This is a genomic window from Halalkalibacter kiskunsagensis, assembly GCF_037027555.1.
GTDB classification, from domain to species: Bacteria; Bacillota; Bacilli; order Bacillales; family Bacillaceae_D; genus Halalkalibacter; species Halalkalibacter kiskunsagensis.
The window spans coordinates 114526-172196 of the sequence record NZ_JAXBLX010000001.1 but is presented as its reverse complement, the minus strand read 5'-3'; the positions used below and the strand labels follow the sequence as shown (position 1 = coordinate 172196).

Below are 57671 nucleotides of genomic sequence, written 5' to 3'. Positions count from 1 at the left end.
CGCTACTTTCCTCCTGAGAAGAGAGGTTTAGCTATGGGTACGGCGTTTGTAGGTTTGGCTATTGGTAGTGCTCTCGGTCCGGTTATTTCTGCATTAATTGTAAGTGTTGCTCATTGGCGCTGGTTATTCTGTATCCCTCTACTCACCTTAATTACGTTGCCTTTTTATCGTAAACATTTGGGGGATGAACAAGGGGATCCCGGAAAACTTGACTGGGTTGGTGGTGGTTTTCTGGCCACTACTGTGACCTTGTTGCTACTAGGCGTTACGAGTGGAACGTGGTGGTTTGCTATTGGCGGATTGCTTGCTTTAGCGCTGTTCATAGCACGAATTCGTTCTGTCTCTGAACCGTTTGTTCAACCTGGGCTCTTTACAAATAAGAACTATACTCTCAGTCTAACGATAGCTTTTCTAATAAGCGGAATTGGTTTTTCCCTTTATTTTCTAAGTCCACTGCTTTTGGCTCATGTACATCAACTGCCACCTAGCTGGATCAGTATTGCGATGGTTCCTGCTGCAGTAGCCTCGGCCATTCTAGGTAGAAAAGGCGGTAAACTGGCAGACTTGAGAGGGAATTCGTATCTTTTTTTTGTTGCATCTGGATCGTTATTGACCTGTTTTGTCTTACTTTCAACCTTCATTGGAATTTCTCCAGTATTCATTGCTATCTTTTTGATTTTTGGTAATGTGGGGCAAACCTTTATGATGATTGCTATGTCCAATTCAGTCTCTATGGCCTTACCGAAGGAACAGGCTGGAGTGGGAATGGGATTATTATCGATGCTGAATTTTATTTCAGGGGGAATGGCTTCTGGGGTTTACGGTAAGGTGGTGGATCTTGGCTCCGATGTTTATTGGAACCCGGCAAATATCTATCCAAACGGCATCATTTACAGCAATATATTTCTCGTTCTTGCTGCAATGCATGTAGGCATTCTGATGTTTTACTATTTTCAGTTTGGCAGAGCAAAGAGAAAAAGCATCCAGTTAGAAGGTTGAAGTTAGTTTAGATTTAGTTTCACTATTACTCATATTTGGAGGAGATTAAAATGACAACAACTTTATTTGTAAAAGCGAATAATCGTCAAGGATCTATTACTGGGAAATTGTATGATGCATTTTTGGAAAGCTATAGAGTCTCACATCCCAATGATTCGGTGATTGAACTCAATTTATATAATGAAACATTACCTTATTTAGGTGATGTAATGATTAGTGGGAATTTCAAATCATCTCAGGGAATGGAACTCACAACGGAAGAGAAGGCGGCACATGATATTGTCACTAAGTATCTAGAACAGTTTATCGCAACTGATAAAGTGGTCATTGCTTTTCCACTTTGGAACTTAACTGTTCCTGCCGTTCTACATTCCTATCTGGATTATCTGCATCACCCACGTAAAACATTTAAGTATACAGCTAAAGGATTAGTCGGTCTATTACCAGATAAGAAAGTGGCTTTATTAAACGCAAGAGGTGGGGTATATGCTGAGAGAGATTCTTCTGAAATGGCCGTAAGTTTTGTTAAGAATCATTTGAACGTTTTTGGTATAACAGACATCACAACTGTTGTCATTGAAGGACATAATCAATTTCCTGATCAAAGTGAAGCTATTATTGAGGAAGGACTTCAGAAAGCAGCTCAAGTTGCAAAAACATTTTGACATTTGTTTTGGGAAGCAGGGGGAGGGAAGCAGGGGGACGGTTCTCGTGCTTCCGAAATACGTAAAGCGGGGGCAGACCCCGCTTTAACGAAGGAAAGAAAAAAGCAGCTGGAATCCCAGCTGCTTATTCAATGACTTCACCTTTCCCGGATAGAATTTTCATTTGATCATTTTCATATCCGAGCTTATACGTGACTTTGTATTTGTGATAGGTTATATTGCTGTTCTTTCGTTCCTCGGCTGTAATGATTGCTTTGACGGTTAGGGCATCTTCATTTTTCACAACGAGATCATCGACAACGACTGATTCTGTCAGCAAATAGCCTTCTCGAAACGATTCGTACGTTGTATCACTTTGCCATCTGCTTCCAAGCAGGGAATAAGCTGTGACGTAATCTTGATAGTTTAAGCTTTCATAAAAGTAATTTACTAAATAGTGAGCTAACTCATGATCAGAGAAGCCGATCTCTTCAAACGTAAAATCTTCCGCCCTTGCCTGTTCAACAATGTTTGGCAATGTCGTCATCGGTGTTTTAGACCAGCCCTCAATTAAGGCAATGACGTTCGGGAGGGGAATGCTAAACCCGATGGAGCCTTGGTCGGCAGCTGCAGAGTTAATACCAAGGACTTCACCGGTTTTCCTGTTGATCAAAGGCCCGCCGCTATTGCCTGGTGCAATCGGTGCCGAGATTTGATACATATTCTTATAATGATATGGGGGTAAATCCAAATCACGATCCACCCCGCTAATAATCCCGGTTGTCACCGTATTTTGAAATCCTAACGGGCTGCCTAACGCTAACACTTCATCGCCGATTTCTGCCGATTCGTCAATATTCATCGGAAGTGGTTCCGTTCCTTTTAAGCCATCTACACGAACGACGGCAACATCCGTCTCCTCACTAATTCCGATGACCTTGCCGGAAAATTCACGGTTGTCTGTCGTTTTGACCTTTACATCCGTTGCCCCAGCAACGACGTGAGCGTTTGTGACAACATCTCCTTGGTCATTGTATAAAAAGCCAGAGCCTAGTGAGTAGTCTGCTACTTCAATATGGACAACTCGCTTTTGCGTTTCATGGATGACCTCTTTTAATTGCTTGGATTCTGCCACGACAGAATCCTCCGTTCGTTCGATTGTTTCGCTTGCTAAAATCGTGGATGGGTTAGAAAGCTTGTTTGGAACAGCATCCTTTATGAAATAAAATCCATAAACGCCAGCGCCCCAAATGAGGATGGTAACGATGCCGCTTATGATCCATTGTTTGTTCATATATGAATCTCCTCCTTACTCGAGATACCAAGTGATGTTGTCAATTTCCACGTTCACATCTTCATAAAGGTAGTAAACAACATCATCAAATGACCCTTGTTCCCCAGGTCGTAAAGAATAGGGATAGACAGACGTCCAGCTATCATAAAGGTATACGCCGTCTAAGTCGTAAACGGTATAATAGATCGTAATTTGTGAGATGTCTTTCGTCGCTACGTTTGTCACTTTGCCATACAAAAAGAGATCACCAAATTCATCGACTTCGGCTTCGAAAAAGGTGATATCCACAGCTGCAGTGCGGTTTTGCAAGTCCTCTTTAGCAGCCGCTTCCATGGCACGTTCTATACGTTTAGTTTCTGCTTGTTCAAATGCGGCTTGTTCCTGTTTGATCTTTTCTTTAAAGGCTAAGAGTGTGTCATTATCTGTTGAATATTCAAGACCTTTATTTACACTCGACAGCGCATCAGAAAACTGCTTGTTTTGTAAATGGACTTCGGCATTTTCATTCGTTATTTGAACAATTTTCATGATAATTTGTTCTTTTACCTTAGCCGACTCATCAGAGGATAAGGTGTGCAGAATGTTTAGCTTGTCAGCGAGCTCCTGAACCATTGTTAATTCGCTCAGCTCTTGCTTTACTTTCCCAACGGTTACCGTCACTTCAGACGCTGCAATTAACTCAGCAAACGATTCAAATAGCGGATCGACTTCAGATTCAACGTCAATCTTGAGCGTTGTCAGCTCAGTTTCAGCCTCTTTAAACTTCTGTTTTTTAATATGGTCACTGATTGAAACAAGAGCAGCATTATAACTTGCAGCACGATTGATCGCTTGTAAATCTTGCTCCAAAACAGCATAAGCAGGACGCAGCTCTTGCGCTGTGCGTAGGTCTTTTTCTGCTTTTGTATAGTCACCCTCTAACGCAGCGGCCTCTGCAGATTGTTGCAGCATGAGCACATCTTCATTTGTATTGGTTTCGATGACGTAGTAAGCAGATACGCCCCCGCCACATAAAAGCAAACTAATAATCGGGATAAGGATCGGAAGTTTTTTGAAAATGCCGCTTCGATTTTTTCGTTTGGATCGTACTTGTGCAGTTGGTGATGGCTCTTCGTCAGGAGTTTCTTCTATAGTTGCGGCTAAATCAGATTGGTTTGTTGTCTCTATTGGAAAATGGGAATGATCGAAATCGGAGTGTTCAGATGTACTTTCGTTGTCGCTTTGCTGTGTCTCGTGAACGACTTTTTTCCCACAGTTCGAACAAAATCGGGACGAATCAGCAAGCTTCTCTCCACAATGATGACAAAACATGATTGGAATCCTCCTAATCAGAGATTTTCTGCAAGTTTCTCAGATTACCAGACCTCATTATACAATGGTTGTGGTAGCTTTGGAAGAAAGAAGCATGGGGACGGTTCTCGGAAGCACGGGGACGGTTCTCGTGCTTCCTATTGAACAAGAGGCTAATAGGATCCCAGGTAGAACGTGGTCTTCATAAAGTTAAAAACATTGCCACAGCCCCAGCACCCTTACGGTAGTTGTTACATGAGGGGTGTTAACAGTGCTTCTCTTTATTATTAGGAAGCACAAGAACCGTCCCGTTGCTTTCGCGTTCAAAGTTGTGTTAAAGGAGTTAGCCGCAAGAAGCACGGGGACGGTTCCCACGCTTCTCTCGGTACCCGAACTGTTCGCTGCTTTTTGTAACCTCCTTAATGCCCACTAGGATATTTCATTAAAATTGCTTCATTTAGTTACTTGTCCAAACCTCAATCAGAATCAAAGCATAAATTATAAGTGATTTATACTATTACACAAAAGGAGTGAAAAAATGGACCGCTTAGCTTGGGCATATCAAGGACGGATGGTTGAGGTTCGAGATTGTAATGGAAGGATTTATAGAGGCGTTATTGAAGGGGTTAATCAACGAAGAGGAATGTTTCTTCGCACATCTCCCTTTAGAAGAATATTTATTCCATTCTTTTTAGTCACATCTATTCTGCTTTTATCACGTTTCTTCTAAAAAAGAAAACTCACAAAAACAAATCGAAGTAATTAGGCTGTTTTTCAGGATTGAAGTTCTGATACGCATTCCAAAGAGCGATGCAGCCAATTTGATAGAATTCATCATAATCTTTGTACAGACGTAAGGCGACAAATTGCTTTCTGATGATCGATTGATACAGCGTCAAAACTTCCTCAAACGACTTTTCTTTGCTATTCACATAAACTTCCTTTTAGAAAACGCGTTTTCTCCTGTATTAAGCCGGTACGTTTACTTTAGCGAAGGATTGAAGTTGCGTCACATCGGCAAAACTATGTTTTCTAGTGAGCGTGGAGGGCCGTTTTTGCATTTTTCTCTAGGGGATTTTGGGAAAAACGAGTCGTTTAGAGGTGCAATTCTTAAAGAAGGTAAGTTTTTATGTAGATGGGTAATTGTACAGTAAACTTGTAGTAGATATATATTGATTTAAGGATCTTCGATTTGGAGATCCTTTTTTCGGTGTCTATAACATCTCATAATGTTAACTTAAGATGAATATATACAATGTTTTATAGAATTCCTTTTGTTAAAATGGAATTTAAAGGATGGTGGTTTATAGATGGAAATGTGGGAAGTTGTTCTTAATAAGTTTATTGATGAGTGGAAAAACAGAAGTGATGTAACAGCAGCACTCGTATGCGGAAGTTATATAACCGGTAACCCATCTAAACGATCAGACTTAGACATACATATCATTTTATCTGATGATGTTGACTGGAGAGAAAGAGGTAATAAGATTATTGATGGTCTTCTTATCGAATATTTTGTAAATCCACCAAGGCAAATTCGTAAGTACTTTCAAGATGATTATCGAGATCGTAGGACAATGTCTATGGTCCAGTTTATTACGGGAAAAGTATTATTTGATAAGCATAATGTCATTCAAGAGTTAAAAACAGAAGCACAAGAATGGATAAACAAGAAATATGAAAACACTAATCAAGTATTACTAGAAATCAAAAAATATGGAATTTGAGACACTTGGGATAATTTACAAGATTGTTATGAACAACAGAGGCCAGATTTTCACCTCGTATACTATAATTCGCTTTCTAATTTATTTGATCAGTATTGTACTTATCTAGGATTAGAACTCATTCCTCACTATCAAATCCATTCATATCTAACGGACTCGAAGTATAAGAAAAAATATCTAAAAGAAACTTTCCCAGATACTATATTCAGTAACATGTTTATTGAAGCGTTAGAAGAGAATGTGAAATTAGAACTAATGAAGAGCTATGAGCAATTGACTCAATATGTTTTAAATAAAATGGGTGGCTTTGAAATAGATGGATGGAAAATAAAAAGTCCCGTAGAACCCAGTCTATGAGGAAGCACGGGGACGGTTCTCGTGCTTCCCTTCTGTTAACCTTACACTGTTTACTTGACAGAGGGGGGCCAATTGTGCAAATTCCTGCTAACGAGTCCCTGTCCCTAGATTCATACCTAGTGCAATAGTTCTTTAAAGTGATGGGGGGAAGAAATTTTTATTTGGGTATAAATAAAGGTGAAGAAGCAGAACCGTCCCGTTGCTTTCGTTGCTTTATTTTTTGGTGGTTTTTCTTTTGGGGGATTTCTACCTTCGTTCAAGTGTTAAAGGAGTTAGCCGCAAAACCCGACAAATTTTAAAGAGGTGCCAGGCACCGTTTATGGCATAATTTAAATAAGAGGGGGGAGTTAAATGAAGCATTTTTTACTCGTAGAGGACGAACGAATTTTAGCTAAAAACATTGGCTTTTTTCTTGAGCGAGAAGGATATCAAGTAGATATAGAATATGACGGGGAAGCGGGATGGGCATCGTATACATCAAAAGCATATGACCTAATTTTATTAGATTGGACGTTACCAAAAAAAGACGGGTTAGAGCTTTGTAAACAAATACGGCAAGAATCAACTGTTCCGATCATGATGCTAACGGCCAAAGGCGAAATTGTAGATAAGATCATCGGCTTAGAGCTTGGCGCAGATGATTATCTCGTGAAACCGTTCGATCAACGCGAATTACTCGCTAGAATCCATGCGTTATTAAGAAGAAATGCAGCAACGAGTAATGAACAACGTGTGGAGCAGTGGCTTCAATATGAAGGGCTTAAATTGGATCGTGAAAAGCTCTTGATCATATTGGGGGAACAATCCATTGCTCTTACAGCCAATGAATATAAGTTGCTGGAGATTTTAATGAAGAAACCGGATAACGTCTATTCACGGGAATTTTTATATGAACAGGTTTGGGGTGGTTTACTAGAATATAGTGAACGAACCGTCGATGTTACGATCAGTCGATTACGGAAAAAATTAATGGAGCTTTCAGGGAAGAAATACTTTCATGCCGTAAGAGGGATGGGGTACCGGTTTGGAGGAAAGACATGAAAATCCACTATCAATTATGGCTGATTTTTTCTTGTCTTTTCATTGTGGTCTGTCTTGTCGTATACATGGTTGTAGCAACGACGTATGAACAGCGGTTGCAAATAGGGTATGAACAAATTGCTGTTGCCAAAGGTACACCGGTTCTGGATCAACTAAAAGGTACCTACCCTTATTCACCCAACCGTAGTACTGGTTACCTTCGAACATACAGCGAACGGTTAAAAAGCAGATTGATCCTACTAGACGCTGACAAAAACGTTTATGCAGATAGTTTTGGGCAACTTAAGCCAAGCACAGCAGTCAATCTGACTATATTAGATCAAGATACTAGTCCGGTTTCTTTCTTTTCTAAAACAGACTCCTTCGGCTATGTCCAACATACGTTACTCCCCTTTCGTTCGGCAGGAAATGAGGGTTATTTATTAATGATACAAGAAGCGGACCAACTGTACGATGAATTACAATCGTTTCAAAACTGGATGGTGCAAACGCTTCTTGTTGCTGTAATTGCGTTCTTTTTTATTTCTTATTTTGTCTCAACCTGGTTTTCAAAACCAATCCGACAAATGATTGTTCAATTAAAGAAAATCACACCACAACGACGTACGTTTTCTTTGAAACATCGGCGACGTGATGAAATTAAAGAATTAATTGATGCCACCCAAAATATGGTGGAAGAATTAAACTTGTATGATGAAAGGCAACGACGGTTTTTGAGTACATCCTCACATGAATTAAAAACGCCTTTGGCAACCATGCAGCTGATTCTTGAAAACCTGCCATATGTACGTGAGAAGGAAGAAACCTATCGTGAGTTTGTTTCAGACCTAACATTTCAAGTTCAAAAAATGAAACAAATGGTTGAGCAGTTATTACAAATGAATCGCCTAGCGGATACTCCACTTGAAAAAGAACAACTGGATGCTTTAGACATCCAGCAGCATCTAACGCATTCCTTTCAACATCTGGCTGATGACAAACAACTTACTTTCGAGTTTGACGTAGAGCCGATTTCTGTATATGTCGATCAAGCCTTGTTTCTACGTGGACTTGATAACATCGTTTCGAATGCGATTCGCTATTCTCACCAAAATCAATCTGTGAAAATTAGCATCAAACGTGAGAAGGACGAAACGAAGATCAGTGTATGCGACCAAGGAATGGGAATTTCACCAGAAGATCTTCCCCACATTTTTGAACCGTTTTACCGTTCAAATGATGCAACAGCCTGGAATCAAGAAGGAAGCGGATTAGGCTTAACTATTGTCAAGCAAATGGTTGAGATGCACTGGGGGCGGATAGACATTGATACAGTTGAAAAGGAAGGAACCTGCGTCCATTTGTTTTTTCGAAATACGTAAGTAACAAAAATGTTACATTTCTTACATTCAAGTGATACAAAAGGTGACTATTGTAGAAGAAAGGGAAGATCTATTTAAACTATACAAGGAGGAGTTCATAATGAAAAAAATGGTGACGCTTATGATGATGAGCCTGTTGAGTTGTCTCGTTCTCTTAAGCGCTTGTAGTAACAATAGTACAGATTCTGAGGCACCAGTTGAACCGGATGAAGAGGAGCAGAATGAAAAAACGGAAGAGGTCGATGAGCAAGCTGTTGATGAAACGAATTTATCGCCAACCCCTGAGGCCAAAGAGGTTGAAACACATCAAGTCGTACTCTACTTCTCTGATAATGACTTAATGGAGACATATCGAATCGAAAAGGAGATTGATGTAAGAACGGGGGATCATCTAGCCAAGTCAGCGCTTGAAGCTTGGATCAACGGACCTGAACATGAACAATTAGTAGGGTTAATTGATTCAGACGTGATCATCGAATATGTGGAAGACGTTGATGGGATGGCTCAGGTAAGTTTTTCAAAAGAAATTCAGGAAAGCAATCTAGGTTCAACAGGGGAATTAATGTTTGCTGAACAAATTGCGATGATCATGGAGCAATTTGGATTTGAGCGGACACAAATTTTAGTAGAGGGGAGAGAGGTCGAAACACTGCTTGGGCACCTTTATATTGGTGAGCCGATCGAAGCAAACGATCCTGAGAGCTACCAATGGGTGGATGAAAAAGATTCACAGGAGATCGTCTTGCAAAACGTAGCGTTCCGAATTTATGAGCCGACCCCAAATACTGAAGTGAAAGACCGTATCGTTGTGCGAGGATTAGCCCGCGTATATGAAGGCACTTTACTCTATGAATTTGAAGATGGACATTACATTTTAGATGAAGGATTTACAACAGCTAGTGAAGGGGCTCCTGGATGGGGGGAATTTGAAATCATCATTGAACTTGATGACGAGTCTGATTACTCAGGTAGAGTGATCCTCTTTGAAGAAAGTGCGAAAGACGGATCAAGAATTAATGAATTGAAAATCCCTGTCCACGTTAAATAGCAACGGGAAGCACGGGAGGAAGCACGGGGACGGTTCTCGTGCTTCCTCTTTTACAGTTTAAATTAATTAAATATTAATAGATTTTAGTAAAATGATTTGCTAGACTTATCTATACAACTACATAAGCTGATGGGCGGTTGGCACTCCCTTTGAAGGGGGGTGTTAAAATATGGTGACATATGAAGCAATAAATACGCTATTTCAATTTGGTATATTGATCGTTACAATGTTTATCGCAATTGTAGCGATCATCGCGTTAGTCACCAACAAAAAGAAGTAACCGCCCGTCACTCCGACCAAGAGTAGGTGGTTACTTCTTTCCAGTATAAACTTAAAATTGGTCAGCCGCTCTTCATGCGGCATGTAGTTGTTCTGACCGAGTGTTAGCTGCACTTGGTCTTTTTTATTCGTTAACTGTTTATGATTATATTATACATTACTAGGAATTATTTTTCATTATTATTTATTTTATCTTTCCGAATTTTTGTATTCCCGATCCCCACTCAGCAGAGACCCGTTAATGAAAGTGAGAAGGATGAGAAGCACGGGGACGGTTCTTACGCTTCCTCTAGAATAAGAGAGCTACTTCATACAATAGGTTGCGAGTCAAAGCTTGATTTTAATAAAGTTAAAAACATTGACCCAGCTCCTCTTACGATAATATGTTACATAAGAGGTGTTAACAGCTCTTCTCTATATTGTTAGGGAAGCACAAGAACCGTCCCGTTGCTTCCCTTTTCACTTTCTCTTTCTTGCCTTTACCCTTACCAGGTGTAGCATCCTCATTTACTCCTTTGGTAAACGTCCAAATATCGGAGACTGTTCTACCTGTAAATTGATCTTCGGCAACAACATACCAAGAGTACGTCGTATTTTCGGCAAGGTCGAGCCAATCAACTTCGGCATGACGTTCGCTCTTGACACCTTCAACATTTCCAATCTCTGTTTCGGTGTAAATGTTGACTGCAAAGTAATCTGTTGCGACTCGTTTTTCTTTTACGGATAAGTCAACGTCAATCGTAAACTCATCTTTTCCAGGATATTCACTTGGATCATAGTAATTATAATCGTCTAAATAAGGTGAGCTTTCCTGAAACAGGGATAGCGCTCGATTTTCATTTAAGGGCCAGATTGTTGAATGACAGCAGGAAATTTATTGATGGTGGAGAAATTAATGTTTATGGTATTTAATGTATGTATCGGCAGTATATTTATTAACATGTTGTTGGATGTAGCGGAGTAAGATTCATACATTTTTCGAGAAAAAGGAGATATATATGAAAACAACCCAGTCAAAGGACGGTACAACTTTAGCGTACGATGTCTACGGTAATGGTCCAGCTCTTATTTACATAACGGGAGCGAGCTGCCACCGCTCATTTAAGCCGATAGTGCAAGATGCCAAAATATTTGCCACTGAATTCACTGTTTACAATTACGATCGACGTGGACGCGGCAATAGCGAAAACACACTGCCTTATACAATGGAACGTGAAATAGAGGATATCGAAGCCATGATTGATTCAGCAGGCGGCACGGCGTATTTGTATGGCCATTCTTCGGGTGCCGTATTAGCACTTGAGGCTGCACTTCAACTTGGCAGCAAAGTGCAAAAAGTAATTATGTATGATGCTCCATATGTACGTGACGAGGAAAAAAAGGTCGAATACAATCAATTAAGCCAAAAAATAAACAAACTTCTCGATAAAGGGAAAAATGCAGAAGCAATGAGCACCTTTTTGAAAGGTATTGGGATGCCAAAAGTATTTGTTTTGCTATTGCCTCTATTGCCCGGCTGGAGAACTATGAAAGCACTAGCTCCAACCCTTGCTTATGATATTGCTCTAACTCAGGACATGCCTCCTGTTGAACGAGCTACTCGAGTTTCCGTACCAACACAAATCATCGTTGGCGAGAAAAGTCCATCCTCAATGCATGATGTCGGCCGCCAACTAGCGAAGGCAATTCCAAACGCAAAGTTTGTACAACTTGCAGGCAAAGACCACATGGTTAACGGAAAAACCCTTCTGCCTCTGCTTTCGGGCTTTTTCAAAAAATAATGCCCTCTTTCGTAAGATTCTTTTGAATTTTGAATCATCTAGTCCCGGCAATAAAACCTTCTAGTTTACTTTTTAGGATCTAATACTTAATTTAAGGGAATGATTGCATTCTTTCTTGATGTAAAGGAAATTTGTAAAGAGAGGTGTACAATTGAAAAATATTTTTAATCCATTGTATTCAGAGGAAATTTTAAACCGTATTGACAAATTAAATTCAAATGCAAAACAGCAATGGGGTAAAATGAGTGTTGCCCAAATGCTAGCACATTGCTCATCTTTTCAAGATATTGCAATGGGAAAATCCTTTCCTGCGAGAGATTGGTTAGGGAGATTAATAGGAGGCTTTGTGAAACCAATCTTTTATAACGACAAGCCATTAGCCCAAAATATGTCTACAATTCCAACCATTTTGATAGTAGAAGAAAAAGAATTTGAAACAGAAAAGAAAAAATTGAAACAAAAAATTATAACCTTCCAAAATAATGGTCCAGAGAAGTGTACGATCCATCCACATCCTTTTTTCGGTAAACTTACTACCGAACAATGGGGAAAAGGAATTTACAAGCACCTTGATCATCATTTAAAACAGTTTGGAGTTTAGTTAGTCTTTAGAAGTTTAAATAAGATTGAACGTGACAGGAATTGAAAATCAATACACCTGAAATAACAAATAATGATATTCCACAATCGGGCGCTTTAATGGAGGAAAGCCCAAAGGAATAATCAACCTTTTTTATAAAAGAATAAATTCAATTGAAAATAATAAGTGCGTGTTTTGATCAATCTTTTTTCAAAACACGCTATTACTATTTGTTCGTTTATCAAGGTTATTAGCATCATTTTAATCAAACTTTATAAACCTACATTATTTATAACATTCATGCCCAAAAAAATAAAAGTGATGCCGATATCTTCAGCAGCACTTTTTAATGGCAGTTTGTTTCTATACATTTTGCGATATACTAGTTTTTATATTTCTATCTTTTAATACTGTATAAATAACTATAGCTAAAATACCGATTGAAATGACGAAAAAGATAACAGTACCGATCATGATATATGACATTTCAAAAATTGTCCGTCCAAGCATGGTTTGTAAGGCAATTAATATTATAAAAAAAGACCAAGATAGACCACTCAAATGGATCATGCGCATCCCTATAAAACGACTCTGTTTTTCCAATAACCAAGCGATTAAAGGAACTAATTGCAAACCATGAAACCCTAAACCGTGAAGCCAGATAATATTGCCACTTTCTCCTATAAATCTACTTTGTATTGTAATAATCCATATTCCTGCTGCAAAAGCCAGCATCGTTGAAAACATACCATATCGAACCCCTAAAATCACTCTTGAACGTTCTGTTTTCATACTATCCTTGCGAAAAAATTGCATTGCCAAAATAACATAAAATACAATCATTGCTATGGAGACTAATCCAAATAGTAAACCAAATATTCCATCTAAAGGACTTCCTACTTGAGTGAATCTTGGGTCGATCCCTCTAAAGTGTTGTATTGTTTCGATTCCATAACTATAAAGTGCAGTGATAATATAGAAGCATCGAAAGATCATCTTTGCTTTATGTGAAAAATTTGCAAATGAGACGATGATAGCTGTGGTGAGCAAAAAAATCCCTAAAGCAATATTAAATGAAACGGCTTTGGCTAAATCACCTTCCAATCCAACCTGAGCCCCAAATAAAAGAATGTAACTCTGACATAATCCTCCTAAAACCAATCCTAAAAACCCCGTGAGAGTAAGTGCCTTTTCTTTTTTCAAAAGGTCTGTTAATTCCTTCATTTAGAAGCTCCCTTCATTCATTACGTTTGCCGATAGGACCAATATGGTTAAACATCTCTAACTTAATTAATAATATGCTATCCAAAGACTAGAATTCTCTTCTAAAGGAGGGAGCTGCGAATGGGAAATTAATCCACAAATATATATATTCGATATTTAATAAATCTATTCCTTCTTTTAGGCTTGGTGACAGGGTTCTTGTCATAGACCGCAAAGTAATGCGTAGGCCGGATTAAGTTGCATTCCATAATATTATTAATCTTCAACGAAAGGGCGCTTTTCTGAAATTAGGAAAGCATCTTTCTTCATGAAAAGGGCAATATAATTGAACAACACCTTTATAGAATGGGACATTATTTTAATATAATAAAAAGGTTGATCCGAGATACATAAAGAAGGGATTTCGTTTCTTCTTAATGAACCATCTGGTTTTTAATCACAATGGGGTAACTAAATTGACATTCCATCTTCGCAAAAATGTAATTTTTATTGTATTGCTGTTCAATCGTTTTTTATCTTTTTGAGATAAGCAAACTCATCTGGGCCCTTTTTTATAAGTTCAAGTTCAATTGCTTTCGAAAATCATTCTTCCGATTCGGTTTCCGCCTCCTCTTGTACTATCAGTATACCCTTTGTCTTTTAGAGAATTAAGGGGAAGCACGGGGACGGTTCTCGTGCTTCCTAATAAATTGTCACTCTTTTTCATATCACAGAGTAGAGATTATTAAAGAAATTTAAAATTGATATTTGTTATTAAAGTAACAGGTAGTAGTGAAGGAATATCTTTTATCTCCTAAGAATTAGCTGTAAAATAAAAAGTGAACTGGAAAATTGCAGCTAGGGTTCCGCTATCTAGGTAGGTCAGTGACCGAGGGCTGCATCTTTTACCGTGTGTAAAAGGCACCTATTGACATAAAAGGTCCGAGGGGAAAGGTTCAACGTATTTGTTATGCGTTGAATTCTTTCCCCTCGGACCCTTTTTTATTATTTTAAGGAGGTTTATAGTATGAAAAGAATCAATGATTTAAAAGCTGGGGTGGCAGTTATTATTTTAAATGAGGAAAAACAAATTTTGTTGCAGAAAAGGTCAGATGTAGGGTTATGGGGTATTCCTTCAGGACATATAGAGATAGGGGAAACAGTTTCTGAAGCCGCTATCAGAGAGGTGAAAGAGGAAACTAATTTAGATATAAGAATTAAAAAGCTCATTGGTGTGTACTCTGACCCTAACTCACAGGTGTTTGCTTATCCAAATGGTAAAGTAGTGCATTTTATAACAACTTGTTTCCTTGCTGAAATTACTGGTGGAGATCTACGATGTAATTCTTCTGAGTCATTAGAAATTAAATTTTTTGAACCACAAAACCTACCGCAAGACTTATTGAAAATGCATCCTCTATGGTTAAAGGATGCACTCGCTAATAGAGAATTGGCGTTCATTCGTTAGTGAAGTTTTTGGAAGCACGGGGACGGTTCTCATGCTTCTCCAAGAACTGATCCCCTCATCGGGTTCCAAAGGATAAGGGGACAAGCACCTTGTCCTAAGTTGAAGTGATTTTGGGACAATAAACCTGTCCCTCCGTACCTGATGATTTTCTCTTTTTTATGGACGTGTAAATTTGTTCAATATCTGTAAGGGTTAGTTCAAATAAGTGTTTGTCTTCACTTTTGTAGATCCCTAGGTTAATAAGCTTTTTAATCAGTTTCTCTTTACGAGCTTCTACTTGTTTTCGCAATTCTCCCATTGCTATCATCTCCTTAACTAATCGAACAGCTTCCAATTCAATTCTGTATGCTCGGTTTCTTTTTCTCTTTGTGACGTAAAAACAAGTATCACCCGTATTATAGACAACAATTGGAAATCCAAAACTGATTTTTTATATGTTACAGAATTTTACATATTGAGAATGGAAACGGGCGTAATTTTCTAGAGATTTTTGATCATTTTTCTTTATTTCCTTAATAAAATGTTTACAATTGGAGGTGTGGGATTGCCAGATGCATCGTTAAAAGAGGTTTTGGGGGACAAGTTCCTGTCCCTATGCTTGGCACTACTATTGGGCTTCTATTCTAATGTTTAAGACCCCTATGATAATTAACAATGATGTATAAATAAATACATTAAGGTTGCATATACGGTTAAGTTTATACTGTGGCAAATCACACCAAGGTAAAAAAACATAGTAATATTATCTTAATGGGAGAAATTTTAGATGCCCAATAGGAGGAGTTTGGTGAGGAAAATAAGAATTGCTTTATTGCATTTATTACCTATTGCTGGTGATATTAAATATAATCAAAATCTTATAGAAAAGGCAGTAAAACAAGCATCAGAAAAAAATGTGGATTGGGTTATAACTCCAGAATTAGCTACTAGCGGATTACAGTTTACTCATATCATTGGAACGGATTGGATTAAACAACAACCTGATAAATGGATGACTCATTTTTATAACATTGTTGGGTCGCTAAAAACAACTGTATTTATTGGTTGTGCAGATAAATCAAAACAGGATAATAAACTATACAATTCAGTTTTCGTGATAAATGAGAAAGGTGAATTAATAGGAAAACAAAAAAAGATTGCAAGGGTAGATAATTGGTCTGCATCAGGTGAGGTGATTGAACCAATAGATTTGGGGTATATAAAAGTTGGTGTATTGATATGTGCAGATTCCTATACAAAAAATATTGCGGATACACTGTTGACTAAAGGGGCAGAAATCCTAGTTGCTCCTTCATCTTGGGGGCCAGGTTTGCACGGACCAAATGGTGAGTGGGAGCACAGGTCCATCGATACTGGATTGCCTATATTTGTGTGTAATCGTACTGGGGAAGATACAACTGTTTCTTTTTGGGAAGCAGAAAGCTTGGTTATTAAGAATGGTAAACGACTTCTCTCACATAAATCTGCACAATCGGCAATTTTAATGTTTGATTGGAATTTGGACGATATGAATTTAATTTCTTCTAATTTTGAAATTATTTATGTTGATTGATTTTGGAAGCACTGGAAGCACGGGGACGGTTCTCGTGCTTCCTCTAGAGAACAAGAGAATTACTGAGAATTACTACGTATAGTGGAGACAGGCTAAAGCACGGTTTTCATAAAGTTATAAAGGTTATAACTGTCAGCCTTTCGGTAGTTGTTGCGTGGAGAGGTGTTTACTGCACTTCTCCTTATCCTTAGGAAGCACGAGAACCGTCCCGTTGCTTCCAACTATTGCTTCATCCAAATAAAAATCAAATTAAAGAATATTTAAATAGGGAAACTGCAACCATAGAAGTGTAACCACCTAGAGGAGATGAGTGAGTTTGAAAATATTGACAATTTTTCTAATTTTGCTTTTGCTAGTTCATTTAGTTGACTTTTCTTTTCAATTATTGATTGGTCGAAATATTTATCCTACCATCGAATCTTTTGTCCATCAGTATAAGATGATGGATACCGTCGTGTACCTTTTATTAATAAGTTTATTGTTTCTTCTTTTCAAAACGATTCTTTATCCTGTTTATAAAAAAATAAGCACAAAAAAAGCTTAGCTTCTTTTCATACGCTTTCGAATCAACGCGATGAACAATAATAAACCTGGAATAATAACTGAAATTGAGGGATGAACATAAAGAGGAAGCATATCACTTCCAATTTCAACGTGCTCCGCAAAATTCCCGGCCACCGTTAAGGATGCTAACAAGATGACTATCCCAATAGGAATAACAAGTGATTTGTAATCCTTCACATAAAAAAGATCCGCAGTACCGATAACAGCTGCTAAAAAGAAAATCCCCATCTTAAACAAATCCCCAATAATAAGGGTTAAAAGAACAATCGGATCCAAACGGTCAATAAATTTCATCAGGCTCACTCTTCCAATTGTGTCAAACAAAGCAAAATTGGAACGAGTAAATACATCAGCACCAAGAACTAGTATATTTAACATAATGGTGAAGCTTAGAACGACCGTACTAAAAAGGACAGCTGATAAACCTGTCTTCATTACTGAGCGTGGTTTATTTAAATAAGGTAAAAGTAAAGTAATGGCCAACAATTCTCCCCAAGGAACTACAAATAAACTTGGAAACGAAGTGGAAAACAGCCCCCAAAGACCATTTTCTAAAATAGGAAATAAATTCTCAGTCTCTACCTTACCCGACATTAAAACGGAAATAACCCCTAAAAAACCTAACACAATAATAAGAATAAAAGAAAGCTCTGCCATTCTTCCTAGAACTTCAACGCCATGTTTCAATACTAACATCATTGTTAGTATCATTAAGAAATGTATGAAAAATAAGGGTGTGCTCGTAAACATTGATGCACTAATTAAATCTCCATAATCCCTGAGAACCCTTGCAGAACCATGAAGAAAATAAAGGATGAAAACGAGCCCCAACAAACCCCCAATCCATCTCCCGACTATTTTTTGGGAATATGAAATTAACGAAAGCGTAGGAAATAGTTTATAGAGAGAGCCATAAATAAAAAAAATAACGGTTCCTCCCACTGAGCCACCCATGAAGATCGCAAGCCAAGCATCCCGTCCCGCCTCAGCTCCATAGCTAACGACAAGAGCTGTACCGAATGCAAATAAAACAATTAAGCAAAACAGTTGCCATGCGTTAATTCTTTCTTTCTTCACTTGAATTAACATCCCTTTCATTTCACAGTATTAGTAACGTTCGATCTCTCATGTCTAATGAAGCTCATTACTGTATCTCAAGTGGTTTATTGCGTAAACCAGATTGACGAATAAATATTTGAGCTTCCACATTCACTTTTGCGTTACTAAAATGATTGTCCCAATCCTTCTCCCAATATCCCCACTGTTCTGGATCCTGCTGAAATACAGCTGCTCCCAAACCCAAAACATCACTCTGATGCTTCTGTACTTCAGAGATAGCATCTTCTGCCTCTTTCTTAACTACTTTCATAACCTTTTCTTGAATCAAATCAATTTCATTCGAATCTGTTAAATTAATAAAACACTCCGTTTCGCCTATGTTTGCATCAGCCAATATCTTAACAGTAAATTCTGGTTGATCCTTATTTAATAGAGGAATAACCTGAGACTTTGACCGTATGATTTCTACATTAATACTCTCTTCTTTCTCTTCACACTCCACATTTACAATCGTACTTTCCACCTTGCCTAGCACCCATAATAACCCCCTTGCAGAATATTCCTGTAGCCAACCCTTCAGCTTATCACCTTGAAAAACGGCAATATTATCGGCAACAATAACAGCTTTGGGCTCGACTTGTTGAATATTAGTAGTACTATCCTCAGGGGGTTCTCCAATCACTTTCACTCCTCCGATAAAGGGATCTTTCCCTGCTGTCCCAACAGCCTTAATGACTTCATCAATATCAACTCTAGCTGTAAAAGCCCCTCTTTTTACACTCATTTCACTTATTTCAAGCAAGCTTTCAGACGGTTTCATTTCAATCGGAGTCAGAGTGCTTAAAACAGTCTTTGCCGCAATTCCATTGGTAATGATTACAGTAGTGAGAGGGCGTAATTCGTGATCTCTTTCAAATACGTCTAAAAATCCTTTTACACCTTCCTTAGCTACTTCGTCACTGAATACAATCAATTGCATATGAGGGAAATACAGGTGACCTGGTGTCTTTTGAGCGGCTCTGCGCACTGCTTCAAACATCGTTTTTCCTTTTTGAGTAATAATGGTAATAGGGGCCTGGTCTCCCCCTCCTCCTCCAATGGTTGGAGTCACTTGACGCGGGATGAGAATTTGAAACGTAAAAAGATACATATCTTCTTCAGTGGCTGTATCAACTCCAACACTAGTAACTAAAGCAATGTTATCTAATTCCTTTTGATCCCAGCACCCTGAAAGTATGATTACTGCCATACATAGAATGGACATTCCCTTTGACCAACTAGATTTCATATCATCAACTCATTTACACGAATCATTAGTTTTTAAAAGTATTAGCCTTTTTCTTTTTTTCTAATAGAGAAAACGGAAACCGAAGAATGGCATCTTTATTGCCAGCTAAATAAAATGGGGCAAATGGTGATAAATAATGAAGTCCAAATGACCGTAAGCTGCATAAGTGTGCCATCATAATAAAATACCCTAAAGCCACCCCAAAAAGACCTGAAATAGACGCCACAATCATAAATGAAAAACGTAGAATTCGAGTCGTATTCGCCAAAGTATATGAAGGGATTGTAAAATTTGAAATGGCAGTCAAAGCAACGATGATTGTCATAGCAGGAGAAACCAAACCTGCCGATACTGCTGCATCACCAATAACGAGAGCTCCAGCGATTGATATTGTCGGACCAATCGCCCGAGGGATACGAACACCTGCTTCTCTTAAAATTTCAAATGTAATTTCTAATAACATGGCCTCAATTAAAGCTGGATAAGGAACCCCTTCACGTTGGGCCATAAGACTAATCAAGAAATGAGTCGGGATAATTTCTTGATGATATGTAATTAATGCAATATATATAGGCGAACTAAATAATGAAAAATGAAAAGTGATGTATCTCAAAATTCTTATTAAACTACTTATGCTATAGCGAGATGTGTAATCCTCCGTTGATTTAAGGAAGTCAGGAAATACATTAGGAACAACGAGAGCAAATGGTGTTCCCTCCACAAAAATGGCTATTCTTCCGTCCGTTAAGGTTCTAGATAACCGATCTGGCCTTTCCGTGCTAAGCACAGTAGGAAATAAAGTGATTCTTTTTTCCTCAATCAACTCTTCAATATGGTTGGATTCTAAAATAGCCTCAGCATTGATGTTATTTAAGCGTTCTCTTACTTCATCTAGAACCTTATCATTTACAATGCCATCTATATACATGATGGCTATATCCGTATTTGAGAGATCACCCATTTTTCTTCTTTCTACTCTTAGTTTTCTTGTTTTCAGACGTCGACGCATCATTGCTGTGTTCTCACTAACCGATTCGATAAATCCCTCTTTAGAGCCTTTCACTACTGTTTCTGAAGTAGGTTCAGTGATGGCTCTATAATTACTGCCTAATGTACTAACAATTAACCCATGATTCATACCTTGAAATAACAAAATCGTATTTCCATCCAAAAGAGAGGCGAGAACGTTCCGATAATCTTTAACGACACTTACGCTTCCAACAGTTGATACCAATTCTCTTGTGAGATTAAAGGTATTTTCAATATAAGATTTCTCATTTTCTTCGATTTCCAATAGTTCAGCTGACTCTAAGGATAAAGAATGGGCATGAGTAATGAGTTCATTAACCAAATCTTCGTTTGCTAACCCTTCTATATATAGGGCTACTACATGAATTGACCTTGGATGACCCAATATAAACTTCCGACTAACAAAATCAGATGAGTGGCCAAATTCCTGCATAATACTATCCAAATTCTCTTGTAAATTCTCTTGTAATGGCTCCTCATTCAAATGTGAATCAGTTGGGGTCTGAACATGATCGTTTTGTTTATCATTAAGTAGCTTTTTATAAAGCTTCTTTCTATAAATATTCAAACGTATCCCCTCCCAACTTTCCTGTTATTTTGTTCTAATTTTGCTAAGACTATTCAGGGAAGTAGGGGGAAGCATGGGGAGAACCGTCCCCCCGCTTCCTCCACCGCTTCCTCTTTAAATTATAAAAAATCCTAAAAGATTGTTTAAACAGCTTGTTCTGAAGCGACTAAATAGGTACTATGAATCAAATTACATCTAACATGATTAATCAGGGAAGGTTTGGACCAATCTTTTCATAAATGGTTAAATGAGAGGGGGAGGTCTAATTGGGAGATAAATCAATCATAAAGGAAGCGTATTGGCTTAGATCAATTTCTTGCTTAGCAGTTGTTTTGACACATGCTGTTAACACGACATTAACCAATTACGATCATTCGATTTCTCAATTTGATGAATATGTCTTAATTTTTATAAGGTTTATGGCGTTTTTTGGAACCCCAGCTTTTGTCTTTCTTTCTGAAATGCTGCTTGCTCATGCCTATCCAAATGGAGTTCCTGAAGACTTTTTTCGGAAACGTATTAAATATTTATTAGTACCATTTGCTTTTATGGCCGTGGTATTTGCAGCAATTGAAAGTAAGTCCCAATATGAATTTCTTCAGCAAGTTGTCTTGAATTTATTTTTAGGAGGGTACACTGGCTACTTTATCTTAATTATCTTTCAATTCTACTTGCTACACGTACTCTTTCATAAATACTTAAAACAGTGGTCTCCTGCTAGAGTTTTAAGCATAGCTTTTATCATAAATGCAAGCTATCTAATCTTCTTTAATTTTACAGAACCAGTTCAAACATCTGTGGGAGAGTATGTTTGGCAAAGAGGGTATTGGCTGTTTTGTGTTGGGTGGCTTTTTTACTTTGTTTTAGGCTATTATTGTGGGAAAAATTATGAGGCTTTTAAGAAAAAGCTTCAAGAGCATAAAATGGTGTTAACGATAACTCCTGTACTTGCACTCTTTTTGATTGTTTTCTTGGTAAGAAGCGACATATTACCAGAGGTTTCATCGAAAAGAGTAGACTACATTTTTTATACGGTGAGTGTTATATTGTTGATCATTACCTGGACTTCCAAACTAAAGAGGACACCAAAGACGATCCTGCTAATAAGTAAATATTCTTTTACGATTTACTTAATTCATAAAGTATTTCTTTATTATTTACCAACCATTGCTTTTCTTAGTCCACTAGGCTATTTTTTATTTGCTGCTGTTTTTTGTACGATTGGATCAATTGTAGTATCAAAAATGTTTTCCTATATTCCATTTAGTAAGTATTTGATAGGAAATCTCCTGACGATCCCAAAAGAAAAGCCGAGGAAGCCGAGGAAGCACAGGGACGGTTCTCGTGCTTTCTCTTGAGGAAAAGAGAGCCACTATGCATGTAGAAGTACAGTCCAAACATGGTTTTCCTAAAATTATAGGCGGTACAACTGTCACGTTCATAGTAGTTTTGATAGAGGGTAGAAAGGTGTTAACAGAACTTCTCTTTATTTTTCTGGAAGCGCAAGAACCATCCCACTGCTTCTCGGGGTTCAGCGAGCCACCCACTGGCGCGGTATAAAGGGAGAGGAAGCACGAGAACCGTCCCACCGCTTCCTGATATGAAAAATATGAAAATTCTGTGATGAAGAGAGTAGTTATGACAATGTCTAAAGCGAGTTAGGGATGGTGGAAGCCTAATAGTCATATCATAATGAAGCGCACTTCTGAGAAGCAACCTGAAAACAGTAGGGTTTAGCCGGTTAAAACCGTTACAAGTATAGTAAGAAGGTTCATGATGAACAAAAAGAGTGGTACCGCGGGTAATCTCGTCTCTAGTAGGAGGCGGGATTTTTTTATTTTATAAAGCAAAGGAAGGTGTTTTAGTTGAAATTAAAAAGGCTTTATGCCGAAGAAATTGCATTGCATGTAACTTCACTCTCTCAAAGTGAAGTGGAACAGTTAATTGAGAAGCCTAAGTTTGAAGAACAAGGTGACTTGGCTTTTCCTTGTTTCTCTCTTGCTAAAATCTTAAAGAAGTCTCCACAGGCGATCGCATTGGAATTAGCGAATAAAATCCAACATCCCCTTTTCGAAACAGTTGTCGCAAATGGGCCTTACGTAAACAGCTTTCTAAACAAGCAAACTGTTAGTAAAGAAATTCTAGAAACAATTTTAATGGAAGACAAAAATTATGGTTTTGTTCAGATGGGGGAAGGTAAAAACATTGTAATTGATTTTTCCTCTCCTAACATTGCTAAACCTTTCTCAATGGGACATTTACGTTCAACAGTAATCGGCAATGCTATTTCAACTATTGCCCAGAAGTGTGGTTACACTGTTAAAAAAATTAATCATCTAGGAGATTGGGGAACTCAATTCGGAAAACTAATCGTCGCGTATAAAAAATGGGGTAACGCGAGTAATGTAAAAGAAAATCCAATTGAAGAGTTATTGGCACTTTATGTGAAATTTCATACTGAAGCAGAGTCAAATCCTTCTCTAGAAGACGAAGCTAGATCATGGTTTTTAAAATTAGAAGAAGGTAATGAAGAGGCTCTAGCTCTTTGGAAATGGTTTAGAGATGAATCACTTAAAGAGTTCTTTAAAATATATGAATTACTGGATGTTACCTTTGACTCGTACCAAGGGGAGGCTTTTTATAATGACAAGATGGACCGTACAATTGAGCAGCTAACAATTTTACAACTCCTTACTGAATCCGAAGGGGCAGAAGTCGTTGATTTAACGGAGGAAAACCTACCACCATGTTTGATCAAGAAATCGGACGGAGCGACGTTGTATGCCACTCGAGATTTGACTGCTGCTGTTTACAGATATGAAAATTACAACTTCGAGCAAGCGATTTATGTAGTCGGTCATGAGCAAAGCTTACACTTTAAACAAGTCTTTCTTGTCTTAGAAAAGATGGGTTATTCATGGGCTAAAGGGTTGAAGCATATTCCATTTGGCTTCATTCTGAAAGATGGCAAAAAGATGTCTACTCGAAAGGGAAAAGTGGTGCTTTTAGAAGAGGTGATTACAGAAGCGATCGCTTTAGCAAAACTAAGCATTGCGACTAAAAATCCTGATCTAGAAAACAAAGAGGAAGTAGCTAAAATGGTTGGTGTGGGCGCAATTATCTTTCATGACTTAAAAAATGAACGACAAAATAATGTCGAGTTTTCACTCAATGACATGTTGAGATTCGAGGGAACGACAGGACCTTATGTACAATACACTCATGCAAGGGCTTGTTCGATTTTAGAAAAAGCAAAGTATAACGAAAAAAGTTTGAATGTTGATGGACTAACAGACAGTCATAGCTGGTTTGTTCTAAAACGACTCATGGAGTTTCCTGTTGTTATTGAAAAGAGCTTTTCTCAGCATGAACCTTCGCAAATTGCAAAATATCTTATAGATGTATCTCAGGAGTTCAACAAATATTATGCCCATGTCAAAGTTCTCACTGATGATCACCTTTTAGAGAGTAGACTTGCATTAGTAAAGGCAGTTACGATTGTTTTAAAAGAAGGACTGAGATTACTGGGAATAAAAGCACCAGATAAAATGTAACGGGGGAAGCACAGGGAAGCACAGGGAAGCAGGGAAGCACAGGGACGGTTCTCGTGCTTCCTAAACGAACGCGGGGGACTGTAGGGACAGGTTCGTTGACCCAATTGGGAACGTAAGACCTGCTGAGCAGAGGGATAGATTGCTATTCTGATGCTCGGTGGGTTTTTTTGTTTTTTTGATGGCGTGAAAAGGAGGTGGAATGTGGAAGAGGAATCAACAAACTCTTAAATAATCGTTCGGTCTTTTATCTTAAAAGCTACGAAGGGACAGTAGGGACAGGTTCACTGTCCCATTCTTGAGGAAAGAGGAATGGCTTGATTAGGAGGAGCAGAAGCCGAATCTGCAACATGGGAAAGAGGAATGGCTACATTGAGAGGAAAAGAAGCTTTATTTTATTCTGTCCCACTTAACCAGCTCTGCTGCTAGAGAAAGTTGGCTTTGGGTCTGGTGTCACTAGTAATCATACGTAGGAGTACTTTTCTACTAGTTTCGATTAAGGGAAAATTAAAAGTAGAAATAGGAACGTGTGTTCGTTATAATAAAATGGTAACTACCTAAGCATGGTGGCGGCTGAACTCCCTTGAAAGGGGGTGAGGCAGATGACGGCATATGAAGCAATTAGTCTACTTGCGCAATTTAGTCTAGTATTAATTGCAATGCTAACACTAATCATAACCATTGTCGTCTATCTACACAAAAAGAAATAGCCACCCTGCCGGCAAGTAAGGTGAGCTATTTCAAAGTGAATCTTATTTGGACAGCCGCACTAAAAGCGGCATGTAGTTACATCGACTGAGTGTTCGCACCGCTCAGTCTTTTTTATTCTGAGAAAATAATAATTTTATTATACATGATTTTAAAAGACTATGCATTTATTTTTAAATGGAAGGAATGTGTAGATAAGGGTAAAGAATACGAACAAATGTTAATGAGAGAAAAATTAATGGAATACGAAAGAGATAAAAGCCCACAGAAAAATTGGAATAAACGTCAAGAAGAAATACGAGCAGAATTCAAAAATCAAACGAATCACACCAAATTAGTAGTTTCAAAAAAGAAATTGGAATGAGCAATTAAAATTAACGGGGGCGTTCTGGCAATAGCAGCAGGAGAGCTTTTTAACTAACAAAGCGGGTTTTCAGAATAACCCACCTCATATAGACATACCTATCTCAAATAAAGGTAAAATCTATTTAAGAGGTAGTTTGAAATGAGGAAGTCAAGAGTGATTGGAAGCGTGGGGACGGTTCTCGTGCTTCCTCTAAGAACAGTAGAGTTGCTACATACAGTAGATGATAGCTGGATCGAACGGGGTATATAGAATTAAGGAAGCTTATCAGTTCTCATGCATCCCTATGAAGCACAAGAACCGTCCCTGTGCATCCATGTAGGATATCTTACCAACCGCAAGTTTAAACGAAAAGAATCTTAAGGTTTAAAGGTATAGCGAATGGGTATTACCTAGGTAAGTGATCAAGGAGAAAATCAAAGATAAAAGAAAGGATGACTGAAACTTATGTATAAGTTATTATTTACTTCAAAAAAGCGCAAAGGCATTCAGGCTCACGTGTTTGACAAAAAAGAAGAGGTCGTTCATCTGTTATATTTGGACCCACGATCGTTAGAACCAAAGGAAGAGATTCAGCCAAGTTTGACAAACTATTTAGCAAATATGAAAAAAATGATTAAAGAGGGAAAGTATATGCAGCAGTTAGATGGTTTGAAGAAAGCTTTATAGAAAGTAAAACCTTTTTTTTGAATAGAGGTTCACACGATTTTAGTATAAAAAGATTTATCTACTATACTCCCAAATTACCCTAGTGGAAAGGGTGTTATTAATGAAGACATTAATGATTGTAGTAGTCATCGGATTGCTCCTTCAAGCAGTGAGTGAGCAAAAAACGATTGTACAAGCCGATGATGTAAAACAAGCGCAAGAACAAGAAGATAGGAACCAAACTGGCGATAAGCCAGACACTTTTGAGAAAGAAAGTGTGAAAATGGTGCTAACTGAATACGAACGAGCTTTTCTAGCTGTTGTCCATGATACAAACGATACGCTTAAGCTAAACAATTATACAACAAAACAAGAACTAGTAGAATATTTCCAACAATTGATGTCAGTAGAATTAGCGACTTCGTTAGTCGATGCGTACTTTACTGAAAAAAAAGGTGGATTGTTTGTCGTAGCTACTGAGCCACCTACCTTTCTAGAAGAGGGCCAACCATTTACGGTTACTACGAACGGGGATGGATCAGCAACTGTTACGCAGGAACATAACAATGACTTTATGGGACATGTCCAAGTTGAATTTACTCTAGCAAAACAAGAAGATCGCTGGATGATCATAGATGTACAACATAATTATTTTGACGACTAAACCTTGGAAAGCACATAGGAGGTAGTAACTCTCAATAAGTGAAAACAAAAAGGAGGGTAATGAAAATGCTACGCACGATTTTAACGGTCATTGGAGCAATTGTCGTTATCGGAATTATTATTAGTATTCTTTAATGTATCTATAAAAGGCTTAGGTCTCTTACCTAAGCCTTTTTATTATCATCGTATAGTATTTACTCGTTAGTTGTTTTGTTTCTGTGAAATAGGGAAGATAGACCGTAACTTATCTCTAACTTTATAGAGGGAGGATAACTTATGGAGAAAGAATCTGTAACAAACAAGAAGACCCCAAATAAACGTTTTATCGTAAGAGTATTTATCGTTTTCTTACTATTTTTCTTTATAACTGGGTTAGTCAGTAGCTATCAATTGCTTGGCTTGGTTCAAAGCGTGCCTAAGATTGATGACGATGCCTTTAGTTATTCGAACTCATCGACATTATATGATCACAATGATCAGCCAATAGATACTTTAAGCAATGGTGAAGATCGTAAGTCTACGAAAATTGGGCATGTTCCGCAACATGTACAAGATGCATTCATCGCAATCGAAGATGTTCGTTTTTATGAGCATTCAGGTCTCGATCTTAAAAGGATTGTCGGAGCAGTTATATCCAATATAAAGGGTGGATTTGGTTCTGAAGGGGCGAGTACGATCACTCAACAAGTCGTGAAAAATTCCCTTTTAACTTCAGAGAAGACAATGGAGAGAAAAGTTCAAGAGGCCTATCTTGCTCTTAAAGTAGAGAAAGAATATAGCAAAGATAAAATTTTTGAACTCTATTTAAATAAAATTTATTTTGGTAACGGTGCTTACGGTATTGTGATTGCAGCTGATACGTATTTCGGCAAAGAGATCGGTGAATTAACAATTGAAGAAGCAGCTTTATTGGCTGGGCTTCCTCAACGTCCTTCAGATTATGATCCTTATCAAAATCCTGATTCGGCAGAAGAACGTCGGAATACAGTGCTATTTGCCATGAACGATCATGGGTTTATAACAGATCAAGAGTATCAGAAGGCTAAAGATGTTTCGGTAGAAGACATGATACAAGAAAAAAGAAATCATGATAAGATGTCAGATGCATTTCTGGACCAAGTGTATCAAGAACTTGAGAGCATTGAAGAGATAGATGCTTCCATGATTTACAACAGCGGACTTAAAATCTATACGACCTATGATAAACAAGCGCAAGAACATGTAGAAAACGTGTTGAATTCAGATGAATTTGTCTCGTACCCAGACCAACGCTTTCAAGCAGGAGTAGCACTTATTGATAATCAAACAGGTGAAATTAAAGCAATTGGCGGCGGTCGAAATCAAGAGTCCGGAAAGAGCAGATCCAATTATGCAACAAACATTCAACGCTCACCAGGCTCAACGATTAAGCCTATCCTCAGTTATGGTCCCGCAATTGAACATTTAAAATGGTCAACCTACCAACAAATTGAGGATGAAGAAATGACCTATACCGGGTCTGATCAAGTGATACATAATTATAATAATCAGTACCACGGAATCGTATCAATGCGTGAAGCATTAAAAAATTCATGGAATACACCTGCTGTCAAAACATTTAAAGAAGTAGGAAGAGAACATGCCGGTACGTTTGCAACGAATCTAGGGTTATCAATCGAAGAACCCCTTTATGAGTCATACGCCCTCGGGTCCTTAAAAGAAGGAATTTCACCGTTAGAACTTGCCGGTGCTTACGCGGCATTTGGAAATGAAGGAGTCTATCATGAGCCTCATGCGGTCAGAAAAGTCGTCCTTCCTGATGGGAAAGAGATCAATATGCAGCCTGAACCCGTTGTGGCAATGAGTGATTACACATCTTATATGGTAACTGATTTGCTACAAACCGTTGTCGAAGAGGGAACGGGCCGTCTTGCTAATATCGAAGGAGTGGCAGTAGCAGGAAAAACAGGCACAACAAACTTTAATGACAAAACAAAACAAAAGTACAACATCTCAGATGGCGTACCTGATGTCTGGTTTGCTGGTTACACATCAACGTATACGGCTGCTGTATGGACAGGGTACCCACAAGTAAATGATCAAAACTATATAAAAACAAAAGAGGACAAGCAAATTGCCAGGCATATATTCAGAGAAGTGATGACTAAAATGGTAGATGAACCTACTCATGATTTCAAAAAACCAGACTCCGTCAAAGAAATCACCATTGATACAAGAACAGGGAAAAGAGCAACGACCTCTTCTCAAGAGGACCATATCGTAACGGAATTATTCGTATCAGGAACAACGATTGATAGTGCCTATAGTCTTGTGGAAGAAGAGCTGGAGAAGAAACGAGCCAAAGATGTAGAACAAAAGTCAAAGAAGCGAAGAGAGGAAGATCGCTCTAGCTCTATGGAAGAGCGGTCAGAAGCGGAAGCGGAAGAGGAAGCAGAGCCGGCGGAAGCAAAGCCGAAGGATAAAGAAGGAAAAGTCGAGGAAGCGTAGGTCGGTGGGACTCGGGGACAGGAACCACGTCCCAGCAGCGAAGTAGGTGCTGATCCCAACCCTGTTGTGCAAAGATAAAACTTAATGCTACTAAAGTCAACACTTTCTTCAATAAGAATAAAAATAGAAAACACGTCGTAAGAAGAGGGACAATGAACCTGTCCCTACTGTCCCTAGAATTAGGTTTGCTCTTATACTCTGAAGGGAATGACCAAAATAGGTATCAGATTTTACATATTATTTATTCCAAAAAGAGAGGAAGAGTGTGAATGAAAAGCAATGGTAGTAACAGCAAAAAGGATCAATTGGAAAAGTTCACAACCGACGATCGAGGAAAAAAGTTAACTACGAATCAAGGTGTAAAAGTATCTGAGGATGAATTTTCATTAAAGGCTGGTGAACGTGGACCAACGTTAATGGAAGATTTTCATTTTCGTGAAAAAATGACCCATTTTGATCATGAACGTATTCCTGAGCGGATTGTGCATGCTCGTGGTTTTGCTGCTCATGGGGAGTTTGAGGTGTACGAGTCCATGAAAAAGTATACAAAAGCAGGTTTTCTACAAGATCCTTCTAAGAAAACGCCCGTTTTTGTTCGTTTTTCAACAGTTGCTGGTTCACGCGGGTCTGGAGAGTTGGCTAGGGATGCTCGTGGATTCTCTACGAAATTTTACACAGAAGAGGGGAACTATGATCTAGTCGGCAATAATATTCCGGTATTTTTCATTCAAGATGCGATTAAATTCCCTGATTTGGTTCATGCAGTAAAGCCAGAACCACATAACGAAATGCCACAAGCAGCATCTGCACATGATACGTTTTGGGATTTTATCGCGAATAATCAGGAATCCGCCCATATGGTCATGTGGAAGATGTCTGATCGGGCGATACCGAGGAGCTTTCGGATGATGGAAGGATTTGGAGTTCATACCTTTCGTTTTATTAATGAGGAAGGGAAGGCTCATTTTGTTAAATTCCATTGGAAGCCTGTACTTGGAACTCATTCGGTTGTGTGGGACGAGGCACAAAAAATTAATGGGAAAGACCCAGATTTCCACCGTCGAGACCTATGGGAAGCCATTGAAAATGGAGACTATCCTGAGTATGAGTTAGGCGTACAAATCCTTTCGGAAGAAGAGGAGTTTCATTTTGATTTTGACATCCTTGATCCTACAAAGCTTTGGCCGGAAGAAGATATACCCGTACAAATGATCGGAAAAATGACATTAAATCGAAATGTTGATAATGTATTTGCAGAAACGGAACAGGTTGCCTTTCATCCAGGCCATGTAGTGCCAGGCATCGACTTTTCCAATGACCCGTTACTACAAGGCCGGTTGTTTTCTTACACAGATACACAATTAATTCGTCTTGGAGGACCTAATTTTCACGAGTTGCCAATTAATCGTCCTGTTTGTCCATTCCATAATAACCAGCGTGATGGATACGGTCGTCAAACAATTAACAAAGGACCGATTAGCTATCATAAAAACTCTCTTGGCAACAATACACCTGAAACAACGAGTGAGGCAGAAGGTGGATTTAAACATTATCAAGAGAAAGTCGAAGGACATAAAGTGCGCGCAAGAAGTGAAAGTTTTAAAGACCATTTTTCTCAAGCAACCTTATTCTGGAACAGTATGAGTAAAGCAGAAAAAGCGCATATAATTAATGCATTCAGTTTTGAACTCGGGAAAGTAAAGAGTGCTTCTGTACAGCAACAAGTGGTTGATATGTTCGGAAATGTAAGTATGGAGTTGGCTACAAGTTTTGCCGATGCGATTGGAGCGAATCCTCCACAAGGCGAAGATAGTGGGGTTACTAAATCGTCTCCTGCTTTAAGTCAGGAAAATACAGTAAAGAAGCCTACTACTCGCAAGGTCGCAGTGATCATTGGCAGTGATTTTAATGGAACAGAAGTCAAACCAGTGTTAGATGAGTTAAAAGCAGTAGGGATTCAGCCTAAGATTTTAAGTGAGAAATTAGGGGTGGTAAAGAGCACTGATGGAATAGAATTGGAAGTTGATCATACGTTTCTAACAGCAGACTCTGTGTTGTTTGATGCTGTTTATATTGTTAGTGGCAGTAAGGAAAACAAAACGTTTCATAAGCAAGCTACCTACTTTACCCGAGAAGCATTTTCTCATTACAAACCAATAGGTGCTACCGAAGAAGGAAAGTCGCTACTTGTAGACAAGATGGATAGCAGTCCAGGGGTTGTTTGCGGTGGTGAGAAAAAGGAATTTACTAAGAAGCTTATCCAGGCAATTGCGGCCCATCGACACTGGGATCGCGAAGTAGTTTAAGAGAGGAGGAAGCGGAGGAGGAAGCATGGGAAGGAAGCATGGGGACGGTTCTCGTGCTTCCTCTTTTCTATGAAGCACAAGAACCGTCCCATTGCTTCCAATAAAGAAATTTGTCGTATCATGTATTTCCCGTGAAATAATAGCGAAGATTCTTCCTTCTCAAGCAAGTAACAGAAGACTTGAGAAGTGCAGTACATCACTGCTCTGGAAATGATTTTAAAATCATGGAAGCTGTCGAATCATTTTAGTCTGTAAGTAAATCGCTTATAGCGCTATACGATATGGCGTCCGGTTTCAGCGATACAGTATCTAAAAGCTATGGTATCACTAAACAGAGGTATCGGTACCGATAAAGCTGTTAATTTACGAAGAGAGGGGCTGTACGTGGCTTTTTTCTAGCGTATCGCTAGGCGATATGGCTAAGGGAGAAAAAGTGTGATGGTTCTCCCGCTTCCTCTAGAGGAAAAGAGAATCACTACGCATGTAGGAGTACAGTCCAAACATGGTTTTCCTAATTTATAGACGGTAGTAACTGTCACGTTCATAGTAGTTTTGATAGAGGATAAAGAGGTGTTAACAGAACTTCTCTTTATTTTTCTGGAAGCACAAGAACCGTCCCGCTGCTTCCCCTCTGGTTTTATGGTATTTTTATAATATATATTCTTTAACTAATGGTGGGTTGTGTTACTTGTAGCAGATTGTTACCAGAGCACCATACATGGCCAATATCAAAGGAGGCAAAACAGTATGAAAATCGTAGTTACAAGTATATTCGTAGAAGATCAGGACAAGGCACTGAAGTTTTATTCAGAGACCCTAGGCTTTGTTAAAAAGCATGACGTTCCCGCTGGAAAGTTTAGGTGGATAACGCTTGTTTCTCCCGAGGATCAAGACGGTACTGAGCTTTTGCTCGAACCAAACAACCATCCAGCCGCGAGAGAGTATCAAAAGAAGATAATTGCCGAGGGCATCCCGGCAACAATGTTTGGCGTAGAAGATATTCACAAAGAGTACAAACGATTAATAGAAAAAGGTGTGAAGTTTACGATGGAGCCGACAGAAATGGGCGAAGTCACTATCGCTGTCTTTGACGATACATGCGGCAATCTTATTCAGATAGTGCAGAAGTAACGTAATGACCCAATGTACACTTGCAGCATTAAAGTGTTTAGTCAAGGAATGGAAATGCAAAAAGAAGAGAGTTTTTATAACAATAATCTAGACAATTACTGAACGTGTCTAAGAGGTTCTGTGAGGAGCTGCTTACGCTGATTGGATTTAAGGAACTTTTCTGAACGACATAATTTTTATTTTAGGAGGGAACGACATGGAAGTTTTTGCAGAATATTTAGCAGGTATCGATAACCCTGACCATCGTGACCGAACAGAGGAAGTTTTGACATGGATTGCTACTAAATTTCCAAATTTAGAACCGCACATCAAGTGGAATACCCCTATGTTTTCCGACCACGGCACATATATCATCGGCTTTTCCACAGCGAAGCATCATATGAGTGTTTCACCCGAAGAAGTAGGCATGACGCAATTTGCCGATGACATTGCACAAGCTGGCTACAGTGCTACCAAAGGTTTGTTTCGAATTCCGTGGAATAAGCCGGTAAATTATGAATTGCTTGAGAAAATGATTACATTCAATATTCAGGATAAAGCAGAATATACAACCTTTTGGCGGAAGTGAAGGGGAAGCACGGGGACGGTTCTGAGAACCGTCCCCGTGCTTCCCAGTGCTTCCGTACAAACAAAAAGGTGGATAACCTCCTGTTTATACAGAGGGTTATCCACCTTTTATGAGTTATACACAGCTGGGCGATAAGATTATTCGTATCAATATGTAGATATCCACATCTAATTCATGTTCGACAGAAGGGAAATGGGACGAGGAACCTGTCCCCCGTCCCGTCCAGAACCATCCCGCTGCTTTCATGCTTGACATTGTAAGCGTTTTCAGTTATAGTAGACTTAGGTCGGGTAGCAACAGTGGCTACCGTGGTATTAAGCGAAGGCGGGGCTGATACTAGGGAAAGGCTTTCTTTTCTGTTTCATTAAACGCTACATATCATCTACAAGTAATTGAAAAGTAAATAGAAGGAAAGAACCTACATTCTCATTTTGCAGAGGAGTAGGTTCTTTTTCGATTTGTTCGGCTATACTTGCTGTTGAGGTGATAACCATGTGCGGAAGATTTACGTTAGCTGCACCTAAAGAACAAATTGAAGAACAGTTATTAGTAGAATTGTTCGATTATAAACCAAGATTTAATATAGCACCGAGTCAGCCTGTTCTAAGCATTATTTCAGATGGAGAAAAAAGAAAAGCTGGTTATTTACGTTGGGGTCTTGTTCCTGTCTGGGCAAAAGATCCGAAAATTGGTTATAAAATGATCAATGCTCGTGGTGAAACAGTAGATGAAAAGCCTGCTTTTAAACGATTACTTGGGCGCAGGCGTTGTTTGATCGTTGCGGATGGGTTTTATGAGTGGATTGATGAGAAGAAGAAGCCTTATAGAATTACTGTAAATGATGGAATATTTACATTTGCAGGTCTGTGGGACAGATGGAAATCGGGTGATGATGAAATTGTATCTTGTACGATTATTACGACAGAGCCAAACAAGTTAATGAGTGATATTCATGATAGGATGCCAGTTATTTTAGGTGAAGAAAGTAGGAAAGTTTGGCTGGATCCGGGTGTGGAGGATAAGTACATAGTGAAAGATCTTCTCAAGCCTTATCCGGTTGAAGAGATGAGGGCTTATGAGGTTTCGACTATGGTGAATAGTCCAAGAAATGAGACGGAGGAGTGTATAAGGTCGATAGTGGAGTGAGCATGGAGCAAGTTGGTTGGAACGAACGTTTAAACTACGGCTCTGGCCATTGCTTTCTACTCTTCCTATTTTAATTATAGCATATAAAAAATGGTCATTATAGACTGTTTATTCTCATTTACTACTGCTAAAATGCAATAGAACTTTAATGAGATTTGTTGGAGGGATATGGATGAGTTCTTTGGTTCTCGGTTTTCAAGAAATGGAAAAAACGCAACTTTTGCTCGTTGGTGGAAAAGGGTTGCATTTAGGGGAATTATCAAAGATTCAAGGAATGCAAGTACCAGAAGGATTTTGTGTTACAACAGTGGGATATCAAAAAGCCATCGAACAAAACGAAACGTTTCAAGCATTGTTGGATCAACTAACAAGGCTAACAGTAGAGGATCGAAAACAAATTGCTGAAATCAGCAGAAAGATTCGACAAGTCATTATGGAAGTAGAAGTTCCTTCCGATGTTGTGAACGCAGTTACTGACTATCTCTCTCAGTTGGGCGATGAACATGCTTATGCAGTGCGTTCTAGTGCGACCGCTGAAGATTTGCCACATGCCTCTTTTGCTGGTCAACAAGACACCTTTTTAAATATCATCGGAAAAGAAGCGATCTTGCAGCATATCAGCAAATGTTGGGCGTCTCTATTTACGGATCGAGCGGTAATCTACCGTATGCAAAATGGATTTGATCACAGTCAAGTTTATGTAGCCGTTATCGTTCAAAAAATGGTTTTTCCACAGGCTTCAGGGATTTTATTTACCGCTGATCCGATTACCTCTAACCGAAAGTTACTATCAATCGATGCTAGTTTTGGACTTGGAGAAGCACTGGTCTCTGGTTTGGTATCTGCCGATTGTTATAAAGTACAGGAAGATAAAATCATCGATAAGATGATAGCAACCAAAAAATTGGCTATCTATGGACGAAAAGAAGGCGGAACAGAGACAAAACAGATCGATTCTGATCAGCAAAAGTCTCAAACACTGACTGAACAACAAATTTTACAATTAGCACGCATAGGAAGACAGATCGAAGCTCATTTTGGTTGCCCGCAAGATATCGAGTGGTGTTTAGCAGATGATACATTTTATATTGTTCAGAGTCGGCCAATCACTACTTTATACCCCATCCCGAAAGCAGGTGAGACCCAAGAAAATCATGTCTATGTATCTGTAGGTCATCAACAAATGATGACCGACCCCATGAAACCATTGGGTTTATCTTTTTTTCTGTTAACGACTCCTGCACCCATGTGTAAAGCTGGTGGAAGGTTGTTTGTTGATGTTACTCATATGTTGGCTTCACCTGTTAGCAGAAACAATATAATAGATGTCTTGGGACAATCCGATCCGCTTATTAAAGACGCACTAATGACCATAGTAGAGCGAGAGAATTTTATAAAATCGTTACCAGATGATGAAAAAGTACAAAGTCCCAGTCAAAGCAATAAAGGTAAGTCTGGGGATTTATTAACAGAAATTGAAAGATCCGACAATCGTTACTGATTTGATAAAGAGTAGTCAAACATCGATAGAAGAATTAAAGCAAAACATCCAAACGAAATCAGGACCGGAAGTCATGACTTTTATCCTAGAAGATATCCAGCAATTAAAGAAGATTTTATTTGACCCACAGAGTTTGGGTGTAATTATGGCAGCTATGGATGCTTCCTCATGGATCAATGAAAAAATGGAGAAGTGGTTAGGTGAAAAAAATGTAGCAGACACGCTTTCTCAATCTGTACCAAACAATATAACGTCGGAAATGGGTCTAGCATTATTGGATGTTGCAGATGAGATTCGCCCTTATCCAGAAGTAATTAATTACTTACAACATGTAAAAGGTGATACCTTTTTGGATGAACTTGTTACGTTTGAAGGTGGACAAAAAACCCGAGACGCAATAATAGCTTATCTCAACAAATACGGAATGAGGTGTGCCGGAGAAATTGATCTTACCAGAAGTCGATGGAGCGAAAAACCAACTACACTTGTTCCTATGATTCTGAGTAATATCAAAAACTTTGAGCCAAATGCGAGCATCCTGAAATTTGAGCAAGGGCGGCGTGCTTCCTTGAACAAAGAACAAGAGTTAGTAGGTCGATTGAAGCAATTGCCGGATGGTGAACGAAAAGCCAAAGAAACAAAACGAATGATCGACCTAATCCGCAATTTCAGCGGGTTTAGGGAATATCCCAAATACGGCATGATAAATCGCTACTTTGTTTATAAGCAGGCTTTACTAAAAGAAGCGGAAAAACTCGTACAAGAGGGCGTTATTCATGAAAAAGAAGATATCTACTATCTCACTTTTGAAGAACTAGGCGAAGTCGTACGCACAAAGAAACTGGATTACCAGATCATCAGCAAACGAAAAGACGAGTACAAGTTATATGAAAAACTAACTCCCCCACGTGTTATCACGTCTGATGGTGAAATCATTGTAGGTAAGTACAAACGAGAAAATCTCCCAGCTGAAGCTATTGTAGGTTTACCAGTTTCTTCCGGAGTGATAGAGGGACGAGCACGTGTCATCTTAACTATGGAAGATGCTGATTTAGAAAATGGAGATATTTTAGTCACCGCCTATACTGACCCTAGCTGGACACCATTGTTTGTATCTATAAAAGGCCTAGTCATCGAAGTTGGTGGACTGATGACCCATGGAGCAGTGATCGCACGTGAATATGGCTTACCAGCAGTTGTCGGAGTAGAAAATGCCACCAAACTGATAAAAGATGGACAACGAATTCGCGTGCATGGGACAGAAGGGTATATTGAAATATTGTGAGGAAGAGGAAGCAGACGGAAGCATGGGGACGGTTCTCATGCTTCCTCAAATAGGTATAATAAAATGCCATACATAAAATAAAAAACATTGACAAAGCCCCAGCCCCTTACGGTAGTTGTTACATGAGAGGTGTTTACAGCACTTCTCTATATCGAAGCACGAGAACCGTCCCGTTGCTTCCTTCCCGTGCTTTTACCTATTATTAACTCAGATTGTTTGGTTATAGCTTTGGTTTCTTTGTTATTGATTCGATTTATAAGCATATCAACTAGGGTTTTTCCTTGCCACTCAAAATCTTCATGAACGGTTGTTAATTTTGGACGTACATTTTTAAATATATCAATATGACCGAAAGAAATTAGTGACAGGTCATCCGGAATTGTGTATCCTTCGTCTAACAGACAATTAACAGCAGTGATAGCGGTGACTTCGTTAGAAAGCAAAAGAGATGTAGGGTGTTCTTCTTTATAAAGGTTTCTTATAAAGTTATAGCTTTCCTCCATGAATCCCGGAGCTTTAAGTACTTTGTTTTCATCAAAAGGAAGATTATACTCCATTAAGGCTTTCTCAAATCCTTTTATTCTTTCTTTGTTATGTGAGAGTATTTTTCCTTTAACATCGCCCACAATCATTTTTACATTTCTATGCCCCAAGTCTAGTAAATACTTCGTAGCTATATATCCACTATTTACATGATCGAAGCTCACGTAATTATTATCATGTTCCCAAGAGTATTTCATGTTAAAGACGTATGGGATGTTATCCTTGTCTAGTTTTTTACTTAACGTATCGTTAGATATAGATCCTAATAGGATAAAACCATCGGCTGCGTTTCTTTTTATTATATCAATATAGGAATCGTAATTTATTCCAGCTGGATTGATTAATAAAATGTGATAACCGTAACTTTGTGCTCTTTCTGTTATTGCTTTTAGTAGTAAAGGATAAAAAGGATTTAAGATAACTTCACTAAATCCTTGCTGAGTAACGACTAGGCCAATAATGTTGTTCTTACCTGATTTGAGCGTTCTTGCTGCTTTGTTAGGAACAAAACCTAGAGTGTCCATCGTTTCCAAGATTTTATTTTTCGTTTTCTCGCTTACCTCTGAAGATCCATTTAATACTCTAGATACAGTTGATTTCGTGACATTTGCATGCTTCGCAACATCATAAATAGTTACCTTTTTAATTATAATCACCTGCCATAGTATTATTTGAGTGTGTGATTTAAATATATTAATATTATACTGAACTGAAATGAAATGATATCCGGTACCGATCCCATTATATATTACATCTAATGATAATAACAAATTATAAACTGGAAAATAGTTTTTAAAAGGTTATTGACATACATATTTCAATCAATTAGTATGTAATTACAATCAGGTTCGGTACCGATACCGGAGTTTGAGAGTTGTTAAATAAGGAAAAGTATTTTATTTATTTAGATGTATTCGGTACCGATACCGGTAATTCGTTAAAAGGATTTGATAAAACAAAAAAACACACATTTACTTTTTCGGAACGTTATGGAAGCGTTGTCATTTTAGGAATTTAACAAGGGGGAGTAAGATGATTGTATCGATTGGAAGTGATCATGCGGGGTATCCGTTAAAAGCAAAAGTAGTGGAGATTTTAGAAGCAAATAGAGTTGAAATAATTGATCATGGCAGTTATACACCGGACCCTGTCGATTTCCCTGATATCGCTCGGTTGGTATGTAATTCTGTTAGAAGTAATCAAGCAAGTCGAGGCATAATGGTTTGCGGGACAGGAGTAGGAGCAAGTATTGCAGCAAATAAAATTCCTGGAATAAGAGCTGCTGTCTGTCATGATATTCATTCCGCCTATCAATGTGTTGAGCATGATGATGTAAACATCATGTGCATTGGAGCAAAAATTGTTGGGGAGTGGTTAGCTAAAGATTTAATTGAGGCATTTATAAAGGCAGAATTTAGTACAGAAGAACATTTCAGACGGAGGGTAAGAAAGCTTGAATTAATCGAATTAGATTCAGCTAAAGAATTGCGGGCTAAATTATCTGACTTTTAGTAATTTTCCGTCTGTTAAAGGTGGTGATTGAATCTAAAAACCAAAGAGTGAATTAAGGTTTAGGACTAATCATTATTTCTGAAAGCTATTATTGGAGGGGATGAAAATGTTTAGTTTGAAGAAAAAGAAGGCTTTAAGTATTCTGTTTGGGATGTTAATCATTATTAGTTCAGTTGCTTGTTCAAATCAATCTTCATCAAATACAGAAGACTCTTCAAATGATGAAGAAAAAACCAAAATTGTTTTTTGGCATAACTGGGAAACGGGTCCTTCAGGGGAATCATTAAAAAAGTCAGTGGAATTGTTTAATGAAACACATCCTCATATTGAAGTTGATGCGGTTTATGTTGCACCAGATGGCGGTGATGCAGTCGGTTCAAAATTGTTAACGGCTGTTGCTGGAGGAAATCCCCCGGATGTCTTCTTTACTAGTCGCTATGGTATAGCAGAATATATGGATGCTGTCACCCCGCTAAATGAATTCGCTGAAAGAGATGGAATTACTCAAGATTTATTTTATGATTGGGCGTGGGGTGAAGCCACTTATGGAGATACTTTGCTTGGTCTGCCGTATGATGGCACCGCACGAGCCTTGTTTTACAATAAAGAACATTTTAGAGCGGCAGGTTTAGATCCTGATAACCCTCCAACAACAATAGAAGAATTAGAAGAAGCTGCCAGAAAACTTACGATAAAAGAAGGTAACAGGTATGAACAAATTGGTTTTATTCCGTGGTTTGGAGAAGGTTGGTTGTATACCTGGGGTTGGGCTTTCGGTGGTGAATTTATTGATGAAAACGGAACAATTACGGCAAATGCGCCAAAAATTGTAGAAGCACTAGAATGGGAGACTGATTTTGCACAAGAATATGGTATTGAGACACTTAACAGTTTCGTAAGTTCAGCTGGAACAAATGCAACGAATCCATTTATTACTGGGCAATTATCGATGATGGTAAATGGGAACTGGATGTTAGGGCAAATTAGTGAGTACGCTCCAGACTTAGATTATGGAATAAGTTATATTCCAACACCGACGGGCGATAATTTTACAACCTATTTGGGAGGGCGAGCTCTCATTATGCCTAAAGGGGTAAAAAATCAAGAGGAAGCGTGGGAGTTTATTAAGTTTATGTGTACAACTGAAGAAGCGCAAAGCTTAAAAGAGATAACCGGGGACTTTTCTGCTATCCCTGATGTCAATCTGAAAATCTATGGAGACGACCCTAGGCAAGAGAAATTCCTTGAAGTAATGCCAAATGGTTATCATCGTCCTGTTATACTAGCCGGAAATATGATGTGGGATGAAATGGCCAAAGCACCTGAATTGGTGATGAATAATCGCGGTACTGCTCAAGAAGTGTTAGATGAAATCTCTGAAAAAATTAATAGGGAAATAGAAAAGAAAAAAGCAGAATAAACTCACTACCTTTTTAATAGGGCTGACTCTTAAGCCGAATAATAGGCGGCAATGGCTCCGTTCGCTACTCGCTTTGAGAGGAGAAACCGACTCCTCTCATGATTTTAAAAGATGTAACGACTCCGCTCATTGCTTCGGTGTTATCCAAAAGCTCAAAAAAAAGACCTTTTGGACAACACCGTTAAATAAAAAGGGGGCTAATATGTCTAAACCGGAACCAGTTCAAAATGATGTCGTGGTAGAGCAAAAAGGAGCAGAAGAACCTAAAGTCAATCTTATTTCAAAAAAGGTTCCTCATTTTAGTATAGAAAATCAAAGAGCTAGAGCAGGAATCTTATTTGCTGCACCTTGGATAATAGGTCTGTTGTTATTTTATGCTTACCCTTTGTTTAGCTCATTGTATTTTAGTTTTACAAATTACAATGTTATTAGTGAAACAAAATTTATTGGGTTAGAAAACTATGCAACCTTATTTCAAGACCGGTTATTTTGGAAGAGTATTTCAAACACACTTATCTATGCTGCAATGTTTGTGCCTTTCAGCATCCTTGTTGGTGTTAGTTTAGCAATCCTTTTAAATCTTCCTATCGTAGGGCAGGGTTTTTTTAGGACCCTATTCTTTTTACCATCTTTATTGCCAGTTATTGCTTTATCGATCTTATGGCAATGGCTATTGAATTCTCAAATTGGGCTTGTTAATTACTTGCTGGATTTGATTGGGATAGCTGGTCCAGGTTGGTTAAGTGATCCCAATTGGGCAAAGCCATCGCTCGTTGTGATGATGCTATGGGTGATTGGGAACGCGATGTTAATCTATTTAGCTGGGTTGCAAGATATCTCGCAAGACTATTATGAAGCTGCGGAAATAGATGGAGCAAACTGGTTTTGGAAAGCAATGCATATTACATTGCCACTCTTAACACCTGTAATTTTCTTTAACTTAATCATGGGAATTATTCAAGCCTTACAAGAATTTACTCTGCCTTACGCATTAACATATGGAACGGGAAGTCCAGCTGAGTCTTTGCTTTTTTACAGTATGCACCTTTATAATAATGCATTTTTATATATGAAAATGGGATATGCTTCATCAATGGCATGGGTTTTATTTATTGTCATTATGACCATCACACTAATTCTATTCAAAACGTCAAAAAAATGGGTGTTTTATCAAGGCGATTAAGGAGCTGGAGGTGTCATTTTGAACACTAATTTAAAAATAAAAAAAATATGGACCTATTCTTTTTTAATCATAGCAGGGTTAGTATTTGCAGCGCCCTTTGTTTGGATGATTTCTACATCATTAAAACCTAACTCACAAATGTTTTCTTATCCACCGGAATGGGTGCCAGAGTATTTATATTTTGAGCATTACATTAAAGCGGTAACCGATATTCAATTTTTTACATTTTTCCAAAATTCCTTGATCATTGCTTGCCTTTCAACGCTTGGGGTAATGATATCTTGTCCTTTAGCAGGGTATGCTTTTGCTCGTTTGCAATGGAAGGGTAGAGATACTTTATTCATTGTTACGTTAGCAGTCATGATGATTCCATTCCCTGTCACGATGGTTCCTTTGTTTGTCATGTTTTCAAAGATCAACCTAGTTAATACTTTTTTGCCGATGATTATCCCCACCTTTTTTGGAGTTCCGTTTTTCATCTTTTTGATGAGGCAGTTTTTTAAACAGCTGCCAAAAAGTTTGGAAGATGCAGCAAGAATAGATGGTTGTTCGGAATTAATGATTTATTTAAGAATTATGCTTCCGTTATGTCAACCGGCCATTTTAACAATTGGTTTATTCCAGTTTATGGCTTCTTGGAATGACTTCTTACAGCCATTAATCTACCTTAATGATGAATCCTTGTATACATTGCAATTGGGACTACAGCAGTTCAGGTCAGCCCAAGATACAGCATGGGGACCTATGATGGCAGCGTCTGTCTTAATAGCATTACCAATTATCACGATATACTTCTTTGTACAAAAAGCATTTATAAAGGGCATTTCTTTTGGTGGAGTTAAAGGGTAATTCCTTTTACTTATAAAAAAAATTAAAAATAGGATGGTGTTTAATAAGATGGGTAATAACGTTAGCTTACGAGACAAATTTTTCGGATGTATATCAGGCGTTCATATTGGCTCTGCAATGGGGGCAGCTGTAGAAGGATGGAGTTATCAAAAAATAGAAGAACGCTACGGTACACTGCAGAGTTTACAATCTTACGAGCATTATAATAATGGCTGGGTGAGAGAGCCGGGAACAACTGAAGATGGCGTGGAAAGACAGAAACTTATGATTACAGCCATCATCGAAAAAGAAGATCGCGTAAATGCAGAAGATGTGAAAAAGATATGGACTAGAGATATTAAACCAGAATCAATTGGTATGATCTCAGAGCCATTCGAGGCAACATTGCTAGCGATGGCTAAAAGTGATATACCTGCTGTAGATTTAGGAAAGTACTGTGATTATTCTGGGTTAAATAGTTTTGCACGTGCTTGTCATCCCATTGGATTAATCAATGCTGGCGACCCAAAAGGAGCTTTGGATGATGTATACGAAGTTGGGCAACTCTATCAGTCTAGTAATAGTAGAGGATTAAAATGGGCTTCTGTTACGGCAGTAGCGATTGCTTCAGCTACAAAACCTGGGGCAACGGTTGATCGTGTGATTGGCGACATTTATGACCTATGTGATCAAGACCGTGTTGTAAAAGAAATTGACAGAGAGTTAAAACATACAGCTCATTGTCAAGATTTTAGAGAATTAAGAGTAGCGTTTGATAGCGTTTATTCCGGTGAAGGAATGGATTATGCATATGCGTGGGCAAATGAAGTTGTCACAAAAGGGATTTGTATCTTTAAGATGGTTGATGGAAACTTAAAAGATGCCATGGTATCTGCTGTCAATATGGGAAGAGATGTGGATTGTATTACAGCTGTAGCATCAGGTATTTCAGGATCACTAACAGGTGCTTCATCTATTCCTGAAGAATGGATTAAACAAACGGACTATGCTACAAGCCTCAATAAAGTAACAAATTCTCAAAGAACGATCGAGGAACATTCAGATGGTTTATATCGCGCCTATCAATCTCGACTGAAAAAGATGAAAAGCTTTGCAGATAAGATGCTAGTTGAGGAAAATGTTTTATAAATCATGGTAGATGAAAGGGTACCAATTATTTTTATTTGTAGTAGTAACTTAACAGATAATGAAAAAGGTAAGTTGAAACAATGGATAAAAGATAATCAACTATTTAGGTTTAAAGAAAGCTTGTGTCTAGCAGAATGCAGCACTTGCTCCTACCATAGAATTGTTAAGGTTCAAGACCGTCTTTATCGTGCTAACAATGTATGTCAGCTGCTAAATATGATAAAAGGTTAATTGTTCGTTGTAATTCAAAACGAAAAAAATTAAGTATTGTTTGGTGTTTATTCTTTTTAATAGTCAATAAATCATTCTAGGAATCTGGTGTAATAGCCGGGTTCCTTTTTTGGAAGCATGGGGACGGTTCTCTTGCTTCTTATAGAGAACACAGTAGGAGGCAGGTCAAAGCGGGAGTGTTATAATCTTAAAAATATAGACAACTGCCTTACAAAGTAGTGGCAATGAGAGGTGTTAACAGCACTTCTCTATATCATTAGGGAAGCACGAGAACCGTCCCTGTGCTTCTCCTTTCTATTTTTATAGTTATTTGTTGGTTTATGTTTTGTACGGAATGGCATAAACAGGTAGAATCTATATAAACGAATTTAATTGTCTATGGACCAGGTGGTTACCGGTTTATGGATTATGTGGTGGTAGGAGCACTTTAAATGTCATAGTAATGAGCGCAGTTGTTATTGTTATCTTCGTTGGTTTTCATAGTTTAAGAATATTAATTTACAGATAAAGGACGGTTTGATAAAGGATGAAAAAAGTAAATTTAATTGATCTATTTACCGTAGCATTGGATGCTGGAAAAGAGATATTAGACGTCTATGCACAGGATTTTGATGTACAAGTAAAAAAAGATGATTCGCCATTAACTCAAGCTGATAAGCGAGCACATGATTCGATTATGAAGGGATTGAATGCCATTAATCCTAACATTCCAGTATTGAGTGAGGAAGGAAGAGAGATACCTTACAGTGAGCGTAAAGAATGGAGTCAATTTTGGTTGGTAGATCCATTAGATGGTACGAAAGAATTTATTAAGAAAAACGGTGAATTTACAGTCAATATTGCGTTGATTGAGGGGAAGTATCCTTCTTTGGGTATTATTTATGCACCAGCACTGGATGTCTTTTATTTTGGACGCGTTGGAGAAGGAGCGTATAAGCTTGAAAAAGCGTCACAGGAAGGTGTTGCTAGTGAAGAGGAATTACTTCAGAAAAGTGTTCGATTGCCGGAAATAGGAAGTCGCCAAGTAACACGCGCGGTTGCAAGCCGATCACATATGTCCAAGGAAACAGAAACTTTTATAAAAGAATTAGAGGCAAAGCATGGAGAAGTAGAAGTTGTCTCATCTGGAAGTTCGCTAAAGTTTTGCTTAGTTGCAGAAGGAAAAGCAGACTATTATCCAAGATATGCTCCAACAATGGAATGGGACACGGGAGCAGGACAAGCGATAGTAGAAGCTGCGGGCGGAAAAGTGACTAGGTATGAGGATAATGAGAGGTTTTATTATAACAGGAAAGATCTATTAAATGGGTGGTTTTTGGTTGAGAGAAAAAGTTAGCGAGGAAGCATGGGGGAAGCATGGGGACGGTTCTCTTGCTTCCTATAGAGAACAAAGTAGGAGGCCGGTCAAAGCGAGAGTGTTTTAAACTTAAAAACATAGACAACTGCCACCCTTATAGAATAGTTGCACTGAGGGGTGTTAACAGCAACTCTCCATATCATTAGGAAGCACGAGAACCGTCCCGTTGCTTCCCAGATTAGTATATATGGAAAATGATAAAATTAAATCTTCTTATTAATAATATACATAGTAAAAGGAAAGAGAAAAATAGAAGAAAATAAGATAATATACAAACCAATTAGTGAGTCTGTAATAATATGATATTTAATGAGGAGAATAACTAATAATATTATTGGTAATGTAAGTAGATAAGTTACATACCCGCTTTTTTCCTTTATCTGTTTAGTCCTTTCGTCATTAGGAGAATCAGAATTAAAAATGAATTCTGTTGCAAAAGTAACGATTCCTGCGGCTATAAAAAGTAAAGAGAAAAGAGATATAGTAGGGTAATCACTAATGGTGAAATATAGGCCGAAAAAAAGTAATATCAATCCTGTTCCTTTATTTATTAGGCTACTTGATTTTTTCATTTTTATTTTCACTCCTCATGAATAAAAATGTCTTCAATTTTACAGTTAAATATCCGGGCAATTGAAAATGCCAACTCTAAAGATGGATTGTATCGGTCTTTTTCTATCGAGATGATAGTTTGTCTTGAGACGTTTAGCAGTTGAGCGAGTTGTTCTTGAGAAAAATTATGCTTTTTTCTAACTTCTTTTAATACATTTTTCATAATTTTTTTCCCTCATTTATTGATATAGATAAATAATAACAAGAGGATTTTATTTTGTAAAGTAAACTTTACATTTCGGGACATTAGGGACAAGTTCCTTGTCCCGCTATGTACTTGTTGCCAGTGTTTCTGACCCCTGGTACGGTGATGTGTTAACGTGGTGGGGGGCAGGAGTTTTTTTCACTTGCCACGACAATAACGAATAAGAGATTAGCTAAGTTTAGGCAAGGAGTTGAGACTCTGCCAATTTCCCGCTTATATAAATAGATCCCCTAGTTATGCTTTAAGCCTAAGGAAGGGGATTTTTTAATTGCTAAGGGTGAAGTCATAATAAATAATGATATAAAGAGTTTTTTTAATACATATGCGCTTAGTCAGTTGAACCAAAACCTATCTTTTAAATATGTTAAGAATGACATGCTTAATTCCTCATTTTTAGAAACGTTTTGATTCCATTTTGCGTAATCGTTGTCCCGCCTCGTCCTTGGCTTATTTCAACTAACCCGCGTTCTTTCATTGATGTAAGGTAGCTTCTTAATTGCTGCTCAGAAAGAAATGCGTCTCTTTTGAAAGCGACCTCAGCGATTCGTTTACGCCCAACTCTTTTTTTAACTAGAAAAGATTGATAGAGAATATCTAATATCAGCATTTCGTTACATGTGAGATCTTGCTCTGTTTTATGATATACAGAAGCGTTATCTGCTTGAGCTACGGTGGTATCTGTAAAAATCGGTAAATCAATCGGTTCTACAATGCGCTTTCCGTAATTTATTAAGTAATTTGCACAATTTTCTAATTCACGGATATTCCCAGGCCAGGGGTAATGCTCAACATAATGACGAGCTTCCTCCGTCAAAACGATGTCGTGATCTTGAATAAAGTATGAAAATAATGGGATGATATCTTCTGTTCGTTCCCGGAGTGGCGGAATAGTTAAAGGTAATACATTTAACCGATAATATAGATCTTCTCTAAATTTCCCTTGTGCAACTTCTAATTTTAGATCACGGTTCGTTGCAGCGATAATACGTATGTCAACAGGGATGATAGAGTCTCCGCCAACCCTCATTACTTCCTTTTCTTGAAGAACACGTAAAAGCCTAGCTTGTAAAACTTTAGGCATCTCGCCGATCTCATCTAGAAAAACAGTTCCTAAATGACCGTGTTCAAATAGTCCAGGTTTCCCTCCTTTTCTGGCCCCTGTAAAGGCACCTTCTACATAACCAAACAGCTCACTCTCTAATAATTGTTCAGGTAATGCGGCACAATTAAAGGCAACAAAGGCATACTGACTTCTTGGTGAGTGATTGTGAATCGCTTGCGCAAATAATTCCTTCCCTGTCCCACTTTCTCCATGAATTAAGATAGATGCATCAGACGTAGCCATTCGTTGGGCAATTTTTTTCTGCTTCTTAATGGAGGAAGACTCTCCAATAATATTAAGGAATTGGTATTTAGGAACAAATCCTTTGCCTAGCAGCTGGGAACGAAGTCGGTGTTGGCGCTTCTCCGTTTCGTGGAAAGGTACTAATCTTGCCACGGCTCCCGTTATTTCATTTCCAATTTTTAATGAGTTAATAGTTACGACGATGGATCTTTGCCCGAAATTCATTAGTTCTTCTACATTTTCCATTTCTCCAGAAAGTACTTTCGAAAATTTAAGATCAGGAAAGACGGTCTCGTAACAATGGCCAATTACATTAGGTGGTTTTTTATGAACCAAGTTTGCAGCTGTGTCATTAAAAATAGTCACCGTACCTGAAGAGTCTATTGCAATAATGCCATTTGGGATGATCTGTAAAAATAAGTCAAGCTGTGAAGCGAGTTGATCCTTCTTATCCAGAATGTTATCTAACCCGTAGCTAATAGGAACAATGTTAGCAAAATGGAGCTTGACTTTTTGCTCCAAAATATGATGGTTACTATCCATTTTGGCTAAAATATCCATGTATGTACTTAAATCTAAAATGCGACTCCCGATATCTATTATCTCCACATCAATTGCCGTTTCTAGTTGTTCACCTGGTGTAATAACTAAATTGACATTAGGTAAGGGGTTCATATCTTTATGGGCAGGAATAAGGTTGATTTGGCGTATACCTAATTGGTAGATGGTTGAAATCGTTTCAATGGCCATTTCAAGGGTGACGTTATATAAAATGGCATTCGTCCCTTTCTGTAGGTTCTTAATCTTTTTCATTCCTTGTTCACTCAATGTTCTTCTAGCAATAATAACAGCGGCATTTCCATTTTTAATATAACGACGAGCTTGTTCAAATACTTTGTAGTTAGAAATGAGAATGACGTCTCCATCAATGCCCTCATATATAGTCTCATCTTCAAAACAATATTGCTTAATCTTTACATTATCTTGAAACATTCCTGTGATTTCCTTCTCAAAAGCCACCAATGTGTTTTTATGCAATGAAACGATTGTTAGAAATTTTGGCATTTCGTTCAGCACCTTTCTATCTTAAATGGTTAAATGTGTTGTTTGATTAACCAATTCAACCAATTATTTTAGATCGCTTAAAGTAAAAAGTACCATAAAAGACAAATTATTTAAAGATTCTAACTAGTTAAACACTATATTTCTAACGGTTACGAGGGAGTTTCAATGAAAAGGTAACAAATTTTATAACTTTCACAAACTTGGCACTAAATTTGCAAGTGTACTTTGTAGAAAGGAAATGAATATTTGAGTTACACGAAACGTGTAGCCATATGAAAGGGGTAACCTGTGATGGAAGTGAGTGAAAATATACTAAGTACCGTTTCTGGAAAAGTCGTTAGTGTATTGTGCAAGGAAAATAAGTATGTGTATGAATGGGAGCCGTTAATTGAAATAGTAACAAATGATGGCTCATTAGAGAAAATAGTAAGTGAGGTTGGAGGTACTGTTACAACGATATTTGTATTACCAGGAACAACTGTTAAAAATGGAACAAATGTAGCTTGTATCGACGTAAGTCTAGTTGGAATTGCTGCAGATTAATAGATAACTTTAGTAAATAGAATGAGAAGAGTAAAAAGGAGAGAGTACTTGTGGATGAATTGTTAATGAGAGCGAAAGCATTTAACCCCAAAATGATTGAATGGCGGAGGAAGCTTCACCAAAATCCAGAACTAGGATTTGAAGAATATCAAACATCAAGATTTATAAGGGAGGAATTAGACAGTTTAAAAGTTAATGAAATCAAACAAATTGCCGGGACGGGAATATCTGCTCTAATAAAAGGGAAATCGCAAGGTCCGACTGTTATGCTAAGAGCAGATATGGATGCTCTTCCGATCCAAGATGAGAAAGAGGTGCCTTATCGGTCAAAAGTGAAAAATAAAGCTCATTTATGTGGACATGATGCCCATGTAACCATGATGCTCGGAGCAGTCAAACTTTTATCAGAAGTGGAGATTGAGGCGGGCAATATCCAAATTATCTTTCAACCGGCGGAGGAAGGATTAGCAGGTGCTAAAAAGATGATTGATGAGAATGTATTAGATTTTTACGATGTAAAAGCTGCTGCGGCATTACACGTTCAACCAACGTTGCCGACTGGGTTTGTAACAGTTAGTCCGAAAGTGAGTACTGCTAATTCCGATCGGTTTACCTTAAAGATAATCGGGAAAGGGGGGCATGCTGCACATCCCCACCAAACCATTGACTCCATTGCAGTCACAGCACAAGTGATATCGTCGATCCAGAATATTGTAAGTAGGAAAGTAAATCCATTGGACAGTGCCGTTATCACAATCGGAAAAATACAAGGAGGGTTTGCTAGAAATATAATCGCTCCTAGCGTAACGTTAGAGGGGACGGTTCGCACCTTAGAGAAAGATGTAAAGCTACTGGTACGAAATGAGTTAGAAAGGGTCGTTTCTGGCGTATGCTTAGCATTTGATGCAACATATGAATTTGATTATGAAGAAGGGTATCCATCTGTTCGAAATGACTCAGAATTAGTCTCTTTATTTGAAGAAACGACAGAAAGAGTTTTGGGTAAAAATAAATTAACATTTAATTCCCCATCCATGGGCGGAGAAGATTTTTCTTATTATACAGAGAAAGTTCCGAGTCTATTTTTTAGGCTAGGAGTTCAAAATGAAGAGAAGGGGGTAATTTATCCCCATCACCACCCTTTGTTTGATATTGATGAAGAGGCAATGCCCTATGGAACAGCTTTGCTAGCTCAATTTGCCTTAGATTTTTTAAAACAGCATCAAGTGAAAACCACAGATCAGTATATGTATAGTGAAGTGAAGTAATTCAAAGCTAATTTTATAGAGGGCTTAGAAAAGGGGATCACCCTATTCTGAGCCCTTATTCAAAGTCACTTATGTTTTAATCTGTAATTGGCAGGGGTAATATTCGTTATCTTTTTGAATGCTCTACTGAAAGTCCTTTCTGTATACCCGACGTGATCAGCTACTTCTGACACGGATAAATTTGTCTCTATTAACATTTGTTTTGCGACTTGAATCTTTAGTTCGGTTACATACTGCACAAAACTTTTGCCGGTAGATTGCTTGAAAAGCCTACTCAAATAACTCGCATTAAGATCAAAGTGGTCTGAAACAGAAGTCAACGTGTGAGTCTCTGTTACATTGTTCTGTAAGTAATCCATTACTTTTTGTATCTTTTGTCCACTTCGATTTTCATTCAATTGCCCCGCTTTCTCCATAAATTCTAAAAGAATTTCAGATTTAAACCACTTTTTTAATGCCCTTAGTGAGGTCTTCTGATGTAAGACTGCATAAAATTTATTCAAAGTAAAATTGTCAACAGCATTGTGTTCGTCCAAGGCTCTGTAGAGAGAGGTATATAACATACTAAAGGCATGGTATATACTCTCTGGAGTACAATTTTGGTCTTTAAGATGATCGACAAATTGGTCAAAATGATCCATATAGGCTTGGTCATGATCATTCTTTAATGCTTTTATTATCTTACCTTCTATGGAATATGGGTATTCCAAAGGATCCGTGTAGCGCAATTCTTCAAAACTAATAATTCGATTATTTCCTTTTATCAGCTTAAATTGTAAGGCTTCCAATGCTTCTAAATATGAACACCTTAGGTCTGCAAATCTTTCTTGTAATGTACCAATACCTATAGAGATTTGAAGTTGAAGTTCATTTTGAACGGATTGTTGAATCCTTTCGGCTAAATTGAGAATCGTATCATGTTTAACTGGATCAATTAAAAGCTTTTTAAACGGTAGGATCAGTGCAAATTGTTGCTCTTTGATAGGGACACAGATGACTTTGACGTCATACTGTTTACTAGCATCCCGACAAACTCTTTTCATATCCATGATAAATTGATTCCCTTTTTGTTCATTACCCTTGGACTTTTCGACCTCAACAACAAGGACAACTGGATACGTATTTTGCAGGCGATCAAATAAGGTAGATGCACTATGGTTACGGAATAAATCTTGAGAACCTAAGAGAGATTTCACTAAGAAAGCATCTAATAATTGCTCTTGATTATCTTGAACCTTTGTTGATAGCTCTGTTATTCTTTCCTTTTCTTTCTGTTGAACAGAATCAATGAGATCCCATTCGTGAAATAAAAGTGAATCAGTAGGTTTATTTATATCCGCTAGCCTTCTGTGTAGCGGAGAGTATAAATAAGTTGCGATGATGAATGCAATTACTATGGATAAGAGGAGTCCTATCCCTGTAGCAGATAACATATTAAAACCTAGGCTACTGGAATGAAGTTTTGATTCTGGGATCTCATAGATGATTACCCAATCATTCTCGCTTATTCTTCCATAGAATAGCAGTTTATCCTCCGTAGGATGTTTGTAGTAACCAACTTCTGATCCTGTAAGAATATGTGAAGTGAACTCAGAAGGTAACTGTGAAGCCACCCCAGCTTTCTCCTTATTCTTATGTATCATAATCCGCTCGTTTCGTCTCATAACATAATAATCGCCAATGTCTGAGAGAGAAGCGTTATCAAGAATAGTTAGCAGCAGTGTATCGTGAACGTGTATTGAAAAATACCCCTGAGGAAAATTTGAGCCGACAGGAAGAGGTTGAAAAAAAGAAATGACATTCGTGCTTGTGCTTGGGCTGTTAAAGTTCCAATAAGGTTTACGTAGAGCTTGAACAGTTTGATATAACTCCTTTCTTTGATTGGAAAGATTGTTAAATGAAGTAGCACCATTGATACTCGATATTAATAGTTGGGATGCAGGTAAATACAAGTCGGCACTATATACATTCTTAAGTATTAAAGAAGTATTAATTAATTTTTGGTTTAAGGGAACGATCTTCTCGTAGTCATTTTCCAGTTGCTTATTATATAGAGCTTGTATGACGTCTCTGTTTACAATGGTCTCCGAAATACCGCTTTGAATGAAATCTAACTCATTTTCTATTCGTTCTTTAATTTGTCCAACTACTTCAAGTTTGGACTCAATTAATTCTCTTTCTAAATGAGCATCGCTAATGAAATAGAGTGCTAGTGATATACACAACATTAAAGTAACGATGCTGGTACTAACGATCAATAAAATCTTTAGGAAATACTTCCCTCTAAAAAACTGGATCATATATGCCCCTTCTCACATTTCACATTGGTTTCGTTTGGTTTTTATAATCGTTAATAAATTCTGAATATTACACTTTTAAATTTTACTACAATCTTACAGATACCACAAATGTCGCTGTAATTTACAAGTAGGGGTAGGACAAGGAACACTCAATACTAGTGTCAGCAAAACACGTTATTATGCTGAACCGTCATTATTTTACTTGTTAAATAAAGTGGTAAAAATGTGTCCTGCCCATTGCTTGATGCCAGTAGTTAAGGGGAATTTATAGTCACTTGCTTTTCATTTCTAGAATTTTGACAGTTGTATGATAATTCTGAATTTTAATATGATTGCTTTACAAACGGAAGCGTTTGACAAAACAAAATAGGTGGCATTTTCATTTGGAAGTAGACTTCATGTAAATAGTATTCACATGTTTGCAGTCATTTTTTTATGGCATTGTTTTATGAAGTATTAGGGTGAAGTCCCATTTGATCTCTACTGCCTATTTAAAAACAAATGACTAAAAAGGAGGTTGTTTTCGATTTCACTTTTTCTAAATCTGCTATGTGGGCAAGAGTGGGGAAAGAGATATAATTATCCTTAAATGTCTTACTATTTACTACTGCCTTATGTTCTGAGTCAAAGGGTTCATGAATTGGAGAAATAGGATAATAGAAAAGGGGCGAAGAAATATGAAGAATCGATTAAAAGTAATGGGTATGTTGCTTGCTTTTATGTTTATACTAGCTGCTTGCTCAAACTCAGAAAACACAAGTCAAAATACGGAAGAACCATCAATAGATGATAACGAATCTTCTATTGAAGTACCGACAAACGATGGAGAGCTAACCATTGCCATTCCATCGGACATCGCCTCATTTGATATTCATGACCATAATCAAATACACACGGAAGCAGTGCATATTAATGTTTTCAGTTACTTACTAAAAAGACAAACAAACATGGAGATTGAACCTGATTTATTGGACAGTTATGAAGCGGTAGATGATGTTACTTGGTCTATGACCCTAAAAGAGGGAGTGACATTCCATAATGGTGATCCATTAACAGCTGAGGATGTCAAATTCACCTTAGACAGAGTGGCGAATGACGAAACACTGCAAGAGCATAGTAATTTAAAAATTATAGAAGAGGTAAAGGTAATTAATGAGTACGAGTTTGAGATTATCACAGACGGTGCACAACCAACGTTGCTTAATCTTCTTTCTCGTATTGGATCAGGTATCTTACCTAAGAATTATATTGAAGAGCATGGCTGGGATCACTTTTTAAATGAACCGATCGGAACAGGTCCTCTTAAATTTGTGGAGTGGGTAAGGGATGACCGCATCGTGCTTGAACCATACGAGAACTATTTTGAAGGAAAGATTCAAAACGTAGATCAAGTCGTTTTTCGTGTGATACCAGAAACGTCTACTAGAATTAATGAATTGTTAACTGGTGGAGTCGACATCATTACAGATATAACACCAGATGATATGGAAAGAATTAACGCTCAAGAAGGCGTATCAGCCGTATCAGCACCGTCACAAAGAGTCGGCTTTCTTGGCATACATCACGGTGAAGAACATCCAACATCAGATCCTAGAGTACGTGAAGCCATTGAATTAGCAATTGATGCGGAAGCAATTACTCAGCAAATCTTGTTAGGGGAAGGTACACCAACGAGAACAAGAATCACCCCAGGTAATTTTGGAGCTCATCCAAACCTATTTAACAGCAATTTGTACGACGTAGAAAAGTCGAAACAATTATTAGCAGAAGCAGGTTATGCAGATGGATTAGAACTTACGTTGACTTCTCCGGATAATCAATATTTGAAATCAAATGAAATTAATGAAGTAATTGCCGCCATGCTAGGTCAGGTAGGGATTAATGTCAATCTTCAGTTTGAAGAATGGAGTAGATTCCTAGAGTTGAGGAATAACGGTGAATATGGTGATATGTATTTTGCGGCATACGGAAATTCCATTTTTGATTCTTCGATCGGCCTACAAGAATTTGCTACAAATACGGCTTGGGATCGAGCAAGTTATGCTAATGATGAAATCGTTGAGCTTTGGGAAACGGCCTTAACGAATATGAACTTTGAAGAACGAGAACATCAGTACCAAAAAATTCAGGAAATCGTAGCGGAAGAACGTCCGAAAATTTATTTATATTTGCAAAATGAGGTGTATGGTGTAAATGATCACGTAATCTTTACTCCAAGAACCGATAGTATGCTTGTTATTAAGGATATGGTTATTCAATAATCGCTTCATTTAAGTAATGGGTATGTCCAGTTGATGACGTGAAAAGGACATAAGAGGTAAGGATCTAGCAACATCGTTGGTGGTCCTTCCTCTTAGGTTTCTCTTCGGCACATCTGTTAGGGAGGAGGAGACAAGTACGTGACTTATTTTCTGAAAAAAATATTACAAATTGTACCTGTATTACTGATTATATCGTTTGTTGTCTTTGTTTTTGTTAATGTATCAGGTGATCCAGTTGTGCTGATGTTGCCTGAAAATGCTAGCAATGAAGAAATTCAAGCTATGCAAGAAGCAATGGGGTTGGATAAACCGGTTATCGTACAATACGGCATTTTTTTATTAAATGTTATACAAGGAGAATTCGGTCAGTCTTTTATTTATAAGCAAGAAGCTTTACCAATTGTACTGGAAAGATTACCGGCAACGTTTGAATTGATGACAGCGGCGATCATTGTATCCATTATCATATCGATTCCGCTAGGTGTTCTTTCAGCTATCAAAAAGAATTCTGCTTTAGATCTTTTTATTAGTGGTTCATCTGTTCTAGGAAAAGCAATGCCAAATTTTTGGCTGGGATTAATGCTCGTTTTGCTGTTTTCCGTATATTTTCAATTATTCCCTGTATCGGGAAGGGGCTCGTTAGCTCATTTAATATTGCCAGCAATTACGACGGGCACAGCGATGGCGGCTGAGATCACTCGAATGCTACGTTCAAAAATGCTAGATGTTCTACATCAAGATTATATGAGAACAGCCAGAAGTAAGGGATTAAGTCGCTTTAGTGTCATTTATCGACACGGGTTACGTAATTCGCTACTTCCAGTCATTACATTGATAGCCATCAATGTATCTACATTGGTAGGAGGTGCTTTAGTAACCGAAGTTGTTTTTGCCTGGCCGGGAATAGGCCAGTTGGTCATCTCCGCTGTGCATGCTAGAGATATGGCCGTCGTTCAAGCGTGTATGTTTGTCATTGCCCTATTAGTGATAGGGGCTAATTTAATTGCAGATCTTCTATATCGTGTGGTGGATCCTAGAATTACGTATAAATAAGGAGAAGATGCTTCATGTTGCCGAAACAAAATAGTAAGACAACCTTGGTGAAATGGTGTAAATTGCTTTTGGTCAGCAAAACCGGCAGCTTTGGCATAGGAATTGTTTTGTTGGTTGCTTTGACAGCGCTCTTTGCCCCTGTCTTAGCGCCTCATGATGCAAGCGAAGTGAATCTCGCTGCGGCATCGCTTCCTCCAGTGTGGCTCGATGGTGGTCAGTCAGAACATTTCCTAGGAACAGACCGCTTAGGAAGAGATCTCTTAAGTAGAATCATTTACGGAAGTCAAATATCTTTGCTAGTGGGGATAAGCTCCGTTTTAGTAGCTGGGTTAATAGGCATACCTATTGGTTTGATTTCAGGCTATTATGGGGGCTGGATCGACAGTGTCTTTATGCGAATTGTTGATGCGAATATTGCTATTCCGGTTATCCTCATCGCTTTGTTTATTTTAGGTTTTTTAAATCCAAGTTTATTTATGTTTATCTTAGTTGTTGGGATAGCCACTTGGTATACCTATGCTCGGGTTGTACGGAGTGAGGTTTTAAGTCTGAAAGAACGAGAGTACGTCAAGGCTGCCAAGTCCATTGGTGTAAAAGATTATATGATTTTTTTAAGGCATTTGCTTCCTAACGTCACGTCTTCGATCATTGTGATTTCAACCCTCAGTGTTGCGACGACCATTATGGTTGAATCTTCGCTTAGTTTTCTTGGGTTGGGCCCTTCTGCCATAACATGGGGTGCTCTTTTGAGTGATGGAAGAGAGTACTTAGCAACGAGCTGGTGGATTGCGACATTTCCTGGTATTGCAATCACAATTACGGTATTAGGAATTATTTTATTAGGTGATTGGTTGCGTGATGTGTTGGATCCACAGTCTCAAGGTTCCGCAAGGTCGTAACGTGAACATGCAATTGGGGCTAGAAAGGATAGGCAGAAACAACGCGGATATAGGCAATCAAAACGTGGGAGGGGAGACGATGAGCGAAAAGGCAATCTTACAAGTGAGCCAGCTAAAGACACACTTTCTAACGATACATGGCACGGTTCCATCAGTAGATGATGTGTCATTTACGGTTCAAAAAGGAGAGAAAGTAGCGATCGTAGGAGAATCTGGGTCAGGGAAAAGTGTGACCTCGTTATCCATCATGAGACTATTAAGTGAGGCTGGGAAAATTGTTCATGGAAGCATTCTTTTTGAAGGAGTCAATCTAGTAGAGGCATCTGAGAAGGAGATGCAGAGAATTAGAGGCAATGAGATTTCAATGATTTTTCAGGAGCCGCTTTCTTCGTTAAATCCAGTGATGA

Annotated in this window: 49 protein-coding genes, 1 pseudogene and 1 other annotated feature (2 of these 51 only partly in view); of the genes and pseudogenes, 37 read left to right on the top strand and 13 right to left on the bottom strand. The window is 38.2% G+C overall.

Annotated features, from left to right (window positions below; all coding sequences use genetic code 11):
• Both SLH51_RS00710 and SLH51_RS00705 read left to right on the top strand, forming a co-directional pair.
• Positions 1-999 carry the 3' portion of an MFS transporter gene (locus SLH51_RS00710; protein ID WP_335958340.1) on the top strand. It extends 378 nt beyond the left edge of the window, so 999 of the gene's 1377 nt are visible here — the last part of the coding sequence; the start codon falls outside the window, past its left edge; the stop codon is at positions 997-999.
• Between the two features lie 50 nt (positions 1000-1049).
• Positions 1050-1664: an FMN-dependent NADH-azoreductase gene (locus tag SLH51_RS00705; protein WP_335958339.1), complete on the top strand. Its 615-nt coding sequence runs from the start codon at positions 1050-1052 to the stop codon at positions 1662-1664.
• 124 nt (positions 1665-1788) lie between these two features.
• Here the strand turns inward: SLH51_RS00705 and SLH51_RS00700 are convergent, their stop codons facing one another.
• Both SLH51_RS00700 and SLH51_RS00695 read right to left on the bottom strand, forming a co-directional pair.
• Complete coding sequence (locus SLH51_RS00700; protein WP_335958338.1) at positions 1789-2937, bottom strand: S1C family serine protease; 1149 nt, start codon at positions 2935-2937, stop codon at positions 1789-1791.
• 15 nt (positions 2938-2952) lie between these two features.
• Positions 2953-4248, bottom strand: coding sequence for a zinc-ribbon domain-containing protein (locus SLH51_RS00695; RefSeq protein WP_335958337.1), 1296 nt, complete (start codon positions 4246-4248; stop codon positions 2953-2955).
• A 517-nt stretch (positions 4249-4765) separates the two neighbouring features.
• Here SLH51_RS00695 and SLH51_RS00690 point away from each other — a divergent pair.
• Positions 4766-4957 carry a hypothetical protein gene (locus SLH51_RS00690; protein WP_335958336.1) on the top strand — a complete coding sequence of 64 codons (192 nt, stop codon included), beginning with the start codon at positions 4766-4768 and terminating at the stop codon, positions 4955-4957.
• 10 nt (positions 4958-4967) lie between these two features.
• Here SLH51_RS00690 and SLH51_RS00685 read toward each other — a convergent pair whose 3' ends face one another.
• On the bottom strand, positions 4968-5159 hold the full coding sequence (locus tag SLH51_RS00685; protein WP_335958334.1) for a hypothetical protein: 192 nt from the start codon (positions 5157-5159) through the stop codon (positions 4968-4970).
• A 378-nt stretch (positions 5160-5537) separates the two neighbouring features.
• On the opposite strand from SLH51_RS00685, the gene SLH51_RS00680 reads away from it, so the two are divergent.
• From SLH51_RS00680 to SLH51_RS00650, 7 genes are all read left to right on the top strand, one after another.
• Positions 5538-5954, top strand: a complete 417-nt coding sequence (locus SLH51_RS00680; RefSeq protein ID WP_335958333.1) for a nucleotidyltransferase domain-containing protein — start codon at positions 5538-5540, stop codon at positions 5952-5954.
• 708 nt (positions 5955-6662) lie between these two features.
• Positions 6663-7352 (top strand): response regulator transcription factor, encoded by a 690-nt coding sequence (locus SLH51_RS00675; protein WP_335958331.1) that lies wholly within the window; start codon positions 6663-6665, stop codon positions 7350-7352.
• Positions 7349-8713: a sensor histidine kinase gene (locus SLH51_RS00670; RefSeq protein ID WP_335958329.1), complete on the top strand. Its 1365-nt coding sequence runs from the start codon at positions 7349-7351 to the stop codon at positions 8711-8713. Before SLH51_RS00675 ends, SLH51_RS00670 begins: the two co-directional genes overlap by 4 nt.
• Positions 8714-8813: 100 nt before the next feature.
• Positions 8814-9761, top strand: a complete 948-nt coding sequence (locus SLH51_RS00665) for a Gmad2 immunoglobulin-like domain-containing protein (RefSeq protein ID WP_335958327.1) — start codon at positions 8814-8816, stop codon at positions 9759-9761.
• A 169-nt stretch (positions 9762-9930) separates the two neighbouring features.
• Positions 9931-10041 carry a putative holin-like toxin gene (locus SLH51_RS00660; protein ID WP_335958325.1) on the top strand — a complete coding sequence of 37 codons (111 nt, stop codon included), beginning with the start codon at positions 9931-9933 and terminating at the stop codon, positions 10039-10041.
• Positions 10042-11038: 997 nt separating this feature from the next.
• Entirely contained in the window at positions 11039-11821 is a 783-nt protein-coding gene (locus SLH51_RS00655) for an alpha/beta fold hydrolase (protein ID WP_335958323.1), read from the top strand.
• 151 nt (positions 11822-11972) lie between these two features.
• On the top strand, positions 11973-12422 hold the full coding sequence (locus SLH51_RS00650) for a DUF1569 domain-containing protein (protein WP_335958322.1): 450 nt from the start codon (positions 11973-11975) through the stop codon (positions 12420-12422).
• 342 nt (positions 12423-12764) lie between these two features.
• Here the strand turns inward: SLH51_RS00650 and SLH51_RS00645 are convergent, their stop codons facing one another.
• Positions 12765-13625: a hypothetical protein gene (locus tag SLH51_RS00645; protein WP_335958321.1), complete on the bottom strand. Its 861-nt coding sequence runs from the start codon at positions 13623-13625 to the stop codon at positions 12765-12767.
• A gap of 1006 nt (positions 13626-14631) precedes the next feature.
• Between SLH51_RS00645 and SLH51_RS00640 the strand changes: the two genes are divergently transcribed.
• A complete protein-coding gene (locus SLH51_RS00640) occupies positions 14632-15072 on the top strand; it encodes an NUDIX domain-containing protein (protein WP_335958319.1) in 441 nt (146 codons plus the stop codon).
• 94 nt (positions 15073-15166) lie between these two features.
• Here SLH51_RS00640 and SLH51_RS00635 read toward each other — a convergent pair whose 3' ends face one another.
• On the bottom strand, positions 15167-15370 hold the full coding sequence (locus SLH51_RS00635) for a Fur-regulated basic protein FbpA (RefSeq protein ID WP_335958317.1): 204 nt from the start codon (positions 15368-15370) through the stop codon (positions 15167-15169).
• A 489-nt stretch (positions 15371-15859) separates the two neighbouring features.
• Here SLH51_RS00635 and SLH51_RS00630 point away from each other — a divergent pair, with 489 nt between their 5' ends.
• Both SLH51_RS00630 and SLH51_RS24630 read left to right on the top strand, forming a co-directional pair.
• Complete coding sequence (locus SLH51_RS00630; RefSeq protein ID WP_335958316.1) at positions 15860-16624, top strand: carbon-nitrogen hydrolase family protein; 765 nt, start codon at positions 15860-15862, stop codon at positions 16622-16624.
• Between the two features lie 310 nt (positions 16625-16934).
• Positions 16935-17168 carry a YczF family membrane protein gene (locus SLH51_RS24630; RefSeq protein ID WP_472779946.1) on the top strand — a complete coding sequence of 78 codons (234 nt, stop codon included), beginning with the start codon at positions 16935-16937 and terminating at the stop codon, positions 17166-17168.
• Here SLH51_RS24630 and SLH51_RS00625 read toward each other — a convergent pair.
• The 3 genes from SLH51_RS00625 to SLH51_RS00615 all read right to left on the bottom strand — a co-directional run bounded on the left by SLH51_RS00625 (position 17165) and on the right by SLH51_RS00615 (position 21132).
• The gene (locus SLH51_RS00625) at positions 17165-18265 is read right to left on the bottom strand and encodes a GerAB/ArcD/ProY family transporter (RefSeq protein ID WP_335958314.1); all 1101 of its coding nucleotides are present in this window, start codon (positions 18263-18265) and stop codon (positions 17165-17167) included. The two genes, SLH51_RS24630 and SLH51_RS00625, sit on opposite strands and share 4 nt — an antisense overlap.
• 67 nt (positions 18266-18332) lie before the next feature.
• Positions 18333-19535: a Ger(x)C family spore germination protein gene (locus tag SLH51_RS00620; RefSeq protein WP_335958313.1), complete on the bottom strand. Its 1203-nt coding sequence runs from the start codon at positions 19533-19535 to the stop codon at positions 18333-18335.
• 25 nt (positions 19536-19560) lie between these two features.
• Complete coding sequence (locus SLH51_RS00615; protein ID WP_335958312.1) at positions 19561-21132, bottom strand: spore germination protein; 1572 nt, start codon at positions 21130-21132, stop codon at positions 19561-19563.
• Between the two features lie 266 nt (positions 21133-21398).
• Here SLH51_RS00615 and SLH51_RS00610 point away from each other — a divergent pair, with 266 nt between their 5' ends.
• From SLH51_RS00610 to ppsA, 11 genes and pseudogenes are all read left to right on the top strand, one after another.
• Positions 21399-22490 (top strand): acyltransferase family protein, encoded by a 1092-nt coding sequence (locus tag SLH51_RS00610; protein WP_335958309.1) that lies wholly within the window; start codon positions 21399-21401, stop codon positions 22488-22490.
• Positions 22491-22743: 253 nt separating this feature from the next.
• Positions 22744-22950: a binding site (T-box leader), on the top strand.
• Between the two features lie 47 nt (positions 22951-22997).
• Positions 22998-24686 carry an arginine--tRNA ligase gene (argS, locus tag SLH51_RS00605; RefSeq protein WP_335958307.1) on the top strand — a complete coding sequence of 563 codons (1689 nt, stop codon included), beginning with the start codon at positions 22998-23000 and terminating at the stop codon, positions 24684-24686.
• Positions 24687-25285: 599 nt separating this feature from the next.
• Positions 25286-25393 carry a putative holin-like toxin gene (locus tag SLH51_RS00600; RefSeq protein WP_332695205.1) on the top strand — a complete coding sequence of 36 codons (108 nt, stop codon included), beginning with the start codon at positions 25286-25288 and terminating at the stop codon, positions 25391-25393.
• A gap of 809 nt (positions 25394-26202) precedes the next feature.
• Entirely contained in the window at positions 26203-26424 is a 222-nt protein-coding gene (locus tag SLH51_RS00595) for a hypothetical protein (RefSeq protein WP_335958305.1), read from the top strand.
• 100 nt (positions 26425-26524) lie between these two features.
• Positions 26525-27067, top strand: a complete 543-nt coding sequence (locus tag SLH51_RS00590) for a hypothetical protein (RefSeq protein ID WP_335958304.1) — start codon at positions 26525-26527, stop codon at positions 27065-27067.
• Between the two features lie 275 nt (positions 27068-27342).
• On the top strand, positions 27343-29553 hold the full coding sequence (locus SLH51_RS00585) for a transglycosylase domain-containing protein (protein ID WP_335958303.1): 2211 nt from the start codon (positions 27343-27345) through the stop codon (positions 29551-29553).
• A gap of 269 nt (positions 29554-29822) precedes the next feature.
• The gene (locus SLH51_RS00580) at positions 29823-31859 is read left to right on the top strand and encodes a catalase (RefSeq protein ID WP_335958301.1); all 2037 of its coding nucleotides are present in this window, start codon (positions 29823-29825) and stop codon (positions 31857-31859) included.
• Between the two features lie 747 nt (positions 31860-32606).
• The gene (locus SLH51_RS00575; RefSeq protein ID WP_335958300.1) at positions 32607-32990 is read left to right on the top strand and encodes a VOC family protein; all 384 of its coding nucleotides are present in this window, start codon (positions 32607-32609) and stop codon (positions 32988-32990) included.
• Positions 32991-33186: 196 nt separating this feature from the next.
• Complete coding sequence (locus tag SLH51_RS00570; protein ID WP_335958298.1) at positions 33187-33558, top strand: iron chaperone; 372 nt, start codon at positions 33187-33189, stop codon at positions 33556-33558.
• A gap of 492 nt (positions 33559-34050) precedes the next feature.
• Positions 34051-34704 (top strand): SOS response-associated peptidase, encoded by a 654-nt coding sequence (locus SLH51_RS00565; RefSeq protein ID WP_335958297.1) that lies wholly within the window; start codon positions 34051-34053, stop codon positions 34702-34704.
• A gap of 172 nt (positions 34705-34876) precedes the next feature.
• Positions 34877-37490 (top strand): annotated as a pseudogene (gene ppsA, locus SLH51_RS00560) (phosphoenolpyruvate synthase).
• A 146-nt stretch (positions 37491-37636) separates the two neighbouring features.
• On the opposite strand, the gene SLH51_RS00555 reads toward ppsA, so the two are convergent.
• Positions 37637-38803 carry a LacI family DNA-binding transcriptional regulator gene (locus SLH51_RS00555; protein WP_335958295.1) on the bottom strand — a complete coding sequence of 389 codons (1167 nt, stop codon included), beginning with the start codon at positions 38801-38803 and terminating at the stop codon, positions 37637-37639.
• Between the two features lie 104 nt (positions 38804-38907).
• Between SLH51_RS00555 and SLH51_RS00550 the strand changes: the two genes are divergently transcribed.
• From SLH51_RS00550 to cysQ, 7 genes are all read left to right on the top strand, one after another.
• On the top strand, positions 38908-39051 hold the full coding sequence (locus SLH51_RS00550) for a hypothetical protein (protein ID WP_335958294.1): 144 nt from the start codon (positions 38908-38910) through the stop codon (positions 39049-39051).
• A gap of 14 nt (positions 39052-39065) precedes the next feature.
• The gene (rpiB, locus tag SLH51_RS00545) at positions 39066-39545 is read left to right on the top strand and encodes a ribose 5-phosphate isomerase B (protein ID WP_335958292.1); all 480 of its coding nucleotides are present in this window, start codon (positions 39066-39068) and stop codon (positions 39543-39545) included.
• A 106-nt stretch (positions 39546-39651) separates the two neighbouring features.
• Entirely contained in the window at positions 39652-40965 is a 1314-nt protein-coding gene (locus SLH51_RS00540; protein ID WP_335958290.1) for an ABC transporter substrate-binding protein, read from the top strand.
• Positions 40966-41167: 202 nt separating this feature from the next.
• Entirely contained in the window at positions 41168-42148 is a 981-nt protein-coding gene (locus SLH51_RS00535) for a carbohydrate ABC transporter permease (protein ID WP_335958289.1), read from the top strand.
• Between the two features lie 18 nt (positions 42149-42166).
• On the top strand, positions 42167-42997 hold the full coding sequence (locus tag SLH51_RS00530) for a carbohydrate ABC transporter permease (RefSeq protein ID WP_335958288.1): 831 nt from the start codon (positions 42167-42169) through the stop codon (positions 42995-42997).
• A gap of 48 nt (positions 42998-43045) precedes the next feature.
• Positions 43046-44125, top strand: coding sequence for an ADP-ribosylglycohydrolase family protein (locus SLH51_RS00525; protein ID WP_335958287.1), 1080 nt, complete (start codon positions 43046-43048; stop codon positions 44123-44125).
• A 757-nt stretch (positions 44126-44882) separates the two neighbouring features.
• Complete coding sequence (cysQ, locus tag SLH51_RS00520) at positions 44883-45692, top strand: 3'(2'),5'-bisphosphate nucleotidase CysQ (RefSeq protein ID WP_335958286.1); 810 nt, start codon at positions 44883-44885, stop codon at positions 45690-45692.
• A 224-nt stretch (positions 45693-45916) separates the two neighbouring features.
• Here cysQ and SLH51_RS24625 read toward each other — a convergent pair whose 3' ends face one another.
• From SLH51_RS24625 to SLH51_RS00510, 3 genes are all read right to left on the bottom strand, one after another.
• The gene (locus tag SLH51_RS24625) at positions 45917-46285 is read right to left on the bottom strand and encodes a DUF2178 domain-containing protein (RefSeq protein WP_472779945.1); all 369 of its coding nucleotides are present in this window, start codon (positions 46283-46285) and stop codon (positions 45917-45919) included.
• 8 nt (positions 46286-46293) lie between these two features.
• Positions 46294-46488: a helix-turn-helix transcriptional regulator gene (locus tag SLH51_RS00515; protein WP_335958283.1), complete on the bottom strand. Its 195-nt coding sequence runs from the start codon at positions 46486-46488 to the stop codon at positions 46294-46296.
• 421 nt (positions 46489-46909) lie between these two features.
• A complete protein-coding gene (locus tag SLH51_RS00510; protein WP_335958281.1) occupies positions 46910-48940 on the bottom strand; it encodes a sigma 54-interacting transcriptional regulator in 2031 nt (676 codons plus the stop codon).
• Between the two features lie 291 nt (positions 48941-49231).
• Here SLH51_RS00510 and SLH51_RS00505 point away from each other — a divergent pair, with 291 nt between their 5' ends.
• Together SLH51_RS00505 and SLH51_RS00500 are read left to right on the top strand one after the other, a co-directional pair.
• A complete protein-coding gene (locus SLH51_RS00505; protein WP_335958280.1) occupies positions 49232-49483 on the top strand; it encodes a biotin/lipoyl attachment domain-containing protein in 252 nt (83 codons plus the stop codon).
• Between the two features lie 50 nt (positions 49484-49533).
• Positions 49534-50751 carry a M20 metallopeptidase family protein gene (locus tag SLH51_RS00500; protein WP_335958279.1) on the top strand — a complete coding sequence of 406 codons (1218 nt, stop codon included), beginning with the start codon at positions 49534-49536 and terminating at the stop codon, positions 50749-50751.
• A 65-nt stretch (positions 50752-50816) separates the two neighbouring features.
• Here SLH51_RS00500 and SLH51_RS00495 read toward each other — a convergent pair whose 3' ends face one another.
• Positions 50817-53051: a helix-turn-helix domain-containing protein gene (locus SLH51_RS00495; protein WP_335958278.1), complete on the bottom strand. Its 2235-nt coding sequence runs from the start codon at positions 53049-53051 to the stop codon at positions 50817-50819.
• A gap of 677 nt (positions 53052-53728) precedes the next feature.
• Here SLH51_RS00495 and SLH51_RS00490 point away from each other — a divergent pair.
• The 4 genes from SLH51_RS00490 to SLH51_RS00475 form a co-directional block, all read left to right on the top strand.
• Positions 53729-55312: an ABC transporter substrate-binding protein gene (locus SLH51_RS00490; protein ID WP_335958276.1), complete on the top strand. Its 1584-nt coding sequence runs from the start codon at positions 53729-53731 to the stop codon at positions 55310-55312.
• 138 nt (positions 55313-55450) lie between these two features.
• Positions 55451-56365 carry an ABC transporter permease gene (locus tag SLH51_RS00485; protein WP_335958275.1) on the top strand — a complete coding sequence of 305 codons (915 nt, stop codon included), beginning with the start codon at positions 55451-55453 and terminating at the stop codon, positions 56363-56365.
• A 14-nt stretch (positions 56366-56379) separates the two neighbouring features.
• Positions 56380-57264, top strand: a complete 885-nt coding sequence (locus SLH51_RS00480) for an ABC transporter permease (RefSeq protein ID WP_335958274.1) — start codon at positions 56380-56382, stop codon at positions 57262-57264.
• A 79-nt stretch (positions 57265-57343) separates the two neighbouring features.
• Positions 57344-57671, top strand: the 5' portion of a protein-coding gene (locus SLH51_RS00475) for an ABC transporter ATP-binding protein (protein WP_335958273.1). Its footprint extends 665 nt past the window's final position; only the first 328 of its 993 coding nucleotides appear in the window; it begins with the start codon at positions 57344-57346; its stop codon lies beyond the right edge, outside the window.

Coding starts and splice junctions, on each gene's coding strand:
- SLH51_RS00700 (WP_335958338.1), bottom strand. CDS start 2,937: ATGAACAAACAATGGATCATAAGCGGCATCGTTACCATCCTCATTTGG.
- SLH51_RS00570 (WP_335958298.1), top strand. CDS start 33,187: ATGGAAGTTTTTGCAGAATATTTAGCAGGTATCGATAACCCTGACCAT.
- SLH51_RS00595 (WP_335958305.1), top strand. CDS start 26,203: ATGTATAAGTTATTATTTACTTCAAAAAAGCGCAAAGGCATTCAGGCT.
- rpiB (WP_335958292.1), top strand. CDS start 39,066: ATGATTGTATCGATTGGAAGTGATCATGCGGGGTATCCGTTAAAAGCA.
- SLH51_RS00670 (WP_335958329.1), top strand. CDS start 7,349: ATGAAAATCCACTATCAATTATGGCTGATTTTTTCTTGTCTTTTCATT.
- SLH51_RS00620 (WP_335958313.1), bottom strand. CDS start 19,535: ATGAAATCTAGTTGGTCAAAGGGAATGTCCATTCTATGTATGGCAGTA.
- SLH51_RS00575 (WP_335958300.1), top strand. CDS start 32,607: ATGAAAATCGTAGTTACAAGTATATTCGTAGAAGATCAGGACAAGGCA.
- SLH51_RS00660 (WP_335958325.1), top strand. CDS start 9,931: ATGGTGACATATGAAGCAATAAATACGCTATTTCAATTTGGTATATTG.
- SLH51_RS00510 (WP_335958281.1), bottom strand. CDS start 48,940: ATGCCAAAATTTCTAACAATCGTTTCATTGCATAAAAACACATTGGTG.
- SLH51_RS00675 (WP_335958331.1), top strand. CDS start 6,663: ATGAAGCATTTTTTACTCGTAGAGGACGAACGAATTTTAGCTAAAAAC.
- SLH51_RS00640 (WP_335958319.1), top strand. CDS start 14,632: ATGAAAAGAATCAATGATTTAAAAGCTGGGGTGGCAGTTATTATTTTA.
- SLH51_RS00590 (WP_335958304.1), top strand. CDS start 26,525: ATGAAGACATTAATGATTGTAGTAGTCATCGGATTGCTCCTTCAAGCA.
- SLH51_RS00505 (WP_335958280.1), top strand. CDS start 49,232: ATGGAAGTGAGTGAAAATATACTAAGTACCGTTTCTGGAAAAGTCGTT.
- SLH51_RS00665 (WP_335958327.1), top strand. CDS start 8,814: ATGAAAAAAATGGTGACGCTTATGATGATGAGCCTGTTGAGTTGTCTC.
- SLH51_RS00695 (WP_335958337.1), bottom strand. CDS start 4,248: ATGTTTTGTCATCATTGTGGAGAGAAGCTTGCTGATTCGTCCCGATTT.
- cysQ (WP_335958286.1), top strand. CDS start 44,883: ATGAAAAAAGTAAATTTAATTGATCTATTTACCGTAGCATTGGATGCT.
- SLH51_RS00705 (WP_335958339.1), top strand. CDS start 1,050: ATGACAACAACTTTATTTGTAAAAGCGAATAATCGTCAAGGATCTATT.
- SLH51_RS00585 (WP_335958303.1), top strand. CDS start 27,343: ATGGAGAAAGAATCTGTAACAAACAAGAAGACCCCAAATAAACGTTTT.
- SLH51_RS00645 (WP_335958321.1), bottom strand. CDS start 13,625: ATGAAGGAATTAACAGACCTTTTGAAAAAAGAAAAGGCACTTACTCTC.
- SLH51_RS00540 (WP_335958290.1), top strand. CDS start 39,652: ATGTTTAGTTTGAAGAAAAAGAAGGCTTTAAGTATTCTGTTTGGGATG.
- SLH51_RS00480 (WP_335958274.1), top strand. CDS start 56,380: ATGTTGCCGAAACAAAATAGTAAGACAACCTTGGTGAAATGGTGTAAA.
- SLH51_RS00690 (WP_335958336.1), top strand. CDS start 4,766: ATGGACCGCTTAGCTTGGGCATATCAAGGACGGATGGTTGAGGTTCGA.
- SLH51_RS00600 (WP_332695205.1), top strand. CDS start 25,286: ATGACGGCATATGAAGCAATTAGTCTACTTGCGCAATTTAGTCTAGTA.
- SLH51_RS00495 (WP_335958278.1), bottom strand. CDS start 53,051: ATGATCCAGTTTTTTAGAGGGAAGTATTTCCTAAAGATTTTATTGATC.
- SLH51_RS00535 (WP_335958289.1), top strand. CDS start 41,168: ATGTCTAAACCGGAACCAGTTCAAAATGATGTCGTGGTAGAGCAAAAA.
- SLH51_RS00565 (WP_335958297.1), top strand. CDS start 34,051: ATGTGCGGAAGATTTACGTTAGCTGCACCTAAAGAACAAATTGAAGAA.
- SLH51_RS00525 (WP_335958287.1), top strand. CDS start 43,046: ATGGGTAATAACGTTAGCTTACGAGACAAATTTTTCGGATGTATATCA.
- SLH51_RS00635 (WP_335958317.1), bottom strand. CDS start 15,370: ATGGGAGAATTGCGAAAACAAGTAGAAGCTCGTAAAGAGAAACTGATT.
- SLH51_RS00680 (WP_335958333.1), top strand. CDS start 5,538: ATGGAAATGTGGGAAGTTGTTCTTAATAAGTTTATTGATGAGTGGAAA.
- SLH51_RS00655 (WP_335958323.1), top strand. CDS start 11,039: ATGAAAACAACCCAGTCAAAGGACGGTACAACTTTAGCGTACGATGTC.
- SLH51_RS00580 (WP_335958301.1), top strand. CDS start 29,823: ATGAAAAGCAATGGTAGTAACAGCAAAAAGGATCAATTGGAAAAGTTC.
- SLH51_RS24625 (WP_472779945.1), bottom strand. CDS start 46,285: ATGAAAAAATCAAGTAGCCTAATAAATAAAGGAACAGGATTGATATTA.
- SLH51_RS00515 (WP_335958283.1), bottom strand. CDS start 46,488: ATGAAAAATGTATTAAAAGAAGTTAGAAAAAAGCATAATTTTTCTCAA.
- SLH51_RS00490 (WP_335958276.1), top strand. CDS start 53,729: ATGAAGAATCGATTAAAAGTAATGGGTATGTTGCTTGCTTTTATGTTT.